This window comes from Chryseobacterium vaccae, from assembly GCF_009602705.1.
Lineage (GTDB): Bacteria > Bacteroidota > Bacteroidia > Flavobacteriales > Weeksellaceae > Chryseobacterium > Chryseobacterium vaccae.
Window position 1 is genome coordinate 2,479,873 of the sequence record NZ_VSWH01000001.1, and the last position, 57,671, is coordinate 2,537,543.

The window sequence follows — 57,671 nt, forward strand, 5'->3', positions numbered from 1 at the left end:
TATCCATGGATATTTAATGAGATCAAACACTTCTTTAAAACAGGTGAGCATCTTCCAGAGCCTACTATTTCAGACAGACTTTTAGCTGTACGCCAGCACGCAGAATGGAGTGCCGAATGGAAAGGAGAAAGGCTAGGACTTGTGGAAATGAGACAGCATTACAGCAATTACTTCCGAGGAGTTCCTCACTTCAAAGAGTTCAGAAAGAAATTCCTTGAAGTATTTACACTGGTAGAAATGGATGCTTTAATTAAGGAAACACAACAATTCTACGAAGAATATCAGCCACAGATATAAAACAATAAACCATCAGGAATTCTGATGGTTTATTTGTTTCTAAAAATTCTTTTAATATCCTTCTGATGGAGTTTGATTTTTAATCAGTGCCAGTGCTGAAGAGGTTCCTATTCTTTTCACTCCCATGCTGATCATTTTTTCAGCATCTTCCGGAGTTCTTACTCCGCCGGCTGCTTTCACAGGAAGTTTTCCGGCATTGTCAAGCATAATTTTAATCCCTTCAAATGTAGCTCCATTAGGTTTTCCGTCGGCTGTTTCATAAAATCCTGTTGAGGATTTAACAAAGATACGTTCGAGATCATTTTCTGAGAAATTCTCTTCCGCCCAATCAGCAATATGCTTAGTGATGCCAGCAATCTGTTCATCTGTTAAAGCTGCAATTTCAATAATCCATTTTGCAATTTTATGATGGGTAAGGCAAAGCTGGGTACATCTTACAAACTCATCTTTCACTAGTGTCAAATCACCTTTGAGGTAAGCATTGTAATTGATTACAAAATCAAGTTCATCGGCTCCGTCTGCGATTGCTTTAGAAGCTTCGGCAAGCTTTTCGTCAACTGAATATGTTCCTTCATGAAAACCAATGACAGTCCCCACCACAACATTTGAATTTCTTTCCTGAATATACTTTTTGATCTCCGCTACGTAATCCGGACGGATCATCACGGCAAAAATCCCATTATCTATCGCTACCTGCGCAAGATCTTTATTTATAAGTAATGTTTCTTCATTTGATTTCCCCGACTGGGCAGGTGTTTTCAAATAGGTTGAGTCCAAATATTGTGCAATGTTCATATTGTTATACTTTCAATTGTCTGTAAATACCTTGCTCCAAAGATATGAAAGTTTCTGTTCTTGTCACCCCTTTTAGCTTCTGAAGTTTATTAAGAATCTGCATAAGATGGTCATTATCTTTACAAAGAACTTTTAGGAAGATGGTATAGTTCCCTGTAGTGTAGTGGGCTTCCACTACTTCATTGACGTCCTGAAGAGACTTCACGACTTCTGAATAATGACTCGGCTGATCAAGAAATACTCCAATGTACGAAATGACCTTGTATCCTATTTTCTTAGGATTCAGAAACGAAATCGAATTTTCGATAACGCCTGCGTGTTCAAGTTTTTTGATTCTCTGATGGACCGCAGTTGTAGAAATACCTACATTTTTTGAGATGTGTGCTAAAGACGTTTTAGCATTGTCCATCAGCATGTAGATAATTTCTTTGTCAATAGAATCTAAATGATAACTTGTGTTGCTTGAATTTTTCATTTTCTACTTTTTTATTATTTATGTTTTTGTTTAATTTTTAAACCTGACAAAAACCGGAAAGTGATCGCTGTACCCGCCTAAATACCGGGTACCGGCATAGGTTCGGAAAGGGCGTCCTTCAAAGTATCTGGTCCGGCTGCTGATTTTTTCAGAATTGAATACCTGGGCATCCTGAAAAGTCAGAACATCATTATCAAAAAGAGATTTCGATAAAATAATCTGGTCATACAACAGTCCGGATTTATAATGAAAAGTAGAATAATTTCTTGTAGAGAACAACTCCTGAAAAGGGTTAATCAAAACCTTCTCGTGCTCGTTGTCATAGAGAATTTTCACTAAATTTTCATCATCCGGGTTTTCGTTAAAATCACCGCACAACACTACATGCTCTTTCTCTTCATGTACCAATTTCATGATCCGCTGCCGGACCTCGTTCAATATAAAGGCTCTTTTGGGCTTATTAATATCTTTTTCTCGCTTAGAGGGAAGATGAGAGATAAAAACATTAATAAGAGTACCTTTGTATTTTACTTTTGAAAAGAGTACGTCTCTGGTTGTGTCGTAATTCTGTGTGTTTTTTTTTATTATTTCGAAGAAGAAAGTAATAGTTTCTGAGTCTATTATTTCTACTTTATTTTTATCATACAACATGGCTACATCTACCTTTCTTTCATCCATGGAATTATAATGAACAATTCCATATTCAGAATTAAAGGGATCCATTTCCACCAGATCTTCCAAAACTTTCCTTCCGGAAATCTCAGATAACCCAATGATAAACGGCAGAACACCATTTTTCTCCTTCATCAATTGAAAAACGTGTGAAATTTTAAAAAGCTTATTTCTGTATCTTTTCTCATCCCAATTCCTTAATCCTGATCTGGTTGGATCTAATTTATGAACGGGGACGGGGTCGGGCAAAAATAAATTTTCGACATTATAAAAAGAAAACACCTCCATCTGCACTAATTGCTATCTTTAAAATTGCCACTCACTTTTCAGACGTAAATTTATTATTTTTTTTCAAATTCTATTAATTTATTTATAATATTTTCATATTAATATTATGCGTAAAATACACAAACTTTAGTTTAAAAAATTAATCAAAGCACAATATAAACTGCAATTTATCAATATTTTCCATTTACAAATTAACATTCTGAAAATAAAACAACATATACAATTCAAAATAATAAGAATAAAATGACAAATAATAAATAATTATATTAATAATTTCCTGTGATTTTCAAATTACATCAATTCTTATTCCGTTATAGATATAACTTTTTAGAAATGTGAAAAAAAAGAATAGAATCGCAGAATTTAGCGATCATTTTTAAAGTAAATCGGGACGTTTTTCCTGAGTAATTCTTATGGCTTCCTCATGACGCCACTCTTCAATTTGCGCAAAATTACCACTTAAAAGAACTTTAGGAACCTCCAGTCCTTTGTATACTTCAGGTCTTGTATAAATTGGTGGTGAAAGGAGATCATCCTGAAAACTGTCGGTTAAAGCACTCTGCTCATCATTTAAGACTCCGGGAAGAAGTCTGATTACCGAATCAGCCAGCACGCATGCAGCCAGTTCTCCTCCGGTGAGCACATAATCACCGATTGAAATTTCTTTTGTAATATGAAGATCCCGTACTCTCTGATCAATTCCTTTATAATGACCACAGAGAAAAATCAGGTTATTTTTTATGGAAAGGGTATTGGCTATTTTCTGGTTCAAGGTTACTCCGTCCGGTGTAAGATAAATCACCTCATCATAGGTTCTTTGAGATTTAAGTTCGGAAATGCACTTATCCAATGGTTCCACCATCATGACCATTCCTGCACCTCCACCATAAGGTTCGTCATCAATCTGCCTGTGCTTATTGATGGCCCAGTCTCTGAGGTGGTGAAAGTGTACTTCTGCCAAACCTTTATCCATTGCCCTTCTTAAAATAGAAGTCTTAAACGGACTTTCCATCAATTCAGGAAGTACGCTTATTATATCAATTCTCATTGTAATGTTCCGTTTTTCTTAGTAGGTATAATAATTAATCTTAAAGAAGAATCTTTGTTGAAATAGCTCCACATCCAGTTAAAGAATATGGCCAGTTTATTTCGAACGCTCAAAATTAGCATTAAATGGAGAAACATCCAGAAATACCATGCCAGAAAACCCTGAAATTTTATAAAAGGTAGATCAACAACAGCCCTGTGCTTTCCTATGGTAGCCAAAGATCCTTTGTCATCATATTCGTACTCTTTCCATTCGCCCGGATTTTTCTTTAAAATATTTCTCCCCAGATTTCTCGCCTGATTAATGGCTACGTTGGCAACCTGCGGATGCCCCTGTGGATATTTAGGTGTTTCCATGTAGGCAATATCTCCGATGGCATAAATATTATCGTACCCTTTTATTTTATTATGCCGGTCTACAATGTATCTGTTTCGGACCAGTTTTTCTTCGGGGAAGCCAGCAACAACATTTCCTGTAACTCCGGCTGCCCAGATAACATTATTGGAAGGAATTGATTTTCCGCTTTTCAAATGCACTTTATCCCCGTCATAATCCGTTACAACCTCTCCGCTAAGGAAAGTTACTCCGAGATCTTTAAGGTATTTTTCAGATTTATCCTGAGCCTCACTGCTCATTACAGCAAGCGGTTTTTCTGTAGAGCTTACCAAAATAATCTTCAGCTGGTCAAAATTCATATAAGGGTAATCCCTTGGAAGGATTTCTTTTTTCATTTCGGCAAAAGCACCTGCCAGCTCTACCCCAGTTGGTCCGCTGCCAACAATCACTATATTCCAGTTTCCGTCGTCACTGCGGCTTTTTTCAAGGATCAGCTTTTCAAAAGTCATCAGTACATGATTTCTGATTCCGATAGCTTCCTGGGTATTTTTCATTCCGAAAGCTTTTCCTTCAAGATCTTTGTTACCAAAAAAATTGGTTTTACAGCCCGTTGCGATGATCAGTTTATCATAGGTGAATTCGGCTTCATCGGTGATTACTTTGTTGTGCACAGGATCAATTTCTTTCACCTCTGTCATCCGGAACTGTGTATTTCTGGAACGCTGAAAAATCTTCCTGAACGGGAAAGAAATATTGGAGGGTTCTATCCTTCCGGAAGCAACCTGATAAAAAAGCGGCTGAAACATATGATGATTCACCCGGTCCAGAACCATTACTTTTTTATTCTTGTTATTCAATGTTTTTGCAAGCTGCAGCCCCGCAAATCCTCCTCCTATAATGATGATTTTTTCGCGTGTTTCCATAATACACAAATTTACTGATTTTATTTAGCATTTAGAGGTGAAAAAAGTTAGTTTTGCAAAACTTTATGACACCGAAGAAGTACACCAAAAAAACTGCCAAAAAGGTACACGGGCACCGACGGAAGAACTATTTTTTCCGCAGAAAAGTAATTTTGGGCATCTTAATCATCGCTTTAATAGGAACAGGGTTTTATTTGAAGCAATCCATCAGCTATTATTACGCTTTGTACTTTAATAAATTCAGTCATAAAAAACTTCACAACAGCGAAAGAGAAACGTTAAGGATCCAAAAAATCCTGACTTCCAATCTGGACAAGACGTATGGTTTTGACATTTCACATTATCAGAACAGAGAGGATATCAAATGGGACAGTCTGAGTATCGGAAATAAAACAATTCCTCTGGAATTTGTTGTTATGCGCGCTACCATGGGAAACCGGAATGCTGATAAACATTTTGGCGATTTTTGGGAGCAGGCTAAAAAACATAACCTGATTCGTGGTGCTTATCATTTTTACAGGGCAGATGAAGATCCTGTGATTCAGGCCAATAATTTCCTGGACAATGTAAAACTGGAAAGTGGTGATCTGCCACCTATTTTAGATATAGAAAAGATCCCAAAACGCAAGACCAACAAAAAGCTGGTTGAGGATCTTAAAGTATGGTGCAGGATTATAGAAGAAACGTATGGTGAAAAACCTATTATCTACACCTATTATCATTATTACAAAGATTTTTTAAAAGGTGAATTTGACGATTATCCTCTCTGGCTGGCCAATTACAATGACGTGCCATCTCCTACTCCTGAAGGAAGCTGGGATTTCTGGCAGTTTACCGAAAACGGAATCGTTCATGGTATCAATACCAAAGTAGATCTGGATATTTATAATGGCAGCTCATGGTCTTTAAAGAGACTGACGCTGGATTAAAAGAAAGGAAGATGAGGATGGAAGCAGAAGGTTATAGAAGTACCTATAATAAATAAAGTCTCTTTCATCAACAGGTATCCTATTTAATGAAAGAGACTATTTAAATTTTATAGACCGTTCAAAGACTTCCGGTATTTATTTACTTCTTACCAAGAAAACTTAGAATATCTGCATTTAGTTCATCCGGCCTTTCATAAGGCACCATATGGGTTGTATCCTTATAGATTTTTTTCTCTCCGTTCGGAATTTGTTTGGAAATAAATTCGGTATGATCCGCCTTAATCACATCTCTGTCCCCGGCAATAACCAAAACCGGACTTTTAATTTTATTTAAGTCATTTTTATTGATATTGGGCTCTGTAAGCATGATTTTTAAAAGCCTGCGCTCATTGAATGTTTCAGCAGGGGCTAATTGATTCAGCTGTGTCATTTGATTGGTGAACCTTTCGATAAGTTTTTCTTCTACTCCTTCAGGAAAAGCATTGGCTCCGATGGTCACCAATTTATTAAGCCTCTCCGGATATTTCAATGCAAACTCCAATCCTGTGTTTCCTCCGTCACTCCAGCCAACAATATTAATTTTATCGAGCTTCAGATCGTCTGCTAATGCTTTTACATCATCTGCAAACAATTTATAGGTAAAATCTTTTTTGGAAGTATCTTTACTTTTACCCTGCCCTCTTGTATCCATCACAATTACTTTGTATTGTTTGGAAAGAACCGGGATCTGCTGGTAATAATCTTTTATACGTCCGGAGTTCCCATGAAGTAATACCAAAGGCTCACCTTCGCCATATACTTCATAATAAAGATCCGTATCCTTTAATTTCAGGTACTTTCCTGCCGATTCATTCTTTCCGTATATGGACTGATCTGCTTCCTGTATATTTTTTGAATTATCTGCAAGCCATCTCTCAGAAGCATCAACATCATCTGCGTATCCTCCATCATCATCTTTTGTATCTTTTCCGCTTTTATCCATTTTTACATCAATATTAATAGCCGGAGCTGCAATCGTCATTTTTTTCCAGTCGCCATAAAACTCCCTGATGAACCCTGTTCTGAACAGAGCCGCACTTATTTTAATGCTTCCGTTAAATTCTTTTAAAAACTGGATTCCTACAAAAAACTTTCCTTTAACCCAAATACCATAATCATTAACATCAAGGGTATAAGTTCCGTCTTTAATCATATCTTCAGTAAGCTGAACAGTAATTTCTTCCTCCAAAATATTTTTATCCGGGAACCCGTTTTTCTCACTGTAAATACTATATCGCATCAGAACCGGTTCTGTGGAAATATAACGGGCAATATTCAGATTAATATTCCTGATTTTTGATCTTTTCTTTGCATTGAATTCCAAAGCTGTTTCTCCCAGGAAATTTTCTTTGTTTCCTGCTGGATTAACGAAATATAAAACACTTTTGGTTTTCGTATTGACTCCCCAGTTTTTATCAACCAGCTTTTTAGCCTTAATGACAACTTCTTTAATAGATTTACTTTTTTCCTGCAGAAGGATTTTTTTAGGATTCTGTTTTTTAAAATCCTGTACGGTTTCGGAATAGGCTTCATATCCGGGAACTTCTATCCGTACTTTGTGCAACGGATCCATTCCTGAAAGATCAATGGAAAAGCTGCCCTTATTGTCTGATATCGTTCCTATCGTTTCTTTTTCCACCCCGATTTTTACGTAAGGAACCGGCTGATTCTCGTTTTTAGAAATTATACTGCCGGAAATAACCTGTGCATGGAGGCCATAAGCCATTAAAAAAAGAAATAAAGCGTTTAATTTTTTCATGTTTAAAAGTTTGGTGCAAAATTCCTTATTTCCGGGATTTCTTACTCATAATACATTATTAAATTTAATCTCAGTTTAGTTAAATTTATTGTAAAACATTCTTTATTTACGGGCATTATTCTAAAAAACAGATAAAATAGCCTGCTACAGAATCCGCATGATCTCTTCCCAGGAATTCACTCTTTTGTAATTTTCATTTTCCAGAAGCTCATTATGAGGCTGGGTAAAAATGAATTTTTCACCGGAAAAATGATCAGGATTTCTAGGATAATCATCAATCATTACATCCCCTGAAACTACTTTTTTACTTCCGCATAAAACAATCTGTTCCCAGGAGATAAACGGAAAATGTTCTGCCAGCCAGTCAAACTTTTCCCTTAAGCTGTTGGAAAATTCCATTCCCGCTGAAACAATATACAGTTCATATTTATCATTTAAATATTTCAAAGCTTCGCGGCTTCCTTCCATCACCGGAAGTGTTCTGAAAAAACCAATTTCATTGACATGTTTTTTACCATTCGGAAAAGCTTCAATTTCAGGCAAACCTGCCAGACCACTGATCTCAATTTCATCTCCTGAATCTCTTTTTTCAAATTGTACCAATTGATGATAAACATCTGCCATCACCCCATCCATATCAACAATTACTTTTTTCATAGTATTTTAAATGGCAGGAAGATGGAAGAATGAGGCTGAGGGTTATTTTTAGTTATAAGTATTGAAGTCCATTGTAAAATCAAATGATTTTCAGAATGACGCTTATTATTGATGACTTTCATAACTTCCCTCTTCCATTACCAGCTTCCAACCTGTATAAATCAGAAATTATGATCCTGAGCTGAAACCAAAATACAATGGGAGATATAAGGCAAAATACCCATTCACTTTCCTTTGTATAAAAGTTTTCTAGCTACATTTTCGTACTTTTGCGGCTCAATTGAAAACCAAAATCAAACCATTACATTCCAATGAATTACGTTTCTGCAGAAAACCTGACCAAATCTTACGGCATCAAAGTTTTGTTTGAAAATATCTCTTTCCACATCAATGAAGGAGATAAAATAGCTATTGTTGCCAAAAACGGAAGCGGAAAATCTACCCTTCTTAAAATATTGATGGGTAAAGAAATTGCAGACAGCGGAACGGTGGTCATCAATAAAGATATCCAGGTTGTTCTGTTTGATCAGGAAATTGATTACAATCCGGATCTTACCATTGACGAATTTATGATGACTCTGGATTCAGAACCGATTCTGGCCCTTAAGAATTATCATCAATCCTTGCATTCTACAGACTCTGCTTTTATTGAAAAGGCTTTGGCTGATATGGAAGTTCATAAAGCCTGGGACTTGGAAAATGAAATGAAGCAGATCCTTTCCCAGCTGAAGATCACAGATCTGGAAGCTAAAATGGGAACTTTATCAGGAGGGCAGATCAAGCGTGTTGCCCTGGCCAAGCTTTTAACAGAAACCAGAGCCGAGCACAGACATACCCTGCTGATTATGGATGAACCTACCAACCACCTTGACGTGGAAATGGTTGAATGGCTTGAAAATTATCTGAACAAAGCAAAAATCACCTTACTGCTGGTTACCCACGACCGTTATTTCTTAGACAGCGTTTGCGATATTATCTGGGAAATGGAAGATCAGAATCTTTATCTTCATAATGGTTCGTATGCCGTGTATCTGGAAAATAAAATGATCCGCGAGGAAAATATGAATGCAACGATTGACAAGGCCAACAATCTTTACCGGAAGGAACTGGAATGGATGCGCAGACAGCCGAAAGCCAGAACTACCAAATCAAAAAGCAGAATTGACTCTTTCTATGAAACAGAAAAAGTAGCCAAAACGGACACCAGAAAACAGGGGCTTGAACTGGATTTTGAAATGAAACGTCTGGGCCAGAAAATTCTTGAACTTAAGCATATTGATAAAAGTTTTGGTGACAAGCTGTTGCTGAAAGATTTCAGTTACCAGTTCCAGCGTGGTGAAAAAATAGGCATCATCGGAAAAAACGGTGCCGGAAAATCTACCCTTCTGAATATTATCCAGGGATATGAAAAAGCCGACAAAGGTGAAGTAGAAACCGGGGAAACAATATCTTTTGGGTATTTTTCACAAAAAGGACTTACCTATAAAGAGGATGAACGGGTTATTGATTTCATTAAAGAAATTGCAGAATTCTATCCTCTTGCCAACGGAAAAAGTCTTTCCGCTTCACAGTTCTTAAGGCTGTTCCTGTTTGATGACCAGACGCAGTACTCCCCTATTTCCAAGCTTTCCGGTGGGGAGAAAAGAAGGCTGCACCTGATGCATATCCTTTATCAGAACCCTAATTTCCTGATTTTTGATGAACCTACAAATGATCTTGATCTTCCAACACTTACCGTTTTGGAGAACTTCCTGCAACAATTCCAGGGATCACTAATCATCGTATCTCACGACCGTTATTTTATGGACCGAATCGTAGATCACATTCTGGCTTTCGAAGGAAACGGAAAAATAAAAGATTTTATTGGAAATTTCTCAGAATACAGGGAAGCCAAAAGCAGAGAAGAAGCTCTGGAAAAGAACACAGCATCAAAACCTGAACCTGCTAAAGAAACAACACCTGCTGCTGATATTTCAAATTCCAAGAAAAGAAAACTGACTTTCAAAGAGCAAAGAGAGCTGGAAACGATTGAAAAAGAAATGCCTGAACTGGAAGACCAGCGTTCTAAAATCCTTGATCTGCTTAATAACGAAACCGACTATGAAAAAGTAGCCAAACTTTCTGACGAGCTGGAAACTGTTTCCGAAAAACTTGGCGATCATGAGATGAGATGGCTGGAGCTTCAGGAGCTTTTATAAATACAAATGTCGGAGGGGTAAAATAATACCTCTCCGACATTCATACTTTCTGACTTTATAGCTCAATAACTCTTCCTTCCTTGGCACTTTTCAGAGCAGCATCAATGATTTTCATGTTCTGTACCACTTCTTTTCCCGGAGAGGGCAGTGGATATCCGAATACGATGTGCTCATAGATCTGTTGGTAGTAATCCATGTAATTGCCGGGCTCGCTCAGGGTTAATACTCTTTCAGTTTCGTTATTTTCATTTAAAAAATTCAGAATACCGTCATCCTCTTTTAATACAACAGTCCATTCTTCTCCATATACAGGAATGGCTCCGGCTACAAGCTCATTTTCCTGATTATCGGTTCTTTCCTGAAGGAAACTTCCTTTTTCGCCGTGGATGGCATAAGCATAATGAGCCTCTTTGGTGAAAACTGATGACTTCAGCCTTACCCGAAGTTCATTTTTATAAAATAACAGGAGCTCAAAATAATCATTGGCAAACTCGGGACCTTTCATAGAAAATACATCCGCAAAAAGTTTTTCCGGATACCCGAAATACTGTACAACCTGATCCACAAGGTGGGCGCCAAGATCATGCAACGAACCTGAACCGTCCTGTTGTGGATTTTCTTTATGCTGCTTCCCGCTTGGAGAAGTACGGAATCTGTCGAAACGGATCTCAGCTTCTTTTATAGAGCCTAGTTTTCCGCTGTTCAGGATATTTTGTACCTGCAAAAAATCACGGTCAAATCTTCTGTTCTGATATACACTTACAAACAGTCCTTTTTCATCTGCCAGTTTCACCAGCTCTTCTGCTTCTTCAACATTGACTGTAAATGGTTTTTCAACAATGATATTTTTCCCAGCTTCCAGTGCTTTTTTGGCATATTCATAATGAGTCTGAACGGGGGTATTGATAATCACCAGTTCTATTTCTGCATTATGAAGCATTTCTTCCACAGAGCGGTAGATTGTTGTCTGCGGATATTTTTCTTTAGAATCCTCTTTGCTTCGTTCAACGATACCGGAAATAAAAAATCCGGGATGTTCCTTTAAAAAAGGGGCATGAAATACCTTCCCACTCATCCCGAAAGCGCAGAGACCAGCTTTTACCAATTGCATATTTATAATTTTTCAACAAAGATATTCAATATCCTCCAAATGATCAGTCTATCAAAGAAATAGAGTATTTATCGTATTACAAAATAGATGATAAAAATCATAAAATTATTTTTAACTATTCTAAACAAATACTTACATTTGCGCCTTATTTAAAACTGTTCTACATAAAAATAAAATGAAAAGACAACTACTTTCTTTAGGCCTTCTATTTACCGCTGTTTCATTGGGCGCACAGCTAAAAAACGTTGAGGCAGATACCATTAGAACCCAAACTATTGAAGATATCAATCTTCATAAAACAGGGAACCCGAACCAGGCTAGGACTTTATCTACAAAATCCAACCTGACGGTAATGGAAAATCCACAGGCAATTGCCATTGTAACGCATGAAATCATTGAGCAGCAACAGGCCAAACAGTTAAGTGATGTTCTTCAGAATGTAAACGGAATGTATGTTACGTCTTCAAGAGGAAACTCTCAGGATAGTTTTGGAGGAAGAGGCTATATGCTGGGGAATGATAATATGTTTAAGAACGGTACCAGAATTAACAGTGGTGTTTTTCCTGAAGTAAGCGGTTTAGAAAGAGTGGAAGTTCTGAAGGGAGCTAATGCTATGCTTTACGGAAATACAGCAGCTGGTGGGATTATCAATATGATCACCAAGAAGCCTAAATTTAATTTCGGGGGAAGTATCGGCATGAATGCAGGAAGCTGGAATTCTTATAAGCCAACTGTGGATATTTATGGGCCGTTGTCTAAAAATATAGCCTTCAGAGTAAATGGTGCTTATGAACATTCTGAAAGTTTCAGAGATATAGTAGAATCTGAAAAATATTATTTCAATCCATCATTCTTATTTAATATCAGTCCAAAATCACAATTAATTGTAGAAGCAGATTATTTAAAAAATAATTTCACACCGGATTTTGGTTTGGGAACTATTACCAACAGGGATAAAAGCTATTCATTAGTTACCGGGCTGCCAAGAAATGCATTTTTAGGAACAGACTGGCAATATCAGAATGTAGAACAGGTTTCTACCAATGTTACCTTTAATCACCAGTTTAATGAAAAATGGTCATTAAACACAGTAGCGTCTTATCAGAATTATACGAAAGATTATTTCTCTACAGAAAGAGTACAATGGGAATATGCTCCTGACAGCAGACTGGCATGGAAAAGACCGTTGAACAGAACATACAACGAGCAGAACTATACTTCATTACAGGCAAACATTAATGGTGAGTTCAATACAGGAAAGATCAGTCATAAGATTTTGATGGGAGCAGATGCAGATTATGGTACTGCAGATGCTTACACTTACTATAACCCTTCCAACGGACTTACCTATGGTTCAAATTATGTGTATGGTACCAACGGCGGTAATAGTCTGCTTTACCTGGATGATCCTGCCACATGGGCTGGCGGAGCTATTCCAGCAGCGGAAAAATCTGATAAAACCCGTATCAATACAAGAAGAATTGGGGTATATGTTCAGGACTTCATCAGCCTTACCAAACAATTTAAAGTGATTGCAGGTTTACGCTGGTCTTATATTGAGAATATGCCAACCCTCAATACTAAGTTCAGAACCGATCTTAAAACTGAAACTCCTAATTCAGCGACTTCTGATCAGGCTGTATCTCCAAAAATCGGGTTAGTGTATATGCCTGATGATAATTTATCTGTATTTGCAACCTATACCAATTCATTTGCGGCCAATGCGGGATATATGTCTAATGAAATTGATAATCTTAATACTACAGGAACAGCAAATGATGTAGTCAACAGAGTAAGATTGCTGTCTAAACAGGCGATAAGACCTACAACCATTGATCAATATGAAATCGGTGCTAAGAAAAACTTCTGGAATAATGCGCTGGCAGTAAATTTAACATTGTATCAGATCAACAACAATAATACCTACCAAAACTATTTTTATCTTGATGCAGCCGGAAGCCCACAGACTCCAGACAGCAATTTAAAAGAATTCGCAGGAAAAACCAGAAGCCGCGGGGTTGAATTGGATATTACCGGAAATCCTAATGAAAACCTTTCCATCATCGGAGGTTTCTCATACAACAATACGGTTTATACCAGCACTCCGGAAAAAGGGTATGTTGAAAACCAGAGACTGGTAAGAACTCCGGCCACAACAGCCAATCTATCTGTTTTTTATAAATTCTCCAATTATGTGAAAGGCTTGAAAGTAGGAGCCGGAATTTATTATATCGGGGACAGGCTAGCAGGATGGAATGATTCAAAATCAACAAATGTAAGCAGAAATAACGTTACCAGAATGTTTGAGCTGAAAGATTATATGACGGTAACTCTATCTGCTGGATATGACTGGAAAAAATTCTCTATCCAGGGGAAAGTGGGTAACTTATTCGATGTCGTAAACTATAATGTTCACGAAAATTATTCTGTAAATCCTATCACCCCGAGAAACTTCTATTTCACATTGACTTACAAGCTATAGGAATTAAATATTTATAATAATTTCATCAATCAAAGTGGAAATTGCATTTTTGCAGTTTCCGCTTTTTGAATTTAAAAAAACAAACAATACGATATGGACAAGATTAAAGACACGAGAAGTTTCATGAGAATCACCCATCGATATCTGGGTTATTTCCTTGCCGGAATTATGGTAATTTATGCGGTGAGTGGTGTACTGCTCGTTTATAGGGATACTGATTTTCTGAAGAAAGAAAAAAAGTATGATAAAACCGTAGCGGTTCACCTTTCAGAAAAGGAATTGGGAAAAGAACTGAAAATTAAAGGGCTGGAAGTTGAAAAAACAGAAGGTACTATCCTTCACTTCAAACAAGGAACTTATGATGCTTCTACCGGAAAGGCAAAATACGCTAAAAAGGAACTTCCTTTTGTTCTGGATAAGATGGTAAAACTTCATAAATCCCAATCTAAGGAACCGCTATCCCCATTGAATACATTCTTTGGAATCTCTTTATTTTTCTTTGTTATTTCAAGTTTCTGGATGTTTAATCCTAAAACTAAAGCTTTCAAAAGAGGAATTAAATTTACCATTGCAGGACTGGTAATTTCGATTATTCTATTGTATATCTAAATTGTAAAATCTTCAAAAATTTAACTAAATAATTCCTATTTTCATTCTTCTAAAATTAACACTTATTCTGAGTTTTTATCTAAAATTAAGAATCTTGGCACATTTCTTGTTTTTTTTTCTTAAGTCTACAAATGATAACATTTAATTATTAAAATAATAAATTATGAAAAAACTAATTTTTGCAGGGATATTGGCAGCAGGTTTAACAACAACCGCTAATGCTCAGATTCAAAAAGGTAACTGGCTGGTAGGAAGTAGCCTTTTAACAAGTAATTTCGGATTAAATACTGGTGGTGGATACAGCGTGGCCCTTCAGCCAAAAGGTGCTTATTTTATAGAAGACAATGTTGCAGTTGGGGGATATGTTAATTTAGGTATAAGCAAAGTTACAAACGGAAGCCCAACCAGATTTGATTATGCGGTAGGTGGATTAGGACGTTACTATCTATCTCCGGGTGAAAAAGGAGTAGATAATTTATTAAATCACGGACGTTGGTTCTTTGAAGGTAACGTAGGTATCGGAGGATCATCTGTTGAAAACGGTAATTCTACAACAGGTCTTGACTTCGGTGTAGGTCCTGGTTACTCTTATTTTATTACTCCAAATATCGGACTAGAAGGTCTTGTTAAATATCAGGGACAAACTGGTTTTGGTAGTGAAGGTTTAAATTCAAATATTACATTCAACGTAGGATTCAGTATTTATTTACCTACTTCAAAAGCTAAAGACATCGCAAGAGATGTAAAATAATCATTTTACACTAACTGATACAAAATTGAAAGCGCCCCGGAAATATTTCCGGGGCGCTTTTCGTACAAATTAAAACTAAACTATAAAAAATCAAATAAATCATGTATTGGGCTGGGGCGTATATCTCAGATACGGCTTTATTTCTGTTACTCCTTTCGGAAATATTTTCCGGGCATCTTCTGTAGAAATGGTTGGAGGTACAATTACATCATCACCGTTTTTCCAATTGACAGGAGTGGCTACTTTATGAGAGTCAACCAGCTGCAGGGAGTCTAATACTCTGATAATTTCATTAAAGTTTCTGCCTGTAGAAGCCGGATAGGTAATAATCAGTCTTACTTTTTTGTCAGGATCAATAATCAGCAGAGAGCGTACGGTAGCCGTTCCTGAAGCATTGGGATGAATGAAATCATAGAGTTCAGAAATTTTCCGGTCTTTATCAGCAATAATAGGAAACTGTACTTCTGTGTTCTGCGTTTCATTAATATCTTTAATCCAGTTCTGATGATCTTCTACTCCATCTACACTCAAGGCAATTACTTTTGTATCCCGTTTCTCGAATTCAGATCTCAATTTTGAGGTATATCCCAATTCAGTAGTGCATACAGGTGTATAATCAGCAGGATGAGAGAATAGAATTCCCCAGGAGTTTCCTAAGAATTCGTAAAAATTAATATCTCCTAATGAGGTCTCTGCTTTAAAATCCGGTGCGGTATCTCCTAGTTTGATTGACATATTATTTCATTTTATTAGTCTACAAATTTAGTAGACTTTTTGAAACTGGCAAAACTTTTGCTAAAAATTAATATATTTATTTAAAAATAATTTATTTATGGAGAAAACAGGGCTCAGTTATGTAGATATGGTTTACAAAGTATTGGAAAACTGGTATATAACATTCGCCGAACTTACCCCTAAACTGATTGTCGGAATTCTGGTATTTACCTTCTTTCTTATTACCAGTAAATATTTAAGCCAGATTGCGGTAAAATTATTCCATAAATTTTTTCCTAAGAGCCAAAAAGAAAGTTCTCTGGTAACACTGATTGGTGTATTCCGGTTTTTGATTATGCTGATGGGATCCTTTATTTCCCTGGAAATTATGGGCTTCAGCGGATTCCTTTGGAAATTTATCGGAAGTCTAGGGGTAGCCGGGGTTATTGCCGGGGTTGCGTTGAAAGATCTTGTCTCAAGTATTTTTTCAGGAGCACTTATTGGTATAGACAAAGCTTTTAAAGTCGGGGATTATATTACCATCGGGGCCCATTCAGGAACGGTTCAGGAGATTGGTTTTTTAACGACAAAAATTCTTACAGATGATGGAAAGAAAGCTTATATTCCCAATCAGGTAGTATTCAATGCACCTTTTTACAACATCACCGCTTCGCCACAGCGCAGAATCATTTTAAATTTTGAAATCCCTGCCGATGAAGATATCAGCAAAGCACAGAAAGGTATTCTTGATGTGGTAAAAAACCTTGAAAATGTTGATAAACTGGATACCGCAGAAGTGATTTTCACAGATCTGAAGCAGGGTTCATTTAACCTTCAGGTTAAGTTCTGGATTAAAATAGGGGCCAATCTGGCGCAGATAAAAAGTAAAGCCTATCTGAATATCAAAGAACGTTTTGATGCGGATAAAATTCTGCTGGTAACGCCTACGAGTATTAACATTACTACCGGGGAAAATAGTTTACCGGAAAGTCAGGATAAATAATTTTTTATTTCCCGCAGATCGCTCAGATTTCACAGATCTTTGTTAATATTTTTCCTTCTTTTGATTTTCCTAATACAAGAAAACCGTCCCACAAGTGAGACGGTTTTCTTATTTATTTAAAAATTTTAGATTATGCTAAAACTTCTTTTACTTTGTTTGCAGCTTCTTCTAAAGTAATTGCAGAGTGAACCGGAAGACCAGACTCGTCAATTAATTTTTTAGCTTCTACAGCGTTAGTTCCCTGTAATCTTACGATCAATGGAACCGGAAGGCTTCCCATAGCTTTGTAAGCATCTACAACTCCCTGAGCTACTCTGTCGCATCTTACGATACCTCCGAAGATATTGATCAGGATTGCCTTTACGTTCGGATCTCTTAAGATGATTCCGAAAGCAGTCTGTACTCTCTGAGCATCAGCAGTACCACCTACGTCTAGGAAGTTAGCCGGGTTACCACCTGATAATTTGATGATATCCATTGTAGCCATTGCAAGACCAGCACCATTTACCATACAAGCAACGTTACCATCTAGTTTTACGAAGTTAAGACCAGCTTCACCAGCTTCAACATCCATTGGATCTTCTTCTCTTGTATCTCTTAATTCAGCTAAATCTTTGTGACGGAACAATGAGTTGTCATCCAAAGTTACTTTAGCATCTACAGCGATAATTTTGTTATCAGAAGTCTTCAATACAGGGTTGATCTCGAAAAGAGAAGCATCTATTCCTGTATAAGCATTGTAAAGAGAACCAATGAATTTCACAAATTCTTTGAAAGCATTCCCTTCAAGACCTAGGTTGAAAGCAATTTTTCTAGCCTGGAATCCCTGAAGACCTAAAGCTGGATCAATGATTTCTTTGTGGATTAAGTGAGGAGTTACTTCAGCAACATGCTCAATATCCATTCCTCCTTCAGTAGAATATACGATAGTATTTTTACCTTCAGCTCTGTCTAAAAGAATAGAAACATAAAATTCTTTAGTTTCTGTCTCACCTGGATAATATACATCCTCTGCAACCAAAACAGAATTTACTTTTTTACCTTCAGCAGAAGTCTGAGGGGTAATAAGCTGCATTCCGATGATGTTCTGAGCGTTTTCTTTCAACTTGTCCATGTTTGGAGAGAACTTTACACCACCACCTTTACCACGACCACCTGCGTGAATCTGTGCTTTTACAACCCAGCCTTGAGCTCCGGTTTCAGCAGTTAGTTTTTCTGCAGCAGCAACAGCTTCGTCTACATTGTTTGCAACGAAACCACGTTGGATGGCTACTCCATACTTTGATAAAATCTCTTTTGATTGATACTCGTGAAGATTCATATTATTTTTATTATTTTATTTTAAAATTTAAAGGTTGACAAATTTACTAAAAACAGATGAAATATCAATTTTTATTTTAAAGAAAGCAATGCATTCTGAAGAAATTTAAAGGAGATAAAAATCATGTTTTTGACCTGAAAAAAGGACTATAGACAATCTATCGTTTTTTATCCTACAATTCCAAATTTTTTATTCATAAAATCAATAATTACAATTTTGTCCATGAAAAAAACGTTTCCTATAATTCCGTCAATCCCATCCTGTTTCAAAGAAAAATAATCTTCATCTGTATACCAGAATTCCCGGGTTCTGAAATATTGATTTCCAATCTGAATCTTTTTATCTGTTTCCACCGCTTTTACAACCAGTGGATTGTTGAAATTACGAATATTCAGTTCTTCTTTATACTTTGACTGGTTAATCAGGTCTGCAAAATTCTGTTTGTAGGTAACAATCGGAAATATGCTGGCTCCACTGTCATACTGAAAATTGTATATTTTATTTTCAACTTTCAAAGGAATAACCGGTTTGTTGTTTTTGATCTGCATGGTGACAAAATCAGCCTTAGATTCTAATTTCCGGCTCAATTTATTGCTTACTGTGATCTTCTTGCCAGGAAAATCAATCACAAGATATTTGTTCTGAAAAATATCAGCGCCCACTATTCCACAAACTTCTCCCTGATCAAAATTTAAAAGCCCCTGCAGCTTATAGTTCTTTATAGCATACTGATCGATACTGAAATTCTGATTTTCAACAAAAAATACCGGATGTCCGGCTGCATCGGATGTGGGATCTATTTTTTTAGTTTTCAAAAGCTCTGTATTTTCAAAGCATTTATCATAGATCAGCGTATAATTGGCTCCCAGATCGAAGTGGAAAGGATAGGTTTTATTTTCGATGGTAAAAGGAACACTCATCGCAATATGATCAATTAATTTGTTTCCGATAGAGTCTTTTTCCCATTTGAAATGGATGGTCTGTGCATTGACTGCTGCGGACAGAGCAAGAAATACTGATGAAATAATGGTTTTTAGTTTCATATGTGATTCAAATATATTTAAGAAATCATAGTTAATTTTCAAATATGCAACTATTTATAAAGTCAGCAAAGCTTTGGCAGAGTTTTAACTGATTATTAACCTAGTGATACAAAAAAAGCTCTCCGGTTAAGGAAGGCTTTGTGATATTCATAAGATTATTTATTTTATTCCTCAGTCTGTTTTTCCGACTGTGAACCGATAAACGGAATTCTTGGAGCCAGAAAATATCCGGTTAGACTCGCAAAAAGAATCGGTACAAAATAGGTAAACCCGGTAAGTGTTCCCAGAATAATGGTGGTACTCATCGGTGTACGGGTAACACAAGCATTGATGGCAGCCATACAGCTCACAATCGCTAAAGTAGTATCTACATTCGGGAACAGATTGTGAATAATTAATCCTAATGTTGTTCCTACAAAGAACAGCGGAATAATAAAGCCTCCTCTCCATCCTGAGGTTACCGTTATGGCAATCGCCAATATTTTAAAAACTAAAATAATGATCAGAAAGTTCAACGCAAAATTTCCGTTGATCAGTTGATTAATTTCGTTGTGTCCAAAATATCTTGTAAGGGGAAAATAGTAAGCAATAATTCCTAAAATAATTCCTCCTGTTAATGTTTTAATAAAGATTGGAAATTTTCTGTACTCAAAAACTTTTTTGAAAAATTTCACCACAAAAATAAAGATCCATCCAAAGGCTGTGGCCACTACTCCGAATAAGGAAGCATACAAAAAATCATACACTCCGGTATAGTGATAAGCCTTCAGATTCCAGGTTGCCCCGATTCCCAGATGAATAATCAGAGTAAACATCAGATAACTGAAGCAGCTTGCTACCAATGCAGGGATAATCGCTTTGTAATATTCCACTGCATGTTTATGATGCAGAATTTCAAGGGAAAAAAGACTTCCTCCAAGCGGTGCTCCAAACAGGGCTGTAAATCCGGAAGCCATCCCGGCAATACTCAAAGAACGCAGCTCTTCCCCTTTTAATCTGAAAATTTTCCCAAGCCATGTTCCGGTAGAACCGGTAACCTGCACCAAAGGAGCTTCCGGTCCCAGACTTCCTCCTGATGCTACACAAAAAAGCGAGGAAAGAATCATTGACGGATTGTTCTTCGGATCTAATTTTCCTTTATTGAATCTGATGTTATTAACAATCAGGTGAATTTCTCCCGGATCGCCGATAAAATGAATAACCAGCCCGGCCAGAAGACCACAGATCGCCATAGTGGGAATCACCATCCATCCTTGGAATTCAGCCAGAAATTCGGTAAAGTGCTCTAAAACGATCCAGTAAAGTCCGGCTATAATGCCGCCTACCAAACCTGTAAAAGCCCACATAAAAAAAGTACGGCTAAATACAAAAGGATTGAATCTTATAGGCTGATCCAGAAGATTGAATGTCTGTATTAGACGTCTTCTTCTATTGATCTTCATTTCTAGATTTTATTTTTGGCGAAATAAAAAATCAGCATTCCCCAGCTTAAGATCATCAACAGGCCTCCAAGTGGGGTAATTGGACCTAAGAATTTCAGATTTGCTCCTAAATAATCCTGTAAACTCAGGAAATAGATGCTTACTGAAAATAAAAATGTTCCTGCAATCATCAGGATGGAGGTCCATTTTTCGGAAGAGGTTTCAAACTTCAGGATATATCCGATGATCAGTAAGAAGAACGCCGCATACATCTGGTATCTTACTCCGGTTTCAAAACTTTCCAGTCTTTCCACAGATAATATTTTCTTTAAGGCATGTGCTCCAAATGCTCCCAGGATCACTGAAAGCATTCCATAGACTGCTCCAAAAACTAAAGTAACTGTTTTCATTTTATAATTCTTCTAATTCTAGGGTTAAATATTTTTTTGTTTTATAATCCTGCCAGGTTCCGGAGATTTTATTTCCTTTTATATCTGCTTCTACGAAACCTTTCAGCATCCATTGCCTTGTCTCTTCACTATAATAATCACTTTCTGTAAGCGAAAGATGGCTGCCTTTCAGCTTTCCGTGCCATTCGATCAGTTTTTTATTTTTATCATACCAATATACCGCGGCAACGGAATTATCATCCTTATCGCCATAAACCTCTTTAATTAAAACAGTTATCGGATATTTCCCGTCAATTTTTCCTTTATACAGCTTATTGAGCAGGCTTGTTTTTTCCACCAGATCAGATCCGTTGAGTAAATTCTTGGCATAAGGGCTCAAATACTTGTCCAGATCTTTGTACGAAAACTCCACCACGTGTTCAGCCAGTTCATCCAGTGCCCTCATCGCATGATTGGAACATCTTTCTGTAATAAATTTTATCTTGTCTGTTTTGAAATAATATCCAATACTTACTAATGTATAGTTTGTATAACATTCTTCATACATTCCAATCTGGCTCAGAATTTCTTCAGTCTGCTTAGGCTCGGCTTTCAACCGGACAATAAAATCATTAATTTCCTTTTTTACTCTTTTCTGAATTAAACTTTCTATTGTTTTAACAGCCTCTGGTCTGAACAGATCCTTGGCATTGATGAGATTCCCTGTCCGCAGATCAAAATTTTTCCAGAGAAAAAAACTTTCCGGGTAAGCCCCTGAACTTTCACCATCCATAGCGATACTCAGGATATTCTTCGGCGTATCCATTTTTTCCCAGCTGTAAAAATGAACATAGTTGGCGCCTTCTCCCCCTGAGACAAGATTAAAAGGGTTCCCTCCTGCTCCTGGAACATATTCCAGTTGATCTACCTGTAAAAGCGTATTAATTTTATTGGCTGCAACAGGCTTTTCAGCATAGGTAACAACAGGAAAATAGCGGTTTTCAGATGCTGGCTGCAGATGGGATATTTTCACATTCTTCTGTTGTGAAAAGCTTAAAACTGAGATCAGTGTACATAACAATAGGGTTCCTTTCATTATTCTGCTTTTACGTAGTATAAAAAAATTCCTTTTACCAGACTGGAAATTCCCAATATAATCAAGACATTGGAAACTTTTTTAGGATCAATCAGACTTTCCCACGACATTTTTCTCAGAACAGTTCCGAGTATAATTAATAATATGGGTATAATGAGTTGCCCCATTATTGTGCCCTCATTCGGTTAAACTCATTGATCACTTCGTGGTGGCTTACCGTTTTATCTTTAAAATAAGTTACAAAATGCTGTTTTTCTTCTTCCGTAGCTCCTAATTGATTTAATATATTCAACAGGTGCATTTTCATATGCCCTTTCTGAATTCCGGTGGTTACCAGAGAACGAAGCGCTCCAAAATTCTGGGCCAGTCCGGAAACTGCCAGAATACTCATTAATTCCTGTGCAGAAGGTTTTCCCAGAAGTGCTAAAGAGAATTTTACCAACGGATGAAGATTCGTCAGACCGCCTACAACTCCTACGGAAATCGGAAGATCAATCCAGAATCTGAAAATCCCGTTATCTGTTGTACAATGAGTCAATGATCTGTACTGTCCGTCTCTTGCGGCATAGGCATGGGCACAGGCTTCTGTAGCTCTGAAGTCATTTCCTGTAGCAATCACCACTGCGTCTACTCCGTTCATTACCCCTTTGTTGTGGGTTGTTGCACGGAAAGGTTCTATTTCGGCAATGGTAACGGCCTGCTTGAATTTTGAAGCAAATTCTTCAGGAGAAATTCCGCTATCGTCTTTTAAATCTTCCATTTTACAGGAAACCTCAGCTCTTACCAGACAGTCCGGTGTGAAATTGGAAAGAATATTCATCACGATCTGAAGAGAATCTTTTTCTTCTTTTGTGAAGTCTTCGCTTACTGCCACTTCCTGTCTCAACGTTTTTCCAAACTGCTCCAGACAAGAATTGATAAAGTTCGCTCCCATGGAATCTACTGTATCAAAGCTGACTTTAAGCTGGTAATAATTCGGCATTTCTGCGGTTTTATCTACCAGTTTAATATCTAAAATACCACCGCCACGTTTTCTCATGTTTGCGGTAATATCTTCTGTAGTTTCAAATAATTTTTTCTTTAAGCTGAAATTAAAAAAATGAAGCAGCTTATGAGGTTCTACATTGAATACGAAATGGGTATGTCCTAATTTTTCGTTGTTGATGATCGTTGTTTTAAAACCACCTTTATCGATCCAGAATTTAGCAGCTTTGGAAGCGGCTGCTACTACTGAACTTTCTTCCACAGCCATCGGCAGGGCCAGTAATTTACCATCGATTAAAAAATTCGGGGCAATTCCGTAAGGCATATAAAAATTGGAGATTGTATTTTCAGAAAACTCCTCATGAAGCTTCTGAAGATCAGCATTATCGTTCCAGTATTGTTTCAGTATAGTTTGATATTCCTCGTTTCCTTCAAGATATTCATTAACGAGCCAGTCGATCTTCCCCTGCTTGGTCAGCTTGGAAAAACCTTCAATTGGTTGATGATTCATAATCTAATTTTAATGAAGCGTAAATATAGTGATTTTGAGACAGTGTTTTGTGGATAACTTCTATGAAAAAAGATTGATATTTATCAATTTTGGAACTAAATTTGAACAAAATTCAGATACAAATTATAACACCTCTTCAAAAATATGAACTTTGAACGCCTGAAAGAAAAACTTGAAATCCTTGCCGATGCCGCGAAATACGACGTTTCCTGCTCATCCAGCGGAGGAACAAGAAAAAATAAAAAAGGCGCTTTGGGCGACAGCTCCGTAAGCGGAATCTGCCATACCTATACTGAAGACGGACGATGTGTTTCCCTGCTCAAAATTCTGCTGACGAATCATTGTATCTACGACTGCGCTTACTGTGTATCCCGAAGTTCCAATGATATTAAAAGAGCTGCTTTCACCGTGGAAGAAGTGGTTGATCTTACCATCAATTTTTACCGCAGAAATTATATTGAAGGACTGTTCCTAAGTTCCGGGATTTTCAAAAATGCAGATACCACCATGGAACGCCTTGTGAGGGTAGCCAAAAAATTACGTCTGGAAGAAAATTTCAACGGATATATTCACTTGAAATCCATTCCCGGAGCAAGTGATGAACTGATGGAAGAAGCTGCCCTGTATGCAGACCGTCTTTCCGTTAATCTTGAAATTCCCACAGAAAGCGGACTAAAATTACTGGCACCGGAAAAGAACCGTCAGGATATGATCAGTCCGATGCGTTATATTCAGAAAGGTATTGATCAATACAAAGACGAAAAGAAAATTTTCAGAAAGGTCCCTAAATTTGCTCCAGCCGGACAGTCTACCCAAATGATTGTAGGAGCCACCAATGAAAATGACCTGCAAATTATAAAAGTTGCAGATCATTTTTACAGAAATTTCAACCTGAAAAGGGTTTATTATTCGGGGTATGTTCCTGTTCTGGAAGATAAAAGATTACCATCATTAACGACAGAAGTTCCTATGCTCCGTGAAAACAGATTGTACCAGTCGGATTGGCTGATGAGATTCTATGGTTTCAAAGCAGAGGAAATTTTAGATCCGAATATTCCTTTCCTTGATCTTGAGATTGACCCCAAATTAAGCTGGGCGCTCCGGCATCTGGACCAGTTCCCTATTAATCTTCAAACTGCCGATTATCAGATGATTTTAAGGATTCCCGGAATTGGAGTAAAAACCGCACAGAAAATTGTCAATGCAAGACGTTTCCAGGTTCTGACAATGGACCATCTGAAAAAGCTGGGCGCTGCTGTGAACCGGGCTAAATATTTCATCGACTTTAATGCGGGAAATGCTTATCTGAGATATCTTACGGATAAAAATTTCAGGAAATTGCTTACAGCAGGAAGCTCTTCCAAATTCCACAATCAATTTTCCCAGCAGCTGAGCTTGTTTTAGTTTTCCAAATACTCTTCTGCAAACTTCACCCAGTCTTCAATACTGCTGTCGAGGTAAATCTTTAATGAAATGAGCCTGATCATAGTATTGATTATGATAAGCAACTGCAGCCAGTGAATTTTCCGGTTTCAGGAAGTCATTTAAAACATTCCTGAATCTTAATGTTTTTAAATATGACTTGGGATTCTGCCCCAGCTGACTTTTAAACAACCGGAATAATGTTGCTTCACTTATTTTAAGTTCTCCGGAAAGATCATCAATATTTAAAGCTTTATGGCTATTAATCAGGATAAGGGCCTCTTCTATTTTCCCGGGAATATTATCTCTTAAGTTTTCACAAAGAAAATATTCCAGTTTTTCTGCTCTTTTGGGGAAATCAGTTATTTCGAAGATTTCTTCCAGAATGTTTTTGCCTGTGGGGAAAATATCATCAATACATGTTCAGATTGCATAAGATCATCATAGGATGCTCCGGTAAAGGCTCTTAAAGCAGAGGAATGGAAGACAATACAAACCTGGTCAAGTGAGGAATGGATATTGACGTGAAAAGGCATTTTATGAAATCTGTACAGCCTGCTGCTAAAAGTATTGCCGATTTCAATATCACAAAAGCTGGTTTCTGCCCCATACCTATACGAAACTTTGTTATGCTTATAGATCGCCAGACAAAGGTTGGTATTCGGAAAAGTAGTATATTCTAAAAACTCATGATCCGTCTTTTTGAAAAACAGAAAATACTGAATGTATTTCTTCAGGATCTCATTTTTAGGTTTTATGATAACTGAATTCATTGATTAGGTCTGAATTTTATGGTATCTTCGTACTGAACTTGAAACCGGATTCTGAAAGCCTAAATTTAAATAAACTTTCTTTTGTCTGAAAATTTTTAAAACCTGTTTAAGGATTCAGGATTAATTTAATCAACATTTTACTCATGATTACCCTTCTCTATGATGGAAGCTTTGACGGCCTTTTCACCGCAGTATTTGAAGTTTTTGAATACCGCTACAAAGATATAGAAATCATCAGCAGGGAAAATTTCAGACAGGAAAATATGTTTGCAGAAATTCATGAAGTGATCACACAGCATGAAAAAGCAGAAAGAGTACTGAATAAACTTGAAAAACAAATTGAGAAGCAAGGCATCCGGGAACTGCTGAAAGTTTATTTATCTGAAGATCCTGAACGTGAAAACCTCATTCTGTCAGCCGTTAAGCAATCCGTACAGCATCCGGAAGAAAATATTCTTCATAATTATGCGGATCAGGACATCCTGAAGATCTCAAAGATCAGTAAATCCGTAGGCCGGGAAAGCCACAGAATGACGGCATTTGTCCGGTTTGAAAAAATGCAGGATGGTGTTTTCTTTGCTAAGATAGATCCGGATTTCAACGTACTTCCTCTCATCAGAAAACATTTTACAGACCGTTATCAGGATCAGAAATGGATGATTTTCGACCTGCGGAGAAACTATGGTATTCTCTATGATCTTGAGACATCCGAATTCTTTTACCCTGAAGAACGATTAAATTTAAATCAGTACCAACAGCACTTCCATGACGAAGAAAAAAATTACCAGACGCTATGGCAGCGGTATTTTACTAAAACCAATATTACAGAAAGGAAAAATTTAAAACTTCATATTCAGCATGTCCCGAAAAGGTATTGGAAATATCTGACGGAGAAGGGATAATTTGAAGATTTGAAAATGGAATCATTTGAAAATTGGAGTCTATTAAGCTTAGATACTTTAAATTTTCTTTTTCCCGATCGTCCTCAATGCTTTTTTAACGATATAGGCTGTTTCTTTGGAAGGACTTTCTCTTAGCCATTCATCACAGATTTCCACTACAAATTCCGGCTGGGATTTGCTGGCATCGTTCAGCCAGTTTCCTACGCTGTCCTGTACATAACGGGAAGGATCTGACCTCAACGGTTCTAAAATCTGAAGCCCTGGGGTTGGACTTTGTTTTAATGCTTCAATATGAGCACACCATACTCCGCGAGGTCTTGTGGATTCACTGGCAAAACGTCTTACATTCGGATCTTCATGAGCGGTCCAGTCTGCGAGTATAGATAAGCTTTCTTCAAGTTCTGTTGCAATAGAAGGTCTTACAGCCATCCAGCAGATCTCCCGGACCCCGAAATGTCCGTCTGCTGCAAAGTGTTGTATCTGATTCAGCTTTTCTTTTAAAGGTAAAGCATCATTCCGTCCTATCATGTAGGCAGCCCAGCATCTTACCAGATCGGAAATATGACCGGAAATAACAGTCAGAAATTCTTCATCATTATTTTTCAGGGTTTCAATAAGAACTCCTGTTCCAATAGCTTCATTTATAGTATTAACAGTCTGCTTTTTTAATCCATCAATTCGTTTCAGAACAGAACTCAGATATTCTGAACGTTTATTTTGTATCAACAGATTCTCTAATAACCTTCTTTGATCTACAGCCAGCCATTCCGTAAGGTTTACTGTTTCGGTTTCTCCGTGGTTCAGCTGTTCTAGGATCGTAGGTGGAATATCTTTTATTGAACGGGCTCCTTTTCGTTTTTCGATCATCCTATTTTAATTATTAACTTTACAAAAGTCTGAAACTATCTTAATATAAGCAATACCGCATATTTTCTGCCCATAGGGATAAAAAAGTCAATATTATGAAAACAAAGGAGAAAACGGAGGAAAATAAAATCTGTCCATTGGAAGTTGCTGTCAATACCATCAGTGGAAAATGGAAAATTCCTATCGTCTGGCAGATTAATGAAGGGAAAAAACGGCCGAGTGAATTTCTGCGCGGCATTGCCAAAGTGGACCGGCGGGTATTGAATCAACAGCTCAGTGAAATGGTTACTGACGGAATTTTAATGAAAGAATCTTTTAACGAGCTTCCTCCCAGAGTTGAATACAGGCTGACAGAGCTGGGTGAAAAACTGGTTGAAATCCTGTGGCAGCTGAATGACTGGGGAAAATTGCTAATCCCGGAAGAGGAAATAATTTCCCGAAGATCTCCCAGATAACACAGATCTTTATATACATTCTGTATTAGTATTTATTAATGGCTGTTTTTTAACAAATGATAAAAAAAGACTGCTCAATAAGACTTTCTTAAAGTGCTTAAGCCCCCATTCCATTTTTAAGTTTTATCTTTGCAAAAAATTAAAAAATGAGCAAACCGATAACTGAATTCATAGAAAAGTATTACCTGCACTTCAACGCAGCTGCATTGGTGGATGCTTCTAAAGGATATGTTGCCCATCTTAAAGATGGCGGAAAAATGATGATTACTTTGGCAGGAGCAATGTCTACTGCTGAATTGGGAAAGATTCTTGCTGAAATGATCCGTCAGGGCAAAGTAGACTTTATTTCTTGTACAGGAGCGAACCTTGAAGAAGATTTAATGAATCTTGTGGCACACTCTCATTACGAAAGAGTTCCTCATTACAGAGATTTAACGGCTCAGGATGAATGGGATCTTTTAGAAAGAGGTCTGAACAGAGTTACAGATACCTGCATCCCTGAAGAAGAGGCTTTCAGAAGGTTACAAAAACATATTGTAGAGATCTGGAAAGATGCAGAAGCTAAAGGAGAAAGATATTTCCCGCATGAGTTTATGTACAAAATGATCCTTTCAGGTGTATTGGAGCAGTATTATGAAATTCCAAGAGAAAACTCATGGATGATTGCTGCTGCAGAAGCTAATCTGCCGATTGTAGTTCCGGGATGGGAAGATTCTACAATGGGTAACATCTTTGCTTCTTACTGTATCAAAGGAGAGCTTAAAGCGACTACAATGAAATCAGGTATTGAATATATGACATATCTTGCTGACTGGTATACTAAAAATTCAGGTGGAAAAGGAGTTGGATTCTTCCAGATTGGTGGAGGTATTGCAGGAGATTTCCCTATCTGCGTAGTGCCTATGCTGTATCAGGATATGGAAATGCATGACATTCCGTTCTGGTCTTATTTCTGCCAGATTTCTGATTCTACAACGTCTTACGGTTCTTATTCAGGAGCGGTTCCAAATGAGAAAATCACTTGGGGTAAACTTGATATTACTACACCGAAATTTATCGTTGAAAGTGATGCTACGATCTGTGCACCATTGATGTTCTCTTACATCTTAGAAAACGCATAAGAATAAAATTCTCACCAGAGATTATAATATCAGCGCTTCAATTTTTGGAGCGCTTTTTTGATGTTTTTTTAAGTCTCGTAGATCAAGCAGATTGTTTTGATTGTTTTGTTGGGTTTACGCAAAGACACTATTTTTTTACTTGCTTCATGGGTATAAGGGCGCAAAGATTTTATCTCCGATAAAATTTGATGCTGTATAACCTGCTGAAAATATCAGATTTTCTAGCGCCTTAAAAACAACATAATAATAAAAAATCCTTGCGGCCTTGCGTAAACCCAACAGAAAATCCTGAACCATCCGCATGGTCTGCGAGCCTATATTTCAATCCCATTGGTGTCTGTAAAAATCTGTGTATTCTGTGGGAAAATAAAATCAATCCAAAGAATTCACCAGTACAAAATAACGATACGCCAGAATTCCTTTCTCTATTTGGGTCAGTTTGGCAGGATCCTTCTTACTCAGCTTCGGAAGAACCTTTTTATTGATGGCATTCAACAGCCGGAAAAATGATTTTTTCATATCTTTATCTTTACAATGAAACATCATTGGGTACAGAAGAGTTCAAAAATGATGCAAAAGCTGTGATATCAATACAGTACATTTTCAAACAGATAAAAAAGAACATATGGACGAGATTTTCAAACAACAGGTATATGAAGTTTCAAGACTTATTCCCAAAGGAAGAGTTTCTACCTATGGAGCTATCGCAAAAGCGGTCGGCTATCCTAATCATTCGCGTCATGTAGGAAAAGCAATGGGAGGCTGTCCGGAAGATGTGCCTGCTCACCGTGTTATTTCAAGTTCGGGCGTGTTATCTGTTCCTGAATTTCAACCTAAACTGGAAGCTGAGGGAATTACTGTAGAAAATCTTAGAATAAAGAATTTTAAAAAGCTCTTCTGGGATCCAATGAATGAATTATAAATACCTGATTATAAAATTATTTAACTTCAGTTCGGGATAAGAATATCTGATAGATGTAGGTTTGAAGCTGGATGAGGGAAGTTATGAAAGTCATTAAGAGCAAATATTGATCTGTTTTTATTTAATTTTCTGGAGGTTTTCAATATATATAACTAAAATTAACTTCCAGCCTCCTTTTTCCATCTTCCTGCCTTTTACATTTAAACTCCTTAACCCGAACTCACGTTATTTAATTTTTTTTTGCAGGACAATATATAAAAATACCCAAAAACATCCGTGAAATTTGCGGGATCTGTGGGAAATTCATTTAAGCACATAAAAAATGTCACTCATATCATGGATACAAGTGACACAAATATTTTTACAGTCTAAAACCGTATTATTTCTTAATTCTTGAAGGACTTTGAGAGCCTTTCAATTCTTCCTTCAGCCTTTCGTTTTCTTCCTTCAGTAACGTAATATAAGCTTGCAGGTTTTCAATAATAGCTCCAGGAATATTATCATAATTATTCTGGTTAGTAATTACTCCCGCGGAAGAAGATCTATCATTAAATACCGGATGATCATTATTAACAATTATTTTAGAATCTTCTTCTTCATAAATTTCCTCAATCGGAACCTCTAGAAAACGGGCAATTTTGTCCCATTCATCAGGGATGATTCTTACATCACCACTTTCTTTTCTGCTGTAGTTAGATACATCCGTTGCAATAAAATCAGCTACCTGTTGCTGCGTGTAGCCTTTTTGTTTTCTGATAAGACGTAATTTTTCTTTTTGCATGTCCGACATTTTATACAAAAATGGCAAAAAAGCACAATGTATACAACAGAAAATATAAAAAAATGCGATTGCCCTTCTTGTATTTTAGAATCACCAGAATCGATGAAATAAAAAATGAACGCGGATATTTACGTTTTATACTAAACCTTATCGTTTTTTGAAACCTATAAAGTTTGTAAGATTTTTATTTATACTAATTTTTAAAAGAAAAATATTATAAATAAATTTAAAATCACTTTAAATAATGATTTTATTATTTAAAATCCCTGTATTCTTCGAGCTGAAAAATTCGTACAGATTAGAAAATATCTACACTTTATTTAGAAATCCGCTTTTTGAAATCTGAAAACCTATCTGATGGTTTGAATTTTCTTTCCCGGGTAAAAAGCATTTTCATATATCCAAAAAAAGAAGGAATAAGAATGGTAACAAAGAGGCTGCAGATTCCCAATGCCCAGAGTGGCATATCATCTCTCCTGCCTTGAAAATACTCCCAGATTACCCAGGACATCACTCCTAAAAAAAACAGCATCCCCGCCGGAAAAACAAAATAAATTACAAAGCCTAACCCTATACTGAAAACAATTGATGTATCCCAACCTAAGGAATAGAGAGTAATCCATGCCATGGCCAGACCGAGAACAAACAGGAAAAGGGCCACAATAAAAATAATAAGTTTTTGTGTTCCAAAGCTTAAATTAGCCACACTCTGATCTCCGTTTTTGTAACTGATGGTAATGGTTTTCCCAACTTCCACAGGGTGGCTGCTTCCATAGTTTAAAGGCTTTTTGATCAGCTGGTTTTTATCATTTTTAAACTCCACTACCGCTGTATAGGTATTGTCTCCGTCACTGGAATCCATTATTTCGTGGGCAACTACCCTAGCTTCATATTTCGGACCGGAAAAAAATTTAATAACGGGGGAAACGGCAATTGACACCAGCCCGAAAAACAGACTGGAAACTACGTAAACTACAATTCCCGGATAGATAAAAGAAATGATAGAAACCGGCTTTCCGTCATTTTTTAATTTCTTCTTTCTATAATTAAGCAGAAGGATAAAGGCTGTAAAAATAAGAGGTGCCCATATTATAAATTTTCCCATAGTCTTATTTTAAAGATTTTGTTTGTCCTTTAATTTGGAAGTGTCTTTTATAAAATTAATGGTTTCTTCTGTATTAAATAAGGTAAAAACGGTGACACATATAAGAATTGACAGATAAATCAAAGCTAATTTCAGTTTTTCAAAATCGGCAAAAGCAGAGAAGAATACAAAAGGGATCAACAGGATTATGGAAAGCCCGAAAGTGAGAATAATAAAATCTCAGAATTTTTCTGATAAAGAAAATCTTTTTGAAAATACTGTATAATACAAACAGCCCTATAGTCAATACAGGAAAGCCGATGGCAAGACTTCCGAAAAATTGCCGGGAGTTAATAAAATCTCCAAAAATTCCTAAATCAATTTCCATAATTATAGTGTTGCAGGGTTATTTTGTTTTTCTGTATCAGAAAACTGAAGCATTTCTTTTTTCCGGTAGCTCATCATTTTCGCGAAAATACTATCAGGAAAAGTTTCAATTCCGGTATTGTAAAGATTCACAGATTCATTAAAAAAAATTCTTCGGGCAGCAATAATCTCTTCCAGGTCGCTTAATCTTTTCTGAAGTTCAAGATACGACTGGTTCGATTTTATTTCAGGATAATTTTCAATAATAAGCATCACTGATTTTAATTTTCCGTCCATCCGCTCTGCAGTCTTTATTTTTTCATGAACCTGATGGGCACCTAGATATTGAGAACGAAGAGTAACAAGCTCTTTAAGAACCGTGTTTTCATACAAGGAAGTCGCTTTTACAACACGTACAAGATTGGGGATTTCATCTGCACGCTGTTTCAGGATCACCTCTATATTGGCAAAAGCTTTTTGTGAATTGTTGTTCAGGATAACCAGCCTGTTGTAGGTGTTGATTAAAAAAGTAACCAGACCTACAATGACAATAATGATTATTAAAAGAGAAATAATAGAAATCATGGGCAGTCTGTTTTTAAGGATTAAAAATGTCTTTAAAAGGATTAGACTGTAAAGTTTCTTTCCAGTTTTTCTGCTCGAAAATAATTTTACTGCCATTTATTTTAACAGGAGTAAAAATAATAATGGTCGCCAGAATTGCAATGCAGGCCAGTGTAGTAAGCGCTCTTAGCTTTAAAGGTCTCCATTTATTGGCGAAATTAACAATGTCTAAAGGAGCAATTCCAAAAACTTTTCTGCCTTCATCAAAACGGAAAACAGAGTGTGAATCTTCATAAAAAACCTGCCCGATTAAAAGAAAAACTGTTTTTTCATCAATGATAAATTCCTGATACCGTCTGTTTCCGGTTTCCCGCGAATGGGCAGGTAAAAAACTGATCCATTCCAATTGATCGGGAATAACTTCTATCCTACCCGTTTCATCTTCCATATAAAATCTTTTGATCTTAGTTTCCCTTGAAATTTCGTGGTATGATGTAGAAGTTCTGCCATCATCGTCCCGCGTTGTGCGGATTTCGTCAACAGTATAAATATAGCCTACACATGAAGTGTCTGTATCCGGCGAGATAACCGGTTCAATAGCCTTTGCCTTCCCAGAAATCTCAGCAAGACCCATTGCTGCACTTTTTAGAGTGGAAGTTGGCAGAGTTCTCTGATAAAAATAAAAACGGTTCTTATTGTTGGGAAGAATAGAGCTTAAAATAATCAGAAAGAAAATAAAAAGGACAAAATAAACTCCGAAATAAAAAAAAGCAAGATAAGACAAAAGGATCAGAAAGCCACCGCCGACAATTTTCCATACAGGCTTATTCTTTCTTCTCTGTTCCCTGAAAGATTCGATGCCGGATTGAACGCCATGTGTAATCATTCCAATAATACCCAATACAAAAACAGAGAGAAATAGCCCGATAAATACAATTCCGGATTCTTTTTGGAAGAATAGAAATGCAACTCCTAAAATTGCAGGATCGATGAGAAACATAATCCATGACGGTCTCAGTTTTACATTAAAAATTCCCGATAAAATAAAAGTATGAAATAATGCAATCCCTAAACTAAACAGGAGCAGAAAAGGGAAAATTTCAGCAGGTATTTCAAACATGATCTGATGTTTTCACCAAATATAATGAACTCTTTTAAATCAAAGAAAAATTGAACATTAAAAGGTAGAAAAGTTTTAGAGGTTGTTTAAGTTTTTGCCACTGATGCACGAATGATTTTATTCATGTATTAGTGGCAATGATTTTTTAAACTACAAAAGTCTTTTACACTTTAGCCTCAATAGATCTAAAGCTTTATGCATAAAAAGGACTCATTAGTTTTTAGAAATCGCCGATTTCTATTAATCACAGAAGAAAAAATCTGTTCAATCTGCTGTATCAATGAGAGATTAAAAAAAATATCGGAGATAAAGTTTCTTAAAATATACATTTGTAAAATACCAGGTTCTCCAACATTCTAACCCCTTACAACAAAAAAAAGACTGCTTCAAATGAAACAGTCTCTTGTGTATTATTTTTCAAGTTGCTTATAGCTTCTCTGTATAAAATCTGTCAGTTCTTTTCCTTTCAGTAAGTTTTGTGATAGTTTGGCGAGATCCAGAGCATATTTGATCAGGTTTTCCTTTTCTTCAGCATTTTCCGTTTTTAAGATCTGACCGGATAGCTCACTGTTGGAATTCACCACCAGGTTATACATTTCCGGGAAACCACCCATTCCAAACATACCGCCTCCGCCTGTTGCCTGCATATCTTTCATTCTTCTCATGAATTCCGGCTGGGTGATGGTGAAAGGAGCATCAGTACTGTCAAGGTCTTCAAGCTGAACCGTGAATTTAGTATCTTTTACCGCTTCTTCAATATTGGTTTTTAAAGTTTCCTTTTCAGTTTCGTTTAGTTTAGAAATAACCGGTTCATCTTTTTTGATCAGGTTATTGATGTGGTCCGCATCCACTCTGGCAAAAGAAATTTTCTCTTTTGAGGTTTCCAGCTTCTGAATCACGTGAGGAATGATTGGAGAGTCCAGGAGAAGAACCTCATAGCCTTTATCTTTAGCAGATTGAATGTAGCTGTGCTGTTCGTCTGCATTGGTTGCATAAAGGATCACCAGCTTATCGTCTTTATCAGTCTGTGAAGGTTTGATCTTTTCAACCAACTCATCCCACAGGAAGTATTTTCCGTCTGTTGTAGGATATAATGTGAACTTATCTGCTTTCTCAGAGAATTTTTCTTCTGTAATGATCCCGTATTCGATAACGATTTTAATGTCATTCCATTTTTTCTCGTAATCTTCACGGTTTTCGTTGATCAGGGAAGCCATCTTATCAGCTACTTTTTTGGTGATGTAAGAAGAAATCTTTTTTACAGCACCGTCTGCCTGCAGGTAAGAACGGGAAACATTCAGCGGAATATCCGGAGAATCAATTACCCCTCTAAGAAGCATTAGGAAATCAGGAACAATCCCTTTTACTTCATCTGTTACGAAGACCTGATTTTGATATAATTGAATTTTATCTTTATCAATATTTAAATTATTGCTCAGTTTCGGGAAAAACAGAATTCCGGTAAGGTTGAAAGGATAATCAACATTCAGGTGAATATTGAATAAAGGTTCTTCAAACTGCATCGGATACAGCTCGTGATAGAACTTCATGTAATCCTCATTATTCAGTTCGCTTGGAGCAATTGTCCATGCCGGCACCGGATTGTTGATGATGTTGTCTACTTCTTCTGTTTCTGCCACGGCATCTTCAGGAGCATCCTCTGGTAATGGCAGCGTATGTGTTTTTGTTCCGAATTTAATAGGAACAGGCATAAATTTATTATACTTCAGTAACAGTTCACGGATTTTTCCTTCTTCCAGAAACTCTACAGAATCTTCTGCAATGTGAAGAATAATTTCCGTTCCTCTGTCTGTTTTATCCGTTGTTTCTTCAAGGGTAAATTCAGGGCTTCCGTCGCAAATCCATCTTACAGCAGGTTCATCTTTGTAAGATTTGGTAAGGATTTCCACTTTTTCAGCCACCATAAATGCAGAGTAGAATCCAAGTCCGAAATGTCCGATGATGCCTGAATCTTTCGCGGTATCTTTATATTTTTCCAAAAACTCTTCCGCTCCGGAAAAAGCCACCTGATTGATATATTTTTCAACCTCTTCTCCGGTCATCCCGATTCCCTGGTCGATGATGCGTACCGTTTTCTGGTCCTTATCGATCTTTACTTCAATTTTCGGATTTCCATATTCTACTTTAACTTCCCCGATACCTGTCAGGTGCTTTAATTTCAATGTAGCATCCGTTGCATTGGAGATCAGCTCTCTTAAGAATATTTCGTGGTCACTGTAAAGAAATTTTTTGATAAGCGGGAAAATATTTTCCACAGATACATTAATATTTCCTTTAGTCATCATATTTTTTGATTTTTATTTTCTACATCTTTCTCAAAAAAAATACCACAAGGCAGAATGTGACAGAATGACATTTTTCAGCTTATCATGAAACCAACGGAACATGTAGATTTGTCAAAGAAATAGCTTATTTTTAATCCTTAAAATTATTTAAAAATGAAGTTGAAATGTACAGTTTTCATTCTGTTCATCATGACCTGCTGGGCGTATGGACAGAAAAAAACCTTAGACCATTCTGTTTATGACAGCTGGCAAAATATGGGTGCGAGAAAAATCTCAAATGACGGAAAATGGATTGCTTATTCTGTAGATGTTCAGGAAGGAAACTCTAATCTTTTTTTATATTCGGTTAGAAATAAAGTTTCAAAGCAGTTTGCAAGAGCAGCCAAAGTGGATTTTACGAATGATTCCAGATTTGCTGTTTTTCAGATTCGTCCGTTGTATAAAGATATCAAAGCGGTAAAAGATAAAAAGCTTAAAAAAAATAAATTAACAAAAGATAGCCTTGCAATAGTTGATTTTTCAAGTGATAAAACGGAGAAAATCCCCAATGTAAAAAACTTCAAAATTCCTGAAAAATCCGGTTCTTATGTTGCCTATCTTCTGGAGGATGTCAAAGATAAATCTAATGATGTTTCTGGTAAAGAAGAGGAAGACGACAATAAAGAGGAAGATAAAAATGTAAAGCCATTGCAGCTGGTCGTTCGAAATCTTTTGAACGGAAAAAGTACAGCCTATGATAACGTTATCCGTTATGAATTCAGTAAAAATGGAACGCAGCTCGTTTTTGTGACTAAGAAACCGGAAGAAAAAGCCAGTAAGAACAAAAAAGAGGAAAAAGATTCAACAGATGAGAAATCTGTGGATAAGAAAGATACTGACAAATCAAAGCCAAAGAAATATGCACTTCAAACGGTACAGGTAATTGATCTGCAAAAGGAATCAGTGACTAAAATCTCAGAAATGGAAGGAGATTTTTCACAGTTGTCTTTTGATGAAAAAGGAAATCAGCTGGCGTTTGTAGGAACTTCTTCTGCACAGAATGATTTAGTGAAATCCTATCAGTTATATTACTTTAATTTTAAAGGAAATAAAAAGGAAACAGTAACCAATGAAAATGCCCATATGAAAAAGAATTGGGTCATTTCGGAAAACCGTCTGCCTATATTCAGCAAAAACGGGAAACAGCTGTATTTTGGGGTTGCTCCAAAACCAATTGCAAAAGATACTGCCATGATTGCGAATGATCATGCTGTTGTGGATATCTGGAATTACAGAGATGATTATCTGCAAACAGTACAGTTAAAGGAGTTGAAAGATGATCTGAAAAAATCTTATGCAGCAGTAATGCAGACAGAAAAACCGGATTTTTTCAGAAATATTGATGATGCAGATCTGGATACTTTACGATTGGTAAACGAAGGAAATGCTGAATATGCACTGGGAATTACCAGCTTGAATAACCGTATTGCTTCACAGTGGGAAGGCTCAACCAAGAAAACTTATTTCGTAATTGATCATAAAACAGGAGAAAGAACGGAAATCATCCGAAATCTGGACGGGTCGGTTGCCCTATCTCCGCTTGGAAAATTTATTGTGATTTTTGACAGTGAAAAAGGCAATTGGTTCAGTTATAATGTGAAAACCAAACAAACTCTGCCACTCACCAGCGGATTACCGGTTTCTTTCGTTGATGAGGAGTTTGATATGCCGGATTTTCCAAGTTCTTATGGTATCGCTTCCTGGACGGATAATGATGAATCTGTGATTATCAGAGATCGTTATGATCTTTGGGAGTTTTCCTTAAACGGTTCAAAAAAACCAAGAAATATCACCAATGGATTCGGACGTAAAAATAAAATAACATTTGATACATACGATCTGGATAAAGACATTAAAAGTTTAAACCGAAAGTCTTCTATCTATTTATCAGCATTTGACAATACATCCAAAGCGAACGGAATTTTTAAAACATCTGTTCAGTCGAACGCAGATCCTGTAAAAATTCAGATGGAAAATGTCTGGGGATATAGAAGCATTCAAAAAGCAAAAAATGCAGAAGAATATATTATCATAAAAGAATCCTACACTGATTCTCCGGATATTTTTGTCACAGCAAATTTCTCAGAACAGCAGAAACTGAGTAAAACCAATCCACAACAAAACCTTTATAATTGGGGTACAGACGAATTGGTACGCTGGACAACACCAAAAGGAAATACATCCACAGGAATTTTATACAAACCGGAAGATTTCAATCCGGATAAAAAATATCCTATGATCGTCTATTTCTATGAGAAACTTTCAGATAATCTGAACCGTTATGTAGCACCCGCTCCAACACCTTCCCGATTAAATATTTCTTATTTTGTGAGCAACGGATATCTGGTTTTCACTCCTGATATTTCATACACAGACGGCTTACCGGGAGAATCGGCGATGGAATACATTAATTCCGGGGTTGAAAAGCTGAAGCAAAATTCGTGGGTGGATGGTGCTAAAATAGGAATTCAGGGACAAAGCTGGGGAGGTTACCAGGTAGCCTATCTTATTGCTCATACCAATATGTATGCCGCTGCCTGGAGTGGTGCTCCTGTTGTCAACATGACGTCCGCCTACGGAGGAATCCGGTGGTCTTCAGGAATGAACAGACAGTTTCAGTATGAAAAGTCACAGAGCAGATTAGGGAAAAATCTATGGGAGGCACCGGAGCTCTATATTAAAAATTCACCGCTTTTTACCATTGATAAGGTGAAAACTCCGGTAGTTATTATGAGTAACGATAAAGATGGAGCTGTTCCATGGTATCAGGGAATTGAAATGTTTACCGCGTTACGCCGTCTCGGAAAACCGGTTTGGCTTCTGAATTATAATGGTGATGATCACAATCTGATAAAACGCCAGAACAGAAAAGATATCCAAATCCGCGAACAGCAATTTTTTGATTATTATCTTAAAGGGGCTAAAGCTCCAATATGGATGACAAAAGGTATTCCAGCCACCCAAAAAGGAAAAGATTGGGGTTTTGATCTGACAGATGATAAGCCTTAATAAAAAAGAATCGGCGGAGCCCCTTGGGCTCCGCCGATTCTTTTTTAGATCTGTAAAAACAACTACTTTTTAGCAGTTATTTCTTCTTTGACTTTATTTTCTAATTCCTCAGCAAGTTCAGGATTATCTCTTAAAACATCCTTCACCGCATCACGTCCCTGTCCTAGTTTGGTTTCTTCGTAGCTGAACCATGAACCGCTCTTCTTCACGATTCCAAGATCTACTGCAGTATCAAGAATTTCTCCTGCTTTGGAAACTCCTTCTCCGTACATGATATCAAATTCGGCTTGTTTGAAAGGAGGCGCAACTTTATTTTTTACGATCTTCACTTTCACACGGCTTCCGATAGCTTCGTCTCCCTGTTTGATAGGTGCACTTGCTTTTCTGATATCGATTCTTACAGAAGCATAGAATTTAAGAGCGTTACCTCCGGTTGTTGTTTCAGGGTTTCCGAACATAACACCGATTTTTTCTCTCAACTGGTTGATGAAGATCACTGTACATTTCGTTCTTGAAATGGTAGCCGTTAATTTTCTCAATGCCTGAGACATCAACCTTGCGTGAAGACCCATTTTAGAATCTCCCATTTCACCTTCAATTTCTGCTTTTGGAGTAAGAGCTGCTACAGAGTCGATAACGACAATATCAATTGCTCCTGAACGGATCAGGTTATCTGCAATTTCTAAAGCCTGTTCTCCGTTGTCCGGCTGGGAAATGATCAGGTTTTCAAGATCGATACCCAGTTTCGCGGCGTATGTTCTGTCGAAAGCATGCTCGGCATCAATGAATGCGGCAATACCTCCGGCTTTCTGAGCTTCAGCAATAGCGTGAAGGGTTAAAGTGGTTTTACCTGAAGATTCAGGACCGTAAATTTCAATAATTCTTCCTCTCGGATAACCGCCAACGCCTAAAGCAATGTCCAGTCCTAAAGACCCCGAAGGAATTACTTCTATGGTGTTGTCTACGGAACTATCTCCCAAAGTCATTACTGTTCCTTTTCCGTATGTTTTATCTAGCTTGTCAAGCACTAATGCCAGTGCTTTTTTCTTATCATCAATGTTACTCATCGTCTTTAAAATAATTTCTCAAAAATACATAATTTAAATATCAAATGCTAATATTATTTAGGTTGAAAAATGGTTTTTAAAGTTAAAAAATAATAAAATTTACAGGATGATATTATGTATAACAAAAACGGCTTCAGAATATCTTCCTGAAATTTAAAAACACAGATATACATCTGATTTACAATTAATTTCAATGAAAATTCGAGTTCTTTGTAATGGCCAGATAATCTTCCAGGACTTTCATCTGGTCTTTATTTCCTTTGGCTATTCTGGCTTCCCGGCTTACAAGCTTATCATATATTTTATTGATAAATATCTTAGACCAGGGAAATAACTTCTTCCCCCAGACTTTAGGGATTTCCAGTCTTTTACATACTTCATCATCCAGCAGAAACCATGTGCAGCAGATGTGAAGATATCTCAGATTTTCCCGTTCCAATTTATACTTTAATATAGGATTTTCCAGCGATTCATTTAATAAAGAATGGGCCAGAAGAACAGAATCTTTATCGGAAGGAGGCTGTACAGAAGTCCAGAGATAGAAATATTCTGTTGCCTGCTTTTTATCGTCAGGAAGAAGATGTTCCGGAATTCCCAACAGGTATCCGGTATATTTCCAGAGATGGAAAATTCCCTGTTCTTCCTGTACGGAAAAAGTATTGCCTAATTTTTGAAGACTATGCAGGAAAACAAGACTGAAACCAATATAAGTAGCCATCATATCCCATGAGTTAATAGGTTCACCCCAGTTTTCCGTATCCCAATCTTTATAGTGCTTTTTTATGGAAAGCCTTGCATACGAATGAATCAGACGGGTTTTTATAGCAAACTCATATCCTTTTGCATGAATTTCCAAAGCATTGTACCGTGTAGCATTCACCCAAAAGTCCAGTGTTTCAGAGAGACGCTTAACGGCTCCCTTTTTCAGAGCTTCTGTAACAATCAGCGGTTTATTAAGATAAGCATAATCATACCCGCCGATCAGGCAGTAATCTCTCAGAGAAATAAGGGAATCCAGATTACTTCTCATGCAGAGTTCTGCGCCGGCTTTCAGGAGATCATGATCCAGCCATTCAGGAATATGCTGTGTCTGGGCAAACAGTTTTTTTACACTTTCAGGAACTTCATCTGTTTCAGAAACCCCTTTTCGGATGTATTGTTCAATTTCTCTGGAAGCTTCATGGAATTTTTTAGTAAAATAGACCTCCTTCACCACCTCATCTCCCACTTCATCTACATGATAAAAGTTGGGTGAGAATTTATCGAAATCTTTAAAACTTACTTTTGCTCCGGAAAATTCAACAAGTTGTTTTCCGTTACCTCTTTCCCAGAAATCTTTGAAATGAGGAGCGTCTTTAAAACGGGGCTGTATGATCATTTGTTCCATTACCGATTAAAAATACAAGTTTTACACCGAAATTCCTTTGTGAGATTTATCAGTCTGATGATCCGGGATTTTTGAAAAACATCAGACAAGCCCTCTTTCAAAAGCTTTTTTAATCAATTCCTTACAGTTTCTGGAGGATGTTTTTCTTAAAATATTTTTACGGTGTGTGCGTACCGTGTGTTCAGACAGTACAAGCATTTTTGCAATCTCCGGCCCGGAGTAGCCTTTTGCAATAAGTGAAAGAACTTCAGTCTCTCTCTGGGTAAGGTGTTCTTTAGACGCAGTGGATGAAAAATGATTCAGTTTAATCTGCTGGAAATCATTTCTTGGTCCTATACCTGAAATCAGAACAGTATATGGGTTTTCTTTGGTAATATGATGAATATTGGTATGGATATTTATAGCTTGTACAGGCTGCCCCGATTCATCTTCCATGGTAATAATAGCCTGGTGATGAAACAACTCATAATTTCCTTCTGCTGTTTTCATACGGAAACAGTAGCTTGATTTCAGATAAAGCTGATGCTCAAAACCGATTTCAATTATTTTTTCAATAACAGTCTGCTCTGCTTTTAAAACAAAACCCATGTCATCAGGATGGGTAAGATCAATAACCTCTTTTAAATTTTCAGGAAAAGAACTTAACCCATGAAGTTTCAGAATGTTTTTATGATGATGGGAAAGAGTACTGTTGGTTAAATTCAGAACATAGTAATAAAACTCACCAATGGCAAACATCTCACCAATAATACGTTCAACAGGAGGGATATTCAGAATTTCCCGATCCTTCCTTACCCCCGGATAGGTATTCCAGACCTCCACCAGAGGGTGATTTTGTTCTGAATTTTTCATGGACATTTGTTTTTTAAGCTAAAATAAGTAAAATACTAACAAAATACCACAAAAGGGGGATTTTTTTACTTTGATAAAATTCCAAACTTTGTAGTAGCTAATAATCAGGAAAACTCAAATTTATTAAGTTCTATTTTATACCAGTTTTTCTTTTTGTTAGCTGAATGAATTCAATGGCGAACAGCCTGTTTCAGCCGTCTGTTATCTCGTAAGCTATTAATGAATATAAAAAACAGTTTACTCTTTTCTTTATTAGTTGTTTGAAAATGATAAACTAATGGCCTCTCGTTGCTGGAGAGGCCTATTTTAATTGATCTTATCTTTTCTTTACCTGTAGTCATGATAGCTCATGTTATTCTACAAATATCCCCATTCAAAAGCCTTTTTAACGAGTTCTGAGCCATTCTTACAATCAGCCTTTTTTAAAATATTTTTTCTGTGTGTACGTACTGTTTCTTCAGAAATATTCAGGAAATCGGAAGCTTTCGCAGCAGAATACCCTTTGGCGATACAGGTAATAACTTCAACTTCCCTTTTGGTAAATATGACAGAGGGCGCGGATGTTTTATTATTATTTATCCACTGCATCTGATGGAAGTCTTTTCGGCCGTTAATTCCCGAAAGTAAAACTGTGTAGGAATTCTGATGGGTAATATGTTCAATGTTGGTATGGATATTAACAGTCTGCAGAAGCTTTCCATTCTCATCTTTATAGGTATGCAGTGCCTGATGGTGAAACAATTCGTAATTCCCTTTTGCTGTCCTCATCCGGAAACAGTAACTGGACTTTAATTCCTGCTGATAATCAAATCCATTAATTTCCATCATTTTCTCTATACACATCCTTTCAGCTTCCATAACAAATTCAAGATCATCGGGATGAATAAGGTCTATGATTTCTTTAAGATGTACCGGGTACTTGTTGAAACCATGCATGCTTAGGATATTTTCATGATGGTTGCACAAAGTACTGTCTGCAAAATTAATCACGTAATAATAAAACTGGCCTGCGGCGAATATTTCTCCGATAATGCGCTCAATAGAGGGAACCGGCAATACACTGGTACTGCTGTTTTGAAAAAAATCAGGATAACTGTTCCAGACTTGTGTGAGGGGATGCTGCTTTTTGGGATGATCCAGATTCTTTTTATCCATGGTTAATGTTTTCATAAAAATATAAAAAAAACAATTTTAAAAAATCACCTTTTTGCGGTATTGTAAAAGACTTGCCATTTGGGGAATTTTGTAGAAAAATTAAGCTATGAAAACAAAAATTTTAAAAGATTTTTTTTGGAAAACATTTTTGTTGATTTCATTTTTGGGAGTTGAATATGGTGTAAAAGCACAAGGTGCAACTTTAACAAAAGAAGAAACTGTAAATTATATCAATAAGAAACTGGCAGAATCTAATGAACATAAAAAGACAGTAAGTGATGGTAAAATTACTGCAACTATTAATTGGCAGACAATTGAAATGTCTAATAATGGAATTATCACAAGAGCTATAAGTCGATCAACAAAACTTGAAAACCTTGACTGTCCAGATGTTAATTTATTTGATGAGGATAAATTTAATGTATCACATATTGTTACTATTGAACTGGCTAAGAATTACAATGAAAATGAAGCTGTGGGTACTCTAAAGATTAAATTACTACCTAAGACCGGACACTCTTCAGGCAAATTTTCTGCTTATAGTAGAGTATTGATGGGGCGGTGTGTTGACAGGGAAGAAAGATCTATATATGATCTGACTGTAGATGAAATATCAATATACTATTTGAAAGGTGATCCTACAAATTTTAAAAAAATAAAAAAGGCGTTTGAATATCTAAGAGATTTGAATAAAGCTGAAGATGACCCTTTTGGAGATTAAAGATACTGAGATATGGAAAAGAAACTCGGAATATTATTTCTCTTATTTTTTCTGTTTCAGGCAAAAGCTCAAACGGTAGGGGTAAATGAGGTGATCTCTATAGAAACAAAATCTGCTCTTATTGAAAGCAACAATAAAAAAATGGCAGACTATAAAATGATGCTTCCTGAACTGGAAAAACAATGGAAAGCAAAAATCCAGAAATTAAAAGATGAGTTGTTACAACTGCAAAAGGAAAGAGACAATTTAATTGCAGATATGAAGATTGGGGCAAGATGCAGCCAATGTAATAAGTGGAAATCGGAATTCGAAAAAGAAGGAGTGGATTTCCAGAAACATCTTGGAGAAGTGAAAGGATATGCCGTTCCCGCCACGACATCCGAATTAGAGGAAGTCAGAAAACGCTATTCGGAGAAAATGGCAATTATAAAAGTGCAGATTCAGAAATTGGAGAAGAGTGACAATGAATACACAAAAATGCTGGCAATGATCAAAAATCTTGAAGATGGAAATGTCAAATTATGTAATGAAATAACAAAGCATAGTGAATACTATGAAAAAAAGGTAACAGAGGATGGGAAAAAATATCATGAAGAATGGGCCAATAATTTGATGAGCTATGTGTGTCAGATGTTAATACACCAGGATAAAATCTCGATATACAATGAACAACAAATTCTTCTGGCTAAAAAATTCAGTGAAGAAAGTGAAAAAGTTAAACTCCAGGTAAAAGAAGCTATTGAAAAAGAACGGCTTGGTTTACTAGGTAAAATTGTGTTGAATAATCAATTCATGAGTGATCTTGAAAATACTAAAGAAATATTCTTAACAAAAATAAATGAAGAAATAAACGTAAAAAAGAGACAAAAATCAGATGTAGAAAGTGAATTGCTAAAGTCAGGGATTACTGATGATACTCAATCAGAATTAAAAAAGAAAATAGAAAATTTAGCAGCAGAAATTTCAGAAAAAGAAACGGAAAGAAACAATTATATTTCCGAAGCCGAAGCAAAAATAGAAAATATGAGACAGCAAAATTTCCAATTCAACAATGAGATATTACAGCTGCCAATAAAGATGAATAAGGTTCAGGATGAAGAAATTGCTAAAGTTAAATCTGTGTTTGATAAAGAGATCTCTGATGCTAAATATAAACAGGAACAGGCTGTAACAGACTTGGAAAAATCCCGAAAAGAATATAATGAAAAGGTAAAAGAATATAAAGCGAAAAATAATATTTTAGTAGAGATGGTGAATTCCGAAGTTGGAAGAATTGTTATCTCTTCACAGAAAGTTAGCTGTGCCTACAGGAATGACAGCTACAGCATCATTAATATGAATTGGAGTAATGTTTTTTCTTGTGTAAGCAGTGTTGCAAAATCGGCAAAACCTTATTCTATGAATGTTTTCAATCCATATTGTTCTGAAAGGCTTAAAAAATCTACAATTGATGCATACAAATCATTTTTATCCACTTTAAATGAAAATGAATTCGAAATTGTTAGGGCAAACAGCAACCATTTTTGGTTTCAATCTTTAATTAAGAAGTAATACAGCTAACAAAGAATAATTTAATAGCCTCTCACTACCAGAGAGGCTTTTTTCTTTCTTCATCTTACATCTAAAATCACCCGAACGGGTACTTTACTTGTGTTCATGGAATGATAAACTTTGCATAACACAAAAACCAATAACCATGAAAACTCATTTTTTACCATTACTTTGCTTATCTGGGCAGAAATAGCCCGGGGCAGGAACAGATCTGAAGATATTGGAAAACATATTTGATAAGTAAAATAACAAAAAAACCTTCCCATCCGGGAAGGTTTTATATTACTCATTGCTTATCGCACATTACCGATTACAAAGAAGCAGCGTGTACAAGCATATCTACTAACTTGTTAGAGTAACCCATTTCGTTATCATACCAGGAAACAAGTTTTACGAAGTTAGGAGAAAGCATGATACCAGCATCTTTATCGAAGATAGAAGTTCTCTTATCTCCTACGAAGTCCTGAGATACTACGGCATCTTCAGTGTATCCTAAAATTCCTTTCAATTCACCTTCAGAAGCTTCTTTGATAGCTGCACAGATCTCATCGTAAGAAGTAGCTTTTTCTAATCTTACGGTAAGGTCAACTACAGAAACGTCTACTGTTGGTACTCTGAAAGACATCCCTGTTAATTTCCCGTTAAGAGAAGGGATTACTTTTCCTACCGCTTTAGCAGCACCTGTAGAAGAAGGGATAATGTTGTTTAGAGCAGCTCTACCACCTCTCCAGTCTTTCATTGAAGGACCGTCAACAGTCTTTTGAGTAGCTGTTGTAGCGTGTACTGTAGTCATTAAACCTTCAACGATTCCGAATTTATCGTGAATTACTTTAGCTAAAGGAGCTAAACAGTTCGTTGTACAAGAAGCGTTTGATAAGATTTTAATATCGTCAGTCAGTTCTTTGTGGTTTACTCCCATTACGAACATTGGCGTATCATCTTTAGAAGGAGCAGAAAGGATTACTTTTTTAGCACCTGCGTTGATGTGAGCCTGAGCTGAATCTTTAGATAAGAAAAGACCTGTAGATTCTACGATATAATCAGCACCGATTTCGTTCCACTTCAGGTTGTTAGGATCTTTTTCTGCAGTTACTCTGATTCTCTTTCCGTTTACCACAAGGTCATTTCCTTCAACAGAAACTTCACCTGGGAAAATCCCGTGTACAGAGTCATATTTTAACATGTAAGCCATGTATTCTGCATTGATAAGGTCATTGATTCCTACCACTTCAATATTGTCTCTTTCAGTCATTGCTCTGAAAACAAGACGTCCAATTCTACCAAAACCGTTGATACCTACTTTAATTGTTGACATAATAGTTTGTTTTTATTAGATTTTAAAAATAATTAGATTGCTAAAATTTCTGAGATCAACATCAGATCTTTGTTGATTTCGTTATGTTTTTTAATGGCTTCTTCAATAGCGGTATATACCAGATCGTTGGAACGCATTCCGGCCATTACATTTGTTTTTCCGTCCATTAATCCTACTACAGCTCCATATCCAAGTCTGCTGGCTAAAACTCTGTCTGCACAGCTTGGTGATCCCCCTCTCTGAATGTGACCTAAAATGGTTACACGAATATCATAATCAGGAAACTCCTCTTTGGTCTGGTTGGCAAGATCGTAGATGCTACCCAGCTTTTCACCTTCTGCTACCACAACAATACTGGATGCTTTTCCTGTTTTCTCAGCTTTTCTGAAATTGGCAAAAAGATCATCCATGCTGTCTTTTTTCTCAGGAATAAGAATATCCAGAGCACCTGTTGCCAGTCCGCTGTTCAGAGCAATAAAACCTGCATCACGTCCCATTACCTCAACAAAGAAAACCCTGTTGTGGGAAGTTGCCGTGTCACGGATTTTATCGATAGCTTCCATGGCTGTATTCAAGGCAGTATCATATCCGATGGTGTTGTCTGTTCCGAAAATATCATTGTCGATGGTTCCCGGTACCCCAATTACCCTGATCCCGAATTCCTCACTGAATATTTTTGCTCCGGTGAATGTTCCGTCTCCTCCAATACATACCAGGCCTTCTATTCCAAGCTTTACACAATTGTCATAAGCTTTCTGACGGCCTTCTTTTGTTCTGAATTCTACTGATCGGGCAGATTTCAGAATCGTTCCGCCCTGGTTGATGATATTTTTTACGGAACGGGGACCCATTTTCAGGAAATCACCATGGATGAGCCCGTTGTAGCCTTCTCTTACTCCGTAGCATTCGATATTATAATAATTGGCGGTTCTTACTACCGCTCTTAATGCCGCATTCATACCCGGAGAATCACCTCCTGAAGTAAGAACTGCAATTTTTTTTACAGCACTCTCTTTCATCAAGTAAAAAATTTCGAACACAAATTTACAAAAACAAGTTCAGATAATGGCAGTAACTTCATAAGAGTTTTGAATATAAATAATTAAAAGCTTCTGAAATTTGTTGGTTTAAAAAAATACCTCGCCGTTCTCGTTTCCGGAGCATTGGTATCAAGGTCGTACCACGGTGTTGTATACGGATTAAAAGGGTTCGAAAGGACATGAACCGATTGTGCCGGAGTAAATCCTTCACTTAACAGAAATAATCTCTTCCCGTCTTTATTTTCACAAACACCGGAAATAAAAACAATATGTCCGGGACTGCCCGGTGTGATGAGAATATCACCGGTTTTCAGATCAGAATTTTTCGTTACCGGCTTTGTTTCTTTGTTTAATGAGATGGTTCCGGCATAATTAAAAATCAGATCCAGATAATTCCTGAAACTTTGGTAGGAATCATCAACAGCCGCCGTTTTCCGGAAACTGACCGAGTTACCATTAACAAAAGCCCTGACCCCATTTTTATAATCATTCCAGGAAAGCAGGTCTCCGCTCGTAAAATGAAACTGAATCTCGTTAAATCTTTTCGCTTTGTAAAGATATTCTGCTCTCATACGAATAGCGGCATCAGCACACTGCTGAAGATCTTTATCTCCGGTATCGATATCAAAAACAGCTTCATGAAGATGCTGGGTAGTAATAGGAACGCCATCATACCGTAAAATCTCAGAACCGTACGGTTTCAGCTTAAAATGTTCGATGAAATGTCCAAATGAATCTGCTTTTTCTTCAATCCATTCATAGCCTTCGGGTGGAGAAAACCTTTCCCGGATGGTATTCTTACCTTTATTGATTTTTAAAGCATTTTTTGCAGCCAGCTGTTCATTTTTATCCGGCTCAGCCAGCAGGCGGTCTGATAACTTTTCTTTTGTACATCCTGTGAAAAGTACAAAAGCTGTGATTCCTATACCAATTTTTTTCATGCGTTTTTCATTGAACACAAAGATCATTTTTTTTCATCTATCCACCAATAAAGAATCTGAAAATCTGCCAGATCCGCGAGAGAAAGTAACAGAAGGCATCGGTGTCAATTTGTGTGATCAGCAGAAAATAAAAAGTACAGCCCAAAATGAGCTGCACTTCTAGTATTGTTCCACTTAAAAAGTTATCCTTTCCAGGGTTCCACTTTCAGGATTTCTATTTTCCGTTCACCCTCTCTGAAAGGCCAGCTGATAACGTCTCCTACTCTATACCCTACTACAGCAAGCGCAATATCAGAAAGTATAGAATGTTTGTTTTTAGCCGGTTTTGACTTAGCTGAAGAAACAAAAATATACTCATGTTCAAAATCCAGAGTATGATCTTTCAGGGTTACTTTTCTTTCTACGGTTACGATGTCTTCCGGCAAATCTCTTCTGAGGACCTGTTTTGCTTTCCTGAGTTCTTCGGTCAGTCTTTTTTCTTCTTCCTTACTTACCTTTTTTCTTCTCAGGGTATCTTTAATAGCATCGTATATTCCGGTGGTTACTGTAATATGATCAGACATTTTTATTCTTTTTTAAAATTAAATGATGCGGCTATTCTTTATGATCCAATGCAGGAATACAGACCAAAAGGTCTTTCCCGTAGAAAACCGCAAAAAACAATGAGTAAATAAAATTAATCCGAAGTATTTCCCTGTCCTGGATCCTGACAGGGCTTAATTGATAAAGTCCTTGGAACTTTTCAGAAAAGAATCTGTATGTAAATACAATAATGACAGCAGCAATCCTGATTGCCGGCGTATCGCAGATAAAAAAATCGTTGCTGTCATTATATAAGTTGTTCTGATTTCTTACAAATATAAGACTTAAAAACGGAATGCGGCCACTGCACTTAAAGAAACTCTTGTCAGCCCTTCTTTCTGATCATTCCCGAAATTAACGGTCTGTCCATTGTAGCTCATTTTGCTCAATGTTCCTGCTGTAGCCCCAAATTTTGGCCCTATCATCAGGTTTTTGGTAACGGCATACTGATAGCCTGCCCCTACTTCTATACCAAAAGTGGAACCGGTAGCTTTTACAGATCCTGTCTTCGTAGTGTAACTGATTACCCCCATCGATGCATCCGCTGCAAATTTGTGTTTTGTAGGCTGAGTATGATTGGAAAACATCACGGAAGGGCCAAAGAAAGTGATATTATCTTTTGTATTAACCGATACATAAACTGTCTGTCCGTTCATATTATTACCATGTAACAAACCACTGCTCGATGCGCTGTAATTGGAAAACTTAGCCCCGATCCCGATATGCTTCACGTTATAATAAGCAGCCATTTCAAAATTGACACCGCTTTTCAGTCCTTTTATGTAATCTTTTTCTTCTCTTGAAAGCCCGGAAGCGGTTTCAGCAACCCTCCATCCGAATCCTACGGCAGGCATAATGGTTATTTTTTCCTGAGCAAAAGAAAGTAAAGAGCCCGAAATAGCTCCTAATAGGATAAGTTTTTTGATCACGATTAAAAGTTTCCAACAAAAATACTATTTTCAGGTAAAGGGACAACTAAAACTTGAACCGTCTGTTTTCTTTTTTATCGGAAAGCTTTTTCTTACCATCCAGCCTTTTTTGTTTTTGAGCTCTTGAGGGTTTTGTTGCTGTTCTTTTTTTAGGAACAATCAGGGCTTTGTTGACAAGATCTATTATCTTTTCGATGGCTTTATTTTTGTTCATCAGCTGGGTCCTGCTTTCAGAAACCGTCAGAAATAATAACCCCTCTGCGTTAATTCTGTTTTTCAGTTTTTGCTGTATCAGCTCTTTCTGGTCATCATTGAAAAACTCTGACTCTACCACTTTCCACAGAACGGTAACGGCGGTCTCCACTTTGTTGACATTCTGCCCTCCTGCTCCACTGCTGCGGGAGGTTTTGAAACTGAGTTCTTTGGAAAAGTCTTTCATTTTTTTAGATGATGAATTAAAGAGTAAAGATAAAAACTATTGATTGGTCTCCACTATTTTTTGAAGTTCAATCCGGTTTACTTTACCATTCGGTGTTCTTGGAATCTGTCTGATAAAAATAACTTCCTTGGGTTTATGAAAACTCTTCTCAAAAGGAAGCTCAGAAGTCTGTCTGATCAGCTCTTCTGATTCTTCGCCTTCTATAACCACTATCAGTTTCTGGCCCAGGCTTTCATCTTTCAGGCCTAAAAATACAACTTCATTCGGGATTTCTTTTTTCACTAAAGCTTCCAATGTTTCCGGAAATATTTTTGCTCCCCCCGAATTGATAACATGATCAATCCTTCCTAAAAATTTAAATTGTTTTTCGTTTTTAATTTCCACCAGATCATTGGTCTGCAGAACTTCAGGATTCAGTTCAGGAGCAGAAATCTTCAGACAGCCTCTTTCATCTTTTGAAATCGACACGTTTTCAAAGGCTGTAAAATATTCTTCAGAAACAGGAAAAACTTGTTTCAGGGCAATATGGGAAAGAGTTTCAGACATTCCATAGGTTTCAAATATTCTGCCCGCATTGGCACTTTCACTGATTTTTTTCTTCAACGATTCTGAAACTGCGGCCCCGCCTATGATCAGGTTTTTGATCAGATGCAGTTTATCCAGGGAATTTTCAACCTGAAGAGGGGTCATGGCACAGAAATCTATTTCTTCATTCAGATTTTCAACCGGATTTAGAGATGGATCTGCTGTGATTAACTTTAATTTTCTCTCCACAGAACGTACCAGCATCATTTTCCCTGAAATATATTCCACAGGAAGGCAGAGTAAAGCTTTATCGCCCTTTTTTAATCCTAAGAAGTTACACGTCATCATCGCAGAGCTGAGCATTCTCTTTTTCTCTATTCCGAAAATTTTAGGCTGACCTGTTGAACCGGAAGTCTGTACATTAACCGTCTCCCCTTCCGAAAACCATTCTTCCAGAAAATTTTTGGCTTTTTGCTCAAATTCTGTTCCCGGAGATAAATTATTAATATTGAGATTATTGAAGTCTATCAGCATATTTTCTTGGAATAAATAGGATCGTAAATTTAAAAAAAAGTTTAAAAATTTCTTGTATCTAAAGAAAAAAGCTGTAAATTTGCACCACTGAAATAAACAAAGACCCATGGTGTAGCGGTAACACTACTGATTTTGGTTCAGTCATCTGGGGTTCGAATCCCTGTGGGTCTACAAACCATCCTTTTTGAGGATGGTTTTTGTTTTTTATATCTCTCTTATGAATAAATAAAAATACTCTTCCTTACTTTAAAACTGATCACTATTTTTACCCCTCCTTCAGCAATGCATTCAATCCATATTTATCAAACAAAATTTTCCCTATTTCAATTTTAGACCAGCCTTCTTTTAATTTATAGGTGAACAGCAGCTGCTCGTCTTTCACAAAAGATTCTAAATTCAATACGAGGATGTTTTCATTTTTTGCCAGGTCTTTCTCAATAAGATTCAGATGGGTGGACAGGATAAACATTGAATTTTTGTATCTGGACAATCCTTCAACAGTGTTTATGGTAATCTGCGCCGCATCATTAATATTGGTTCCTTTAAATATTTCATCAAATACCGCAAAACAGTTTTTTGATTTCAGTTCCAGAAGAACCTCTTTTAAGTTGATAATTTCCTGAGCAAAATAGCTGTAGCCTTTTTCAAGATCATCATCCACAGAGAAAAATAAAAATATCCTGTCATAAAACGGAATATTACAATATTCTGCAGGTACAGCCAGCCCCAGATGAGCAAGCAAAACAACAATACTGATGGATTTCATCGCTGTAGACTTTCCGGACATATTGGCTCCAGTAAAAACAACGGTATTATTTCCAGTAATGTTGATTGAGTTCTTCACAGAATCGGTGAGGTTCAGGTGATAAAATTCATTAATCGTAAAGGTATTATCATAATTAAAATGAGGAAATACCAGATCAAACTTTCTGATTCCTTTGGCAATCCCGCAATACATATCAAACCTATAAAAGAAATCCCAAAAGGAAGCGAAGTTTCCGTTTTCCTTTTCAGATTCAATCTTTATTAAAATGGCTTTTCTCTGCTTAAATTGTAACTCTTTACTGTAATATTCATTGATTGATAATGAATTAATAAACAGGATCATCTTTTCAATTTCCCGAGTGTATTCTGCACTGGTATTGGTAAGGTTTAAATTTCTCAACAATAGCCCCAGCCGGTAGAAGAATTCTATAAATAAAGAAATATTAAAATTGGTTTCTTTATAAAACTCCCGGTAGGTAAAGTTGGTTAAATGAGTATAATTACGGCTCTCGATTTCCTCTGAAAACTGATGAATGGAAGAAACAGTCTGATCATTAATTTTATAGTTCTGTAATAATGAAAAGTTATCTAAAAACAACTTTAATATATTCTGTACTTCAAGAGTTTGTTCTATACTGTAGTTTTTCTGATTGAAAAAACGGGTTAAATACTGTTTGGATCTTCTGGTCTGGGTATGATCAAAGTGAATTAATACTTCTGAAATATTTTTCATAGTTTATCTCTTCCAAAATCTATTGATTCTTATAATGAAACGGAAGTTTCACAAGATCAATTACTTTTTCTCCACGGTTATTTTTACCTGCCGTCCACATCACATTATCTGTTGCTTTTGCAGCTGCAGCCTTTACTTCATTATTAAAAGCCTCGTTTTTCCCATAAGTAGACACATTTAATACTTTGCCACCATCATCCACCTTTATAATGATCTCCGTATTCAGGCTTTTTCCTAAAGACTTCACCGCATCTTTGTTCAGGAGCTGCTCAACTTTTTTCATAAAAGCTTTGTTGCCTCCGGGAAACTGTGCCGGAAAATTATTAACAGGCGGAGGCGGTACAGAAGGATCCTGCGGCTGTCTTGATTCATACCGGTTGACAATTTTAGTATCTCCTTTCGTTTTCTGCGCAAAAGCTATCGTAGATAAGCCTATCAGGCTGGCAAGTATAATTTTTTTCATGGATATTGTATTGGGTTGATTAGTTTTTATGTAACATAATTGAAAAATAAGCATAATTTACATGGGTGTGCAGAATAATTTGGAATTTAACAAACTATAAGATTAAACTTTATGAAAATATTAAGATAAAGCAATAAAAAAGACTTCCGAAGAAGCCTTTAATTTATTTATATAGAATTCCTATTCTACTTTCGTCTTTTCAGTTCATCGATTTCTTCCTGAACAGACCTCATCTTGTTTTTCAATTCTTCGCTTATTTTTTCAGGGAATTTTTTAAGCTTTCTAAGATCTAAAGCCAACATGACAGATGCCACTCCAATAAAGATAAAAGAAACCGCTGTAAGCGTAACCAGGGACATTCCTGTAAACACCGGATTAAATATCAACAGTAAAGAGAAAATAATTCCTCCGGCACTTGCTAATGCTACATTTCCCCAGCTTAGTATTTTCTGGCTCCTAAGATCAAAAGCAAATCCCAAAAGCTGAAAGGAGCGGAACAACAGCGTAAATCCTACCACAAACGGAAGAACCGACATGGAAATCTCCGGATTCGACACAAGATACAAACCAATAGCCGTAGTAAGCAGCCCGCTTACCAGAAACCATCCCCATCCCTGCAGGGATTTATTATTCTGTATGGAAAAAAAGATTTCTGTAATTCCGGAGACCAGAAAAGATACACTGAAAATAACAGAAAGCGTTACATACGTTGCCAACGGCACACTAAATACGTAAAAACCACAGATAAGAAAGATAATTCCAAAGATCAACGGAATATACCAATGCTTCACGGAATTCGTAAGAGTCTGAAAAAAGTTCGACATAAGCTGTATTTTAGGCTGCCTACTTTGTACCACGGTGTTCGGCTTGTCCGCAGGAAATTTCAAACTGATCATATTTTCACATTCATTTGAAATATAACCTATACTAATTTACGGAAAATCTTTTACTCAAACCTGAGAAACACCAATTAATATCTTTCTCCTAAGCACAACTTCTATCTGGCAACCGGCTGCTGCTGAGTAACACAATGTACCATTCCTCCGTTTTCATACAGGTTTCTTACATCTATCCCGATCACCTTTCTGCCCGGATACTGTTCCTGAATCATTTTATTGGCTGTACTATCATTCGGATCACCATAATTAGGAACCAGAACTACCCCGTTGGCCACATAATAATTGACGTAAGAACCTTTTTCTTCCAGCTGTTTTCCATAGGCTGTTTTCACCTTATTTTTAGTGGCCGGCAGGTATACTTTCTTATATTCTTTTCCTTTTACATTGGAAGCGGTGTACAGGGTTTCAATATCCTTATCAGAAAGTCCCATTTCAAAAAGGTCGTCTTCATTCATGGTGATCATTGTATCTGAATTGACAAATTTCATGAACCCATCAATATGCATATCTGTTACATCCAGACCGGTAATTCCGTCCAGCCAGATGACTTTGGATACTCCGTAATATGTTTTGAACATCTCTTCAGCTTCTCCCTGCGTGATTCCTTTATTTCTTATGGAACCTTTTTTCTGGCTGATCACTGAACTTTTACATGCCATCAATACTCCGTTTTCGTCTGTTTCAACAGAACCGCCTTCATTCACCATTTTCTCATTCAGATCCAGCACTTTTATCCCAAGATCTGTTCCGATTCGCTGAGGGATCTGATCACAGTTTTCAAAATCATATTTTTCACCCCAGCCATTAAATCCCCAGTCTGCAATCAGTAGCTTCCCTTTGTTGTCTTTCACAAAAACAGGCCCGTTGTCTCTTACCCAAACGTCATCAGTAGGATAAATTTTAAAATCAACATTGTTTAACGGAACTTTATTCTGTTCCAGAAGACTGATGATTCTTTTCTTCTCTGAATCATTATAGGCAATGATGTATACTTTCTCGCCATTTTGCAATGCTTTGGTCATGTCTATCCATGTCTGCTCTACCCTTTTTCTGTAAGTCATTCCATGCTGGTAATGATGAGGCCACTGAAGCCAGGTTCCTTCATGCGGTGAAGATTCTTCGGGAAAATGATACGTCTGTGCCATACTCAATATACTGCTCAATAATAAAATGAGCCCTGATAATTTATTCATATGATTAAAATTTCTTTCCTATAAATATTCCGAAATTAACTTCGGTTTCAAGACTATTCCCCGTCTGGGAAATGTTGCTTCCTATTCCCAATTGAAGTCTTTTATTGTTTTCAATACCTAAACGGATGATCTGACTGCTTTCCTGATGTTCCTTAAAACTGAAATCAGATTCCAGCATCAGCATACTGTACAGATTAAGATGTTCATTGATCTTAGGAGTGTATTCTAAAAGAGTATAAAGCCCTAATCCCAATTTCCCGGTTTCAAAGGAATAAGTAATCGCCGGAAACAGATTGATCCCAAAATTGCGGGTTTCCTTAGCGTAAGCCAAACCTAAAGAAGGCATCATATCTTCATCTGAAATATAAACACCTCCTGATACTCCCCAATGGTTCCCTATAAAATAATTAAGGTTCTGATAAATTCCGGGAGTTACTTTTCTAGTATCATACTGGTAGGAAGCTGTTCCTGATACAAAATAATTCCATCGGATTCCAAAGTCTTTGTCATAAATTCCAAGAACCTCTGCTTCTTTATTTCCTGCATACGCCTGAACAGAAATCTGTGATTTTGCATATATTGAAAATAATGAAATGAGAAGAAATGTGTTCTTTTTCATAAAGTGTTTTCCTGATTTTTCAGCAAAATTAACCCCTTCAAAAAAACAAAACTTGTCCCAAAAAGACATCTCTAAGAATACAGTGGGAAATAAATATACGTAACATTCTCTCCGGTTTCAGACAACAGATATTCTTCAATAACTTCTGAATCGTCAAGCATCAGGGATGGCATAGCAAGCCAAAAACGGTAAAAAGCACGGTAAGCTTCCAGAATATTCTCATACGTTCCGGAATGAGCAAACCGGACATATTTCCCTCCAAAAATTTCCTTCTTCTGAAATCCCTTTATATCTTTTCTCTCTTTTACAGCAGCTCCATACCTGCAATGGGAACGGCTGGTGATAAGAGGCTGGTCACAGATTATTCCGTAAGAAAACG

At 36.8% G+C, this 57,671-nt stretch carries 56 protein-coding genes and 1 tRNA gene (2 of these 57 only partly in view); 16 read left to right on the top strand and 41 right to left on the bottom strand.

All coding sequences use genetic code 11. The features are described from left to right. Positions 1 to 297: the 3' end of a tRNA dihydrouridine synthase DusB gene (dusB, locus tag FW768_RS11260; RefSeq protein WP_153395468.1), read on the top strand. 699 nt of this gene lie to the left of the window's left edge; 297 of the gene's 996 nt are visible here — the last part of the coding sequence; its start codon lies beyond the left edge, outside the window; its stop codon occupies positions 295 to 297. A 51-nt stretch (positions 298 to 348) separates the two neighbouring features. Here dusB and deoC read toward each other — a convergent pair whose 3' ends face one another. From deoC to FW768_RS11285, 5 genes are all read right to left on the bottom strand, one after another. Continuing rightward, on the bottom strand, positions 349 to 1,092 hold the full coding sequence (deoC, locus tag FW768_RS11265) for a deoxyribose-phosphate aldolase (RefSeq protein ID WP_153395470.1): 744 nt from the start codon (positions 1,090 to 1,092) through the stop codon (positions 349 to 351). A gap of 4 nt (positions 1,093 to 1,096) precedes the next feature. Then, positions 1,097 to 1,567, bottom strand: coding sequence for an Lrp/AsnC ligand binding domain-containing protein (locus tag FW768_RS11270; RefSeq protein ID WP_062697709.1), 471 nt, complete (start codon positions 1,565 to 1,567; stop codon positions 1,097 to 1,099). A gap of 30 nt (positions 1,568 to 1,597) precedes the next feature. Further along, positions 1,598 to 2,527, bottom strand: coding sequence for an endonuclease/exonuclease/phosphatase family protein (locus FW768_RS11275; protein ID WP_153395472.1), 930 nt, complete (start codon positions 2,525 to 2,527; stop codon positions 1,598 to 1,600). 376 nt (positions 2,528 to 2,903) lie between these two features. Continuing rightward, on the bottom strand, positions 2,904 to 3,575 hold the full coding sequence (trmD, locus tag FW768_RS11280; protein ID WP_062697706.1) for a tRNA (guanosine(37)-N1)-methyltransferase TrmD: 672 nt from the start codon (positions 3,573 to 3,575) through the stop codon (positions 2,904 to 2,906). Further along, the gene (locus FW768_RS11285) at positions 3,572 to 4,834 is read right to left on the bottom strand and encodes an NAD(P)/FAD-dependent oxidoreductase (protein ID WP_153395474.1); all 1,263 of its coding nucleotides are present in this window, start codon (positions 4,832 to 4,834) and stop codon (positions 3,572 to 3,574) included. The genes trmD and FW768_RS11285 overlap by 4 nt, the downstream gene beginning before the upstream one ends. A 65-nt stretch (positions 4,835 to 4,899) precedes the next feature. Between FW768_RS11285 and FW768_RS11290 the strand changes: the two genes are divergently transcribed. Then, positions 4,900 to 5,763 (top strand): glycoside hydrolase family 25 protein, encoded by an 864-nt coding sequence (locus FW768_RS11290; RefSeq protein ID WP_153395476.1) that lies wholly within the window; start codon positions 4,900 to 4,902, stop codon positions 5,761 to 5,763. 139 nt (positions 5,764 to 5,902) lie between these two features. Here the strand turns inward: FW768_RS11290 and FW768_RS11295 are convergent, their stop codons facing one another. Continuing rightward, entirely contained in the window at positions 5,903 to 7,561 is a 1,659-nt protein-coding gene (locus FW768_RS11295) for an alpha/beta fold hydrolase (protein WP_153395478.1), read from the bottom strand. A 144-nt stretch (positions 7,562 to 7,705) separates the two neighbouring features. Then, positions 7,706 to 8,218, bottom strand: coding sequence for a 5' nucleotidase, NT5C type (locus tag FW768_RS11300; protein ID WP_153395480.1), 513 nt, complete (start codon positions 8,216 to 8,218; stop codon positions 7,706 to 7,708). Positions 8,219 to 8,529: 311 nt separating this feature from the next. Between FW768_RS11300 and FW768_RS11305 the strand changes: the two genes are divergently transcribed. Beyond that, positions 8,530 to 10,416: an ABC-F family ATP-binding cassette domain-containing protein gene (locus FW768_RS11305; RefSeq protein ID WP_153395482.1), complete on the top strand. Its 1,887-nt coding sequence runs from the start codon at positions 8,530 to 8,532 to the stop codon at positions 10,414 to 10,416. Positions 10,417 to 10,471: 55 nt separating this feature from the next. Here FW768_RS11305 and FW768_RS11310 read toward each other — a convergent pair whose 3' ends face one another. Next, a complete protein-coding gene (locus tag FW768_RS11310) occupies positions 10,472 to 11,527 on the bottom strand; it encodes a Gfo/Idh/MocA family oxidoreductase (RefSeq protein ID WP_153395484.1) in 1,056 nt (351 codons plus the stop codon). Between the two features lie 175 nt (positions 11,528 to 11,702). Here FW768_RS11310 and FW768_RS11315 point away from each other — a divergent pair, with 175 nt between their 5' ends. From FW768_RS11315 to FW768_RS11325, 3 genes are all read left to right on the top strand, one after another. After that, complete coding sequence (locus tag FW768_RS11315) at positions 11,703 to 14,009, top strand: TonB-dependent siderophore receptor (protein ID WP_153395486.1); 2,307 nt, start codon at positions 11,703 to 11,705, stop codon at positions 14,007 to 14,009. 93 nt (positions 14,010 to 14,102) lie between these two features. Next, positions 14,103 to 14,618 (top strand): hypothetical protein, encoded by a 516-nt coding sequence (locus FW768_RS11320; protein ID WP_153395487.1) that lies wholly within the window; start codon positions 14,103 to 14,105, stop codon positions 14,616 to 14,618. A 163-nt stretch (positions 14,619 to 14,781) separates the two neighbouring features. Then, entirely contained in the window at positions 14,782 to 15,369 is a 588-nt protein-coding gene (locus tag FW768_RS11325; RefSeq protein WP_153395488.1) for a hypothetical protein, read from the top strand. A 99-nt stretch (positions 15,370 to 15,468) separates the two neighbouring features. Here FW768_RS11325 and FW768_RS11330 read toward each other — a convergent pair whose 3' ends face one another. Next, a complete protein-coding gene (locus FW768_RS11330) occupies positions 15,469 to 16,104 on the bottom strand; it encodes a peroxiredoxin (protein ID WP_153395489.1) in 636 nt (211 codons plus the stop codon). A gap of 97 nt (positions 16,105 to 16,201) precedes the next feature. Between FW768_RS11330 and FW768_RS11335 the strand changes: the two genes are divergently transcribed. Beyond that, positions 16,202 to 17,086, top strand: a complete 885-nt coding sequence (locus FW768_RS11335) for a mechanosensitive ion channel family protein (protein ID WP_153395490.1) — start codon at positions 16,202 to 16,204, stop codon at positions 17,084 to 17,086. A gap of 130 nt (positions 17,087 to 17,216) precedes the next feature. Here FW768_RS11335 and sucC read toward each other — a convergent pair whose 3' ends face one another. The 6 genes from sucC to FW768_RS11370 form a co-directional block, all read right to left on the bottom strand. Then, positions 17,217 to 18,407, bottom strand: coding sequence for an ADP-forming succinate--CoA ligase subunit beta (gene sucC, locus FW768_RS11340; protein ID WP_065395119.1), 1,191 nt, complete (start codon positions 18,405 to 18,407; stop codon positions 17,217 to 17,219). Positions 18,408 to 18,574: 167 nt separating this feature from the next. Continuing rightward, on the bottom strand, positions 18,575 to 19,450 hold the full coding sequence (locus FW768_RS11345; RefSeq protein WP_153395491.1) for a hypothetical protein: 876 nt from the start codon (positions 19,448 to 19,450) through the stop codon (positions 18,575 to 18,577). 164 nt (positions 19,451 to 19,614) lie between these two features. After that, positions 19,615 to 20,892, bottom strand: coding sequence for a chloride channel protein (locus FW768_RS11350; protein ID WP_153395492.1), 1,278 nt, complete (start codon positions 20,890 to 20,892; stop codon positions 19,615 to 19,617). Between the two features lie 2 nt (positions 20,893 to 20,894). Beyond that, positions 20,895 to 21,281, bottom strand: coding sequence for a DUF423 domain-containing protein (locus FW768_RS11355; RefSeq protein ID WP_153395493.1), 387 nt, complete (start codon positions 21,279 to 21,281; stop codon positions 20,895 to 20,897). A 1-nt stretch (position 21,282) separates the two neighbouring features. Beyond that, positions 21,283 to 22,356, bottom strand: coding sequence for a hypothetical protein (locus tag FW768_RS11360; protein ID WP_153395495.1), 1,074 nt, complete (start codon positions 22,354 to 22,356; stop codon positions 21,283 to 21,285). Between the two features lie 166 nt (positions 22,357 to 22,522). Continuing rightward, complete coding sequence (locus FW768_RS11370; RefSeq protein WP_153395499.1) at positions 22,523 to 23,851, bottom strand: hydroxymethylglutaryl-CoA reductase, degradative; 1,329 nt, start codon at positions 23,849 to 23,851, stop codon at positions 22,523 to 22,525. A 144-nt stretch (positions 23,852 to 23,995) separates the two neighbouring features. Here FW768_RS11370 and FW768_RS11375 point away from each other — a divergent pair, with 144 nt between their 5' ends. Next, on the top strand, positions 23,996 to 25,255 hold the full coding sequence (locus FW768_RS11375; RefSeq protein WP_153395501.1) for a putative DNA modification/repair radical SAM protein: 1,260 nt from the start codon (positions 23,996 to 23,998) through the stop codon (positions 25,253 to 25,255). A gap of 36 nt (positions 25,256 to 25,291) precedes the next feature. Here the strand turns inward: FW768_RS11375 and FW768_RS24010 are convergent, their stop codons facing one another. Beyond that, a complete protein-coding gene (locus tag FW768_RS24010; protein ID WP_153399876.1) occupies positions 25,292 to 25,690 on the bottom strand; it encodes a helix-turn-helix domain-containing protein in 399 nt (132 codons plus the stop codon). Next, positions 25,636 to 26,046 carry a hypothetical protein gene (locus tag FW768_RS11385; protein WP_153395503.1) on the bottom strand — a complete coding sequence of 137 codons (411 nt, stop codon included), beginning with the start codon at positions 26,044 to 26,046 and terminating at the stop codon, positions 25,636 to 25,638. Before FW768_RS11385 ends, FW768_RS24010 begins: the two co-directional genes overlap by 55 nt. A 143-nt stretch (positions 26,047 to 26,189) precedes the next feature. Here FW768_RS11385 and FW768_RS11390 point away from each other — a divergent pair, with 143 nt between their 5' ends. Further along, positions 26,190 to 26,948: a TIGR03915 family putative DNA repair protein gene (locus FW768_RS11390; RefSeq protein WP_153395505.1), complete on the top strand. Its 759-nt coding sequence runs from the start codon at positions 26,190 to 26,192 to the stop codon at positions 26,946 to 26,948. A 57-nt stretch (positions 26,949 to 27,005) separates the two neighbouring features. Here FW768_RS11390 and FW768_RS11395 read toward each other — a convergent pair whose 3' ends face one another. Then, complete coding sequence (locus FW768_RS11395; RefSeq protein ID WP_153395507.1) at positions 27,006 to 27,815, bottom strand: DNA alkylation repair protein; 810 nt, start codon at positions 27,813 to 27,815, stop codon at positions 27,006 to 27,008. Between the two features lie 95 nt (positions 27,816 to 27,910). Here FW768_RS11395 and FW768_RS11400 point away from each other — a divergent pair, with 95 nt between their 5' ends. Together FW768_RS11400 and FW768_RS11405 are read left to right on the top strand one after the other, a co-directional pair. After that, the gene (locus FW768_RS11400) at positions 27,911 to 28,270 is read left to right on the top strand and encodes a winged helix-turn-helix transcriptional regulator (RefSeq protein ID WP_153395509.1); all 360 of its coding nucleotides are present in this window, start codon (positions 27,911 to 27,913) and stop codon (positions 28,268 to 28,270) included. A 146-nt stretch (positions 28,271 to 28,416) separates the two neighbouring features. Further along, positions 28,417 to 29,391 carry a deoxyhypusine synthase family protein gene (locus FW768_RS11405; protein ID WP_047097747.1) on the top strand — a complete coding sequence of 325 codons (975 nt, stop codon included), beginning with the start codon at positions 28,417 to 28,419 and terminating at the stop codon, positions 29,389 to 29,391. Positions 29,392 to 29,763: 372 nt separating this feature from the next. Here the strand turns inward: FW768_RS11405 and FW768_RS23530 are convergent, their stop codons facing one another. Further along, positions 29,764 to 29,910: a hypothetical protein gene (locus FW768_RS23530; protein ID WP_185151969.1), complete on the bottom strand. Its 147-nt coding sequence runs from the start codon at positions 29,908 to 29,910 to the stop codon at positions 29,764 to 29,766. A 106-nt stretch (positions 29,911 to 30,016) separates the two neighbouring features. On the opposite strand from FW768_RS23530, the gene FW768_RS11410 reads away from it, so the two are divergent. Then, positions 30,017 to 30,313, top strand: a complete 297-nt coding sequence (locus tag FW768_RS11410; RefSeq protein WP_153395511.1) for an MGMT family protein — start codon at positions 30,017 to 30,019, stop codon at positions 30,311 to 30,313. 379 nt (positions 30,314 to 30,692) lie between these two features. Here the strand turns inward: FW768_RS11410 and FW768_RS11415 are convergent, their stop codons facing one another. From FW768_RS11415 to htpG, 5 genes are all read right to left on the bottom strand, one after another. Next, positions 30,693 to 31,094, bottom strand: a complete 402-nt coding sequence (locus FW768_RS11415) for a helix-turn-helix transcriptional regulator (RefSeq protein ID WP_153395513.1) — start codon at positions 31,092 to 31,094, stop codon at positions 30,693 to 30,695. Positions 31,095 to 31,410: 316 nt separating this feature from the next. Continuing rightward, entirely contained in the window at positions 31,411 to 32,199 is a 789-nt protein-coding gene (locus tag FW768_RS11420; protein WP_153395515.1) for a hypothetical protein, read from the bottom strand. 369 nt (positions 32,200 to 32,568) lie between these two features. After that, entirely contained in the window at positions 32,569 to 33,129 is a 561-nt protein-coding gene (locus FW768_RS11425) for a LemA family protein (RefSeq protein ID WP_153395517.1), read from the bottom strand. A gap of 13 nt (positions 33,130 to 33,142) precedes the next feature. Next, the gene (locus tag FW768_RS11430; RefSeq protein ID WP_153395519.1) at positions 33,143 to 34,228 is read right to left on the bottom strand and encodes a hypothetical protein; all 1,086 of its coding nucleotides are present in this window, start codon (positions 34,226 to 34,228) and stop codon (positions 33,143 to 33,145) included. A gap of 410 nt (positions 34,229 to 34,638) precedes the next feature. Further along, a complete protein-coding gene (gene htpG / locus FW768_RS11435; RefSeq protein ID WP_153399878.1) occupies positions 34,639 to 36,531 on the bottom strand; it encodes a molecular chaperone HtpG in 1,893 nt (630 codons plus the stop codon). Positions 36,532 to 36,687: 156 nt separating this feature from the next. Here htpG and FW768_RS11440 point away from each other — a divergent pair, with 156 nt between their 5' ends. Beyond that, the gene (locus tag FW768_RS11440; RefSeq protein WP_153395521.1) at positions 36,688 to 39,582 is read left to right on the top strand and encodes an alpha/beta hydrolase family protein; all 2,895 of its coding nucleotides are present in this window, start codon (positions 36,688 to 36,690) and stop codon (positions 39,580 to 39,582) included. A gap of 62 nt (positions 39,583 to 39,644) precedes the next feature. On the opposite strand, the gene recA is transcribed toward FW768_RS11440, so the two are convergent. The 4 genes from recA to FW768_RS11460 form a co-directional block, all read right to left on the bottom strand. Next, positions 39,645 to 40,649 (bottom strand): recombinase RecA, encoded by a 1,005-nt coding sequence (gene recA, locus FW768_RS11445; protein WP_153395523.1) that lies wholly within the window; start codon positions 40,647 to 40,649, stop codon positions 39,645 to 39,647. A 190-nt stretch (positions 40,650 to 40,839) separates the two neighbouring features. Continuing rightward, on the bottom strand, positions 40,840 to 42,036 hold the full coding sequence (locus FW768_RS11450) for an oxygenase MpaB family protein (protein WP_231128676.1): 1,197 nt from the start codon (positions 42,034 to 42,036) through the stop codon (positions 40,840 to 40,842). An 81-nt stretch (positions 42,037 to 42,117) separates the two neighbouring features. Then, positions 42,118 to 42,888: a LuxR C-terminal-related transcriptional regulator gene (locus FW768_RS11455; protein WP_153395525.1), complete on the bottom strand. Its 771-nt coding sequence runs from the start codon at positions 42,886 to 42,888 to the stop codon at positions 42,118 to 42,120. Between the two features lie 357 nt (positions 42,889 to 43,245). After that, the gene (locus FW768_RS11460) at positions 43,246 to 44,043 is read right to left on the bottom strand and encodes a LuxR C-terminal-related transcriptional regulator (RefSeq protein ID WP_153399882.1); all 798 of its coding nucleotides are present in this window, start codon (positions 44,041 to 44,043) and stop codon (positions 43,246 to 43,248) included. Between the two features lie 106 nt (positions 44,044 to 44,149). Between FW768_RS11460 and FW768_RS11465 the strand changes: the two genes are divergently transcribed. Together FW768_RS11465 and FW768_RS11470 are read left to right on the top strand one after the other, a co-directional pair. Continuing rightward, positions 44,150 to 44,764 (top strand): hypothetical protein, encoded by a 615-nt coding sequence (locus FW768_RS11465; RefSeq protein ID WP_153395527.1) that lies wholly within the window; start codon positions 44,150 to 44,152, stop codon positions 44,762 to 44,764. Positions 44,765 to 44,920: 156 nt separating this feature from the next. Continuing rightward, positions 44,921 to 46,315: a coiled-coil domain-containing protein gene (locus tag FW768_RS11470; RefSeq protein WP_153395529.1), complete on the top strand. Its 1,395-nt coding sequence runs from the start codon at positions 44,921 to 44,923 to the stop codon at positions 46,313 to 46,315. A 310-nt stretch (positions 46,316 to 46,625) separates the two neighbouring features. Here the strand turns inward: FW768_RS11470 and gap are convergent, their stop codons facing one another. From gap to FW768_RS11505, 7 genes are all read right to left on the bottom strand, one after another. Continuing rightward, positions 46,626 to 47,630: a type I glyceraldehyde-3-phosphate dehydrogenase gene (gene gap, locus FW768_RS11475; protein ID WP_053327139.1), complete on the bottom strand. Its 1,005-nt coding sequence runs from the start codon at positions 47,628 to 47,630 to the stop codon at positions 46,626 to 46,628. A 32-nt stretch (positions 47,631 to 47,662) separates the two neighbouring features. Then, the gene (gene pfkA / locus FW768_RS11480; protein ID WP_153395531.1) at positions 47,663 to 48,649 is read right to left on the bottom strand and encodes a 6-phosphofructokinase; all 987 of its coding nucleotides are present in this window, start codon (positions 48,647 to 48,649) and stop codon (positions 47,663 to 47,665) included. Between the two features lie 83 nt (positions 48,650 to 48,732). Beyond that, positions 48,733 to 49,611 (bottom strand): DUF4846 domain-containing protein, encoded by an 879-nt coding sequence (locus tag FW768_RS11485; protein ID WP_153395533.1) that lies wholly within the window; start codon positions 49,609 to 49,611, stop codon positions 48,733 to 48,735. A 182-nt stretch (positions 49,612 to 49,793) separates the two neighbouring features. Further along, positions 49,794 to 50,174 carry a GreA/GreB family elongation factor gene (locus tag FW768_RS11490; protein WP_153395535.1) on the bottom strand — a complete coding sequence of 127 codons (381 nt, stop codon included), beginning with the start codon at positions 50,172 to 50,174 and terminating at the stop codon, positions 49,794 to 49,796. 303 nt (positions 50,175 to 50,477) lie between these two features. Then, complete coding sequence (locus tag FW768_RS11495) at positions 50,478 to 51,122, bottom strand: porin family protein (protein WP_153395537.1); 645 nt, start codon at positions 51,120 to 51,122, stop codon at positions 50,478 to 50,480. A gap of 46 nt (positions 51,123 to 51,168) precedes the next feature. Next, positions 51,169 to 51,561, bottom strand: coding sequence for an alternative ribosome rescue aminoacyl-tRNA hydrolase ArfB (gene arfB, locus FW768_RS11500; RefSeq protein ID WP_153395539.1), 393 nt, complete (start codon positions 51,559 to 51,561; stop codon positions 51,169 to 51,171). 36 nt (positions 51,562 to 51,597) lie between these two features. Continuing rightward, positions 51,598 to 52,620, bottom strand: a complete 1,023-nt coding sequence (locus FW768_RS11505; protein WP_153395541.1) for an AMP-binding protein — start codon at positions 52,618 to 52,620, stop codon at positions 51,598 to 51,600. 100 nt (positions 52,621 to 52,720) lie between these two features. Between FW768_RS11505 and FW768_RS11510 the strand changes: the two genes are divergently transcribed. Continuing rightward, positions 52,721 to 52,791, top strand: a tRNA-Gln gene (locus FW768_RS11510). Positions 52,792 to 52,885: 94 nt separating this feature from the next. Here FW768_RS11510 and FW768_RS11515 read toward each other — a convergent pair. From FW768_RS11515 to FW768_RS11540, 6 genes are all read right to left on the bottom strand, one after another. After that, entirely contained in the window at positions 52,886 to 54,118 is a 1,233-nt protein-coding gene (locus FW768_RS11515) for a MutS-related protein (RefSeq protein WP_153395543.1), read from the bottom strand. Positions 54,119 to 54,137: 19 nt separating this feature from the next. Further along, a complete protein-coding gene (locus FW768_RS11520) occupies positions 54,138 to 54,581 on the bottom strand; it encodes a hypothetical protein (protein ID WP_153395545.1) in 444 nt (147 codons plus the stop codon). A gap of 185 nt (positions 54,582 to 54,766) precedes the next feature. Continuing rightward, positions 54,767 to 55,405: an HdeD family acid-resistance protein gene (locus FW768_RS11525; RefSeq protein ID WP_153395547.1), complete on the bottom strand. Its 639-nt coding sequence runs from the start codon at positions 55,403 to 55,405 to the stop codon at positions 54,767 to 54,769. Between the two features lie 173 nt (positions 55,406 to 55,578). Continuing rightward, positions 55,579 to 56,673, bottom strand: coding sequence for an agmatine deiminase family protein (locus tag FW768_RS11530; RefSeq protein ID WP_153395549.1), 1,095 nt, complete (start codon positions 56,671 to 56,673; stop codon positions 55,579 to 55,581). 4 nt (positions 56,674 to 56,677) lie between these two features. Beyond that, positions 56,678 to 57,292 (bottom strand): hypothetical protein, encoded by a 615-nt coding sequence (locus FW768_RS11535; protein ID WP_153395551.1) that lies wholly within the window; start codon positions 57,290 to 57,292, stop codon positions 56,678 to 56,680. A 71-nt stretch (positions 57,293 to 57,363) separates the two neighbouring features. Continuing rightward, positions 57,364 to 57,671, bottom strand: the final stretch of a protein-coding gene (locus tag FW768_RS11540) for an AraC family transcriptional regulator (protein WP_153395553.1). Its footprint extends 493 nt past the window's final position; 308 of the gene's 801 nt are visible here — the last part of the coding sequence; its start codon lies beyond the right edge, outside the window; the stop codon is at positions 57,364 to 57,366.

What these genes read in the sequence shown, in the direction of transcription:
- FW768_RS11520 (WP_153395545.1), bottom strand. Translation starts at nt 54,581, where the DNA reads ATGAAAAAAATTATACTTGCCAGCCTGATAGGCTTATCTACGATAGCT.
- FW768_RS23530 (WP_185151969.1), bottom strand. Translation starts at nt 29,910, where the DNA reads ATGAAAAAATCATTTTTCCGGCTGTTGAATGCCATCAATAAAAAGGTT.
- FW768_RS11530 (WP_153395549.1), bottom strand. Translation starts at nt 56,673, where the DNA reads ATGAATAAATTATCAGGGCTCATTTTATTATTGAGCAGTATATTGAGT.
- FW768_RS11425 (WP_153395517.1), bottom strand. Translation starts at nt 33,129, where the DNA reads ATGATTTCTATTATTTCTCTTTTAATAATCATTATTGTCATTGTAGGT.
- FW768_RS11325 (WP_153395488.1), top strand. Translation starts at nt 14,782, where the DNA reads ATGAAAAAACTAATTTTTGCAGGGATATTGGCAGCAGGTTTAACAACA.
- FW768_RS11375 (WP_153395501.1), top strand. Translation starts at nt 23,996, where the DNA reads ATGAACTTTGAACGCCTGAAAGAAAAACTTGAAATCCTTGCCGATGCC.
- FW768_RS11360 (WP_153395495.1), bottom strand. Translation starts at nt 22,356, where the DNA reads ATGAAAGGAACCCTATTGTTATGTACACTGATCTCAGTTTTAAGCTTT.
- sucC (WP_065395119.1), bottom strand. Translation starts at nt 18,407, where the DNA reads ATGAATCTTCACGAGTATCAATCAAAAGAGATTTTATCAAAGTATGGA.
- FW768_RS11465 (WP_153395527.1), top strand. Translation starts at nt 44,150, where the DNA reads ATGAAAACAAAAATTTTAAAAGATTTTTTTTGGAAAACATTTTTGTTG.
- FW768_RS11430 (WP_153395519.1), bottom strand. Translation starts at nt 34,228, where the DNA reads ATGTTTGAAATACCTGCTGAAATTTTCCCTTTTCTGCTCCTGTTTAGT.
- FW768_RS11350 (WP_153395492.1), bottom strand. Translation starts at nt 20,892, where the DNA reads ATGAAGATCAATAGAAGAAGACGTCTAATACAGACATTCAATCTTCTG.
- FW768_RS11330 (WP_153395489.1), bottom strand. Translation starts at nt 16,104, where the DNA reads ATGTCAATCAAACTAGGAGATACCGCACCGGATTTTAAAGCAGAGACC.
- arfB (WP_153395539.1), bottom strand. Translation starts at nt 51,561, where the DNA reads ATGAAAGACTTTTCCAAAGAACTCAGTTTCAAAACCTCCCGCAGCAGT.
- FW768_RS11290 (WP_153395476.1), top strand. Translation starts at nt 4,900, where the DNA reads ATGACACCGAAGAAGTACACCAAAAAAACTGCCAAAAAGGTACACGGG.
- FW768_RS11395 (WP_153395507.1), bottom strand. Translation starts at nt 27,815, where the DNA reads ATGATCGAAAAACGAAAAGGAGCCCGTTCAATAAAAGATATTCCACCT.
- FW768_RS11410 (WP_153395511.1), top strand. Translation starts at nt 30,017, where the DNA reads ATGGACGAGATTTTCAAACAACAGGTATATGAAGTTTCAAGACTTATT.
- FW768_RS11415 (WP_153395513.1), bottom strand. Translation starts at nt 31,094, where the DNA reads ATGCAAAAAGAAAAATTACGTCTTATCAGAAAACAAAAAGGCTACACG.
- FW768_RS11335 (WP_153395490.1), top strand. Translation starts at nt 16,202, where the DNA reads ATGGAGAAAACAGGGCTCAGTTATGTAGATATGGTTTACAAAGTATTG.
- FW768_RS11455 (WP_153395525.1), bottom strand. Translation starts at nt 42,888, where the DNA reads ATGAAAAATTCAGAACAAAATCACCCTCTGGTGGAGGTCTGGAATACC.
- FW768_RS11535 (WP_153395551.1), bottom strand. Translation starts at nt 57,292, where the DNA reads ATGAAAAAGAACACATTTCTTCTCATTTCATTATTTTCAATATATGCA.
- FW768_RS11275 (WP_153395472.1), bottom strand. Translation starts at nt 2,527, where the DNA reads ATGGAGGTGTTTTCTTTTTATAATGTCGAAAATTTATTTTTGCCCGAC.
- FW768_RS11490 (WP_153395535.1), bottom strand. Translation starts at nt 50,174, where the DNA reads ATGTCTGATCATATTACAGTAACCACCGGAATATACGATGCTATTAAA.
- FW768_RS11355 (WP_153395493.1), bottom strand. Translation starts at nt 21,281, where the DNA reads ATGAAAACAGTTACTTTAGTTTTTGGAGCAGTCTATGGAATGCTTTCA.
- FW768_RS11505 (WP_153395541.1), bottom strand. Translation starts at nt 52,620, where the DNA reads ATGCTGATAGACTTCAATAATCTCAATATTAATAATTTATCTCCGGGA.
- FW768_RS11525 (WP_153395547.1), bottom strand. Translation starts at nt 55,405, where the DNA reads ATGTCGAACTTTTTTCAGACTCTTACGAATTCCGTGAAGCATTGGTAT.
- FW768_RS11295 (WP_153395478.1), bottom strand. Translation starts at nt 7,561, where the DNA reads ATGAAAAAATTAAACGCTTTATTTCTTTTTTTAATGGCTTATGGCCTC.
- FW768_RS11270 (WP_062697709.1), bottom strand. Translation starts at nt 1,567, where the DNA reads ATGAAAAATTCAAGCAACACAAGTTATCATTTAGATTCTATTGACAAA.
- FW768_RS11450 (WP_231128676.1), bottom strand. Translation starts at nt 42,036, where the DNA reads ATGGAACAAATGATCATACAGCCCCGTTTTAAAGACGCTCCTCATTTC.
- FW768_RS11300 (WP_153395480.1), bottom strand. Translation starts at nt 8,218, where the DNA reads ATGAAAAAAGTAATTGTTGATATGGATGGGGTGATGGCAGATGTTTAT.
- FW768_RS11515 (WP_153395543.1), bottom strand. Translation starts at nt 54,118, where the DNA reads ATGAAAAATATTTCAGAAGTATTAATTCACTTTGATCATACCCAGACC.
- FW768_RS11440 (WP_153395521.1), top strand. Translation starts at nt 36,688, where the DNA reads ATGAAGTTGAAATGTACAGTTTTCATTCTGTTCATCATGACCTGCTGG.
- htpG (WP_153399878.1), bottom strand. Translation starts at nt 36,531, where the DNA reads ATGACTAAAGGAAATATTAATGTATCTGTGGAAAATATTTTCCCGCTT.
- FW768_RS11485 (WP_153395533.1), bottom strand. Translation starts at nt 49,611, where the DNA reads ATGAAAAAAATTGGTATAGGAATCACAGCTTTTGTACTTTTCACAGGA.
- FW768_RS11405 (WP_047097747.1), top strand. Translation starts at nt 28,417, where the DNA reads ATGAGCAAACCGATAACTGAATTCATAGAAAAGTATTACCTGCACTTC.
- pfkA (WP_153395531.1), bottom strand. Translation starts at nt 48,649, where the DNA reads ATGAAAGAGAGTGCTGTAAAAAAAATTGCAGTTCTTACTTCAGGAGGT.
- FW768_RS11320 (WP_153395487.1), top strand. Translation starts at nt 14,103, where the DNA reads ATGGACAAGATTAAAGACACGAGAAGTTTCATGAGAATCACCCATCGA.
- FW768_RS11305 (WP_153395482.1), top strand. Translation starts at nt 8,530, where the DNA reads ATGAATTACGTTTCTGCAGAAAACCTGACCAAATCTTACGGCATCAAA.
- FW768_RS11310 (WP_153395484.1), bottom strand. Translation starts at nt 11,527, where the DNA reads ATGCAATTGGTAAAAGCTGGTCTCTGCGCTTTCGGGATGAGTGGGAAG.
- FW768_RS11385 (WP_153395503.1), bottom strand. Translation starts at nt 26,046, where the DNA reads ATGAATTCAGTTATCATAAAACCTAAAAATGAGATCCTGAAGAAATAC.
- FW768_RS11315 (WP_153395486.1), top strand. Translation starts at nt 11,703, where the DNA reads ATGAAAAGACAACTACTTTCTTTAGGCCTTCTATTTACCGCTGTTTCA.
- FW768_RS11370 (WP_153395499.1), bottom strand. Translation starts at nt 23,851, where the DNA reads ATGAATCATCAACCAATTGAAGGTTTTTCCAAGCTGACCAAGCAGGGG.
- FW768_RS11420 (WP_153395515.1), bottom strand. Translation starts at nt 32,199, where the DNA reads ATGGGAAAATTTATAATATGGGCACCTCTTATTTTTACAGCCTTTATC.
- FW768_RS11470 (WP_153395529.1), top strand. Translation starts at nt 44,921, where the DNA reads ATGATGCTTCCTGAACTGGAAAAACAATGGAAAGCAAAAATCCAGAAA.
- deoC (WP_153395470.1), bottom strand. Translation starts at nt 1,092, where the DNA reads ATGAACATTGCACAATATTTGGACTCAACCTATTTGAAAACACCTGCC.
- FW768_RS11460 (WP_153399882.1), bottom strand. Translation starts at nt 44,043, where the DNA reads ATGGATAAAAAGAATCTGGATCATCCCAAAAAGCAGCATCCCCTCACA.
- gap (WP_053327139.1), bottom strand. Translation starts at nt 47,630, where the DNA reads ATGTCAACAATTAAAGTAGGTATCAACGGTTTTGGTAGAATTGGACGT.
- FW768_RS11345 (WP_153395491.1), bottom strand. Translation starts at nt 19,450, where the DNA reads ATGAAACTAAAAACCATTATTTCATCAGTATTTCTTGCTCTGTCCGCA.
- trmD (WP_062697706.1), bottom strand. Translation starts at nt 3,575, where the DNA reads ATGAGAATTGATATAATAAGCGTACTTCCTGAATTGATGGAAAGTCCG.
- recA (WP_153395523.1), bottom strand. Translation starts at nt 40,649, where the DNA reads ATGAGTAACATTGATGATAAGAAAAAAGCACTGGCATTAGTGCTTGAC.
- FW768_RS11400 (WP_153395509.1), top strand. Translation starts at nt 27,911, where the DNA reads ATGAAAACAAAGGAGAAAACGGAGGAAAATAAAATCTGTCCATTGGAA.
- FW768_RS11285 (WP_153395474.1), bottom strand. Translation starts at nt 4,834, where the DNA reads ATGGAAACACGCGAAAAAATCATCATTATAGGAGGAGGATTTGCGGGG.
- FW768_RS11390 (WP_153395505.1), top strand. Translation starts at nt 26,190, where the DNA reads ATGATTACCCTTCTCTATGATGGAAGCTTTGACGGCCTTTTCACCGCA.